Below are 57671 nucleotides of genomic sequence, written 5' to 3'. Positions count from 1 at the left end.
CGACGAGAAGCTAAATCTCCTTTTTTACCTAAAGTGATTAATTTTTCAACAACACTACGTAGTTCTTTTGCACGTGCTTCTGTAGTTTCAACACGTTCACTAACGATAAGTGATGTAGCTAAATCGCGTAACATAGCTTTACGTTGATCAGAAGTACGACCTAATTTTCTGTAACCCATGAGTTAACCTCCTTTATATTAATCTTCTTTTCTTAATCCTAAACCTAAATCTTCAAGTTTGTATTTAACTTCTTCTAAAGATTTACGACCTAAATTACGGACTTTCATCATGTCAGCTTCTGATTTATCAGCTAACTCTTGGACAGAGTTGATACCTGCGCGTTTTAAACAGTTGTAAGAACGTACAGATAAATCTAATTCTTCAATTGACATTTCAAGAACTTTTTCTTTTTGATCTTCTTCTTTTTCAATCATGATTTCAGCATTTTGTGCTTCATCAGTTAATCCAACAAAGATATTCAAATGTTCAGTTAAGATTTTTGCAGCTAATGAAACAGACTCTTGTGGCGTTATAGAACCATTAGTCCAAACATCTAACGTTAATTTATCAAAATCACTACTTTGACCTACGCGCGTGTTTTCTACAGTATAGTTAACACGTTCTACAGGTGAATATAATGAATCAACTGGAATTACACCAATTGGTAAATCACTAGTGTTATTTTGTTCTGCTAATGCGTAGCCTCTACCTTTATTAGCAACTAGACGGATTTTTAAATGTCCACCTTTAGAAACTGTTGCAATTTTAATCTCAGGATTCAGTATCTCTACATCACTATCATGAGTAATGTCACTTGCAGTTACTTCGCCTTCATCTTTAACATCGATTTCCAAAGTTTTTTCTTCTTCAGAATAGATTTTTAATGCTAGCTTTTTGATGTTCATAATAATTGCAGAAACATCTTCAACAACATTATCTATAGCTGAGAATTCATGTAATACGCCTTCGATTTCAATGTATTTAACGGCAGCACCTGGTAATGAAGATAGTAGGATACGACGTAAGGAGTTTCCTAGTGTAGTACCGTAGCCACGTTCTAGTGGTTCAACAACGAACTTACCGAATTTAGCATCATCACTAATTTCAATTGTTTCAATTCTAGGTTTTTCGATTTCAATCATTTACAAATATCCTCCTTGATTACGTCGACTTGATTTGTACTGTAATTTCTCAGTGACCTGCGACAATAACAATAAAATTATACGCGACGACGTTTTGGTGGACGACAACCATTATGTGGAACTGGAGTAACGTCACGGATTGCAGTTACATCTAATCCAGCTGATTGTAATGCACGGATAGCTGATTCACGACCAGGACCTGGGCCTTTTACAGTGACTTCAACAGATTTCAAACCATGTTCCATAGCTGATTTAGCAGCAGTTTCTGATGCCATTTGAGCTGCGAATGGAGTTGATTTTTTTGATCCTTTGAATCCAAGTGCACCTGCTGATGACCATGATAACGCATTACCAAATTCATCAGTAATTGTTACGATTGTATTATTGAATGTTGAACGGATGTGAGCCACACCATTTTCAATATTCTTTTTCACTCTACGTTTACGAGATACTTGTTTACGTGCCATTTAAATTTTGCCTCCTTTACCTATTATTTTTTCTTGTTAGCTACAGTTTTAACTGGGCCTTTACGAGTACGAGCATTGTTCTTAGTCTTTTGTCCGCGTACTGGTAAGCCACGACGGTGACGGATACCACGGTATGATGAGATTTCCATTAAACGTTTAATGTTTAAGTTTTGCTCACGACGTAAGTCACCTTCTACTTTATAGCTATCTACTACTTCACGGATACGACCTAATTCATCATCAGTTAATTCATTAACGCGTGTGTCTGGTGAAACGTTAGCTTCTTCAGCAATTTTATTAGCTGTAGTAGTACCGATACCATATACATAAGTTAATGAAATAACAATACGTTTTTCACGTGGAATATCTACTCCTGCAATACGTGCCATAATTATTTACACCTCTCTTTATTAGCCTTGTCTTTGTTTATGTTTTGGGTTGCTACAAATTACCATTACTTTACCTTTACGTTTAATGACTTTACATTTTTCGCAAATTGGTTTTACTGATGGTCTTACTTTCATTTTAATACCTCCCTATATTATGGAGTGACGATTATTTATAACGATACGTAATTCTTCCGCGCGTTAAATCGTACGGAGACATTTCTACAGTTACTTTGTCGCCAGGCAGAATACGAATATAATTCATTCTGATTTTACCACTTACGTGAGCTAAAATCTCATGACCATTTTCTAATTCTACTTTAAACATTGCATTTGGTAAAGTATCTAACACAGTACCTTCTAATTCAATAACATCTTGTTTAGCCATTTATTAACTTCCCCCTTTTTGCAATAGTTGGTTATCGTCAACAATCAACTCTAACCATACGAGTCTATAAGTGTTGTTAATAAGTTTAACAAAATTAAAATGAATTACTATATCGCATTGTCACTCTTATTCAATTATACTTTCGACATTCCATAGACCGTACAAGTTGATATTATTTTAAGTTTTCTAAGATATCGATAACGTCTTCAGTTACGACTTTAATATCTCTTGAACCATCAATGTTTTTTAATACTTTTTTATTATCATAGAATTCTAAGATAGGTTTAGACTGTTTAACATTGACATTTAAACGATTTGCAACTGTTTCTGGGTTGTCATCTTCACGTTGGTATAATTTACCACCATCAAGATCACAAATACCTTCAACTTTAGGAGGATTGAATACAAGATGATAAGTTGTTCCGCATTTTTCGCAAATTCTACGACCAGTTAGACGGTTCATTAATTCTTCTTCAGCTACCTCTATATTGATAACAGCATCAATTTTTCTATCTAATTCTTGCATAATTTCATTTAATGCTTCAGCTTGTTCAATAGTACGAGGAAAGCCATCTAGTAAGAATCCTTTTTTTGCATCGTCTTCAGAAATTCTATCTTTAACGATGCCCACAGTTACTTCATCAGGGACTAATTCTCCACGATCCATGAATGATTTAGCTTCTTTGCCTAAATCTGTTCCATCTTTAATCGCTTTTCTGAACATGTCTCCAGTAGATATGTGTGGAATTGGGAATTTCTTTACAATTTCACTCGCTTGAGTTCCTTTACCTGCACCAGGTAAACCCATTAAAATGATATTCATAAGTGCCCTCCTACAATTTATCTACCACCAAAGCCTCTATAATCTTTCTGAGTCACTTGAGCTTCAAGACTCTTCATTGTTTCTATTGCTACACCAATTACGATAAGTAAGCTGGTACCACCAAGCTGAATAGATTGAGGTAAGCTCATTACTTTAGTAGCAATGATTGGCAGAATCGCAATTACAGCTAAGAATATTGACCCTACAAATGTTAAACGATAGAGAACTCCAGTAATATATTTTTTTGTTTGTTCACCAGGTCTAATACCTGGAACATAACTTCCTTGTTTCTTGAGATTATCTGACATCTTTCCAGGATTGACTTGAACAAATGCATAGAAGTATGTGAATGTAATGATAAGCACCACATAAACAATCATACCGATATTACTCGATGGATTTGCCACGTCTGAAATCTTCTGCGACCAACTAGCGTCAGGGAAGAACAATGTTAATGTTCTAGGTAACAAGAAGAATGCCATTGCAAAGATAACCGGGATAACCCCAGCAGCGTTAACTTTCAAAGGTAAATATGTTGCTTGTGAACCTAATCGTTGTGTTGATTGCTTTTTCGCATATTGAATTGGAATTTTACGAATAGCTTGTAATACAAATATTGCACCAACTGTTAATAATACCATTCCGATGATTAACCCTAGTACTTTCAACCATGCCATTGTAGTATCATCTTGACCTACGAAAGACTGTTGATAGAACTGAATTAATGATGAAGGTAGTGATGATAAAATACCACCAAAGATGATAATCGAAATACCATTACCAACACCGAATTGAGTGATTTGATCACCCATCCAAATTAAGAATGCTGTACCTGCTGTTAATACAACAGCTATTAATAAATAACTAAGGATTGATTGATCAATGATCAATTGACCCTTTAGATAATTATTAAATTGGAACGCCATCCCAATTGACTGGATAAAGGCAAGAACAATAGCAAAATAACGTGTGATGTTAGTAAGTTTTTTTCTACCTGCATCACCTTGTTTTGCCCACTCAGAAAACTTCGGAACAATATCCATTTGTAATAGCTGCATCACAATTGATGCAGTAATGTAAGGCATTATACCCATGGCAAAGATTGAGAAATTCTGCAAGGCTCCGCCACCAAATGTATTTAACAAATCAGTGACACCTTGAGATCCTTGTCTACTGTCAAAAGCAGCTGGATTTACGCCAGGTGCTGGAATATAAGTACCTATTTTAAAAATAACTAACATTGCGAGAGTAAAAAAGATCTTGTTACGAACTTCTTTAGTTTTAAAGAAGCTCACAAGCGTTTGAAACATTAGATCACCTCGTGTGCTCCGCCTTTTGCATCAATAGCATCTACTGCAGACGCAGAGAATTTGTTAGCTTTCACAGTTAACTTTTTGTCTAGTGAACCTTTACCTAGTACTTTAATACCAGATTTTTCGTTCTTAACTACACCAGATTCTACTAATAAAGCAGGAGTTACTTCAGTACCATCCTCAAATTTATTAAGTTGGTCTAAGTTAACAATAGCATATTCCTTACGGTTAATGTTAGTAAAACCTCGTTTTGGTAAACGACGGAATAATGGTAATTGACCACCTTCGAAACCTGGTCTTACACTACCACCTGAACGTGCTTTTTGACCTTTTTGTCCACGACCACTAGTTTTACCGTTACCAGTAGCTGCACCACGTCCAACACGGTTACGTACTTTACGAGAACCTTCTGACGGTTTTAGCTCATGTAATTTCATTTCGGCACCTCCTTAATTATTTTTCTTCTACTGTCACTAAGTGACTGATTTTGTTGATTTGCCCACGAATAGCAGGGTTATCTTCAACAACTACTGAAGAGTTCGTTTTTTTCAAACCTAGAGCTTCAACAGTTTTACGTTGTGTTTCTGGACGACCTATAACACTACGAGTGAGGGTAATTTGTACTTTAGCCATAACTTATTTTCCCTCCTTAATTGTATAATTCTTCTACTGATTTACCGCGTAATTTCGCAACTTCTTCAGCATTTTTAAGGTTTTTTAATCCATTAATTGTTGCACGAACCATGTTGATTGGTGTATTTGATCCTAAAGATTTACTTAAGATATCAGTGATACCAGCTAATTCTAATACCGCACGAACAGGGCCACCTGCAATAACACCAGTACCTGGTGCTGCTGGTTTCATTAAAACATTACCTGAACTGAAACGACCATTAATAATGTGAGGTGTTGTACCTTCAACACGTGGAACAACTACTAAGTCTTTCTTAGCTGCTTCTACTGCTTTTTTGATTGCTTCTGGCACTTCTTGTGCTTTACCAGTACCGAATCCAACGCGACCGTTTTTATCTCCAACCACTACTAAAGCAGTGAAACGGAAACGACGACCACCTTTTACAACTTTAGCAACACGGTTAATTGTAACAACGCGTTCTTCAAATTCTTTCACTTCTTCTCTACGAGCCATGTAAATGTCCCTCCTTCAAATTAAAATTCTAATCCATTTTCACGAGCTGCATCTGCTAAGGCTTTAACACGGCCATGGTATAAATATCCTCCACGGTCAAAAACAATTGTTTTAATACCTTTATCGCTAGCTCTTTTAGCTACAGTTTCGCCGACTTTAGCTGAAAGTTCAACTTTTGAACCTGTTTCATTTGCTAAGTCTTTTTCTTGTGTTGATGCTTGTGCTAATGTTTTGCCATTAACATCATCGATAACTTGTGCGTAAATATGCTTGTTTGAACGATAGATGTTTAAACGTGGTTTTTCAGCTGTGCCTGACAATTTATTACGGACACGAGCATGTCTTTTCAAACGCACTTGGTTTTTATCAATTTTGCTGATCATTTTATTACTCCTTTCTTCTGAAAGTTATTTATTATTTACCAGTTTTACCTTCTTTACGGCGAACGAATTCTCCTTGATAGCGAATTCCTTTACCTTTATACGGTTCTGGTGGTCTTGTTGCACGAATGTTTGAAGCGATAGCGCCAACTGCTTCTTTAGAAATACCAGTTACTGTAACTTTAGTATTTTTTTCAACAGCGAAACTAACACCATTATCAGCTTTAATTTCAACTGGGTGTGAATAGCCAACATTAAGGATTAAGTCTTCACCTTGCATTTGAGCACGGTAACCTACACCTACTAGTTCTAATGTTTTTTGGTATCCTTCTTTAACACCGATGATCATATTATTAATTAAAGTACGAGTTGTACCATGTACTGTTTTATCATCTTTAGAATCAGATGGTCTCACAACTTCTAAAGTACTTTCATCTTGTTTATATGTCATTCTTTCATCCATAGTTTTAAACAATTCACCTTTAGGACCTTTAACAGTTACTGTATTGCCTTCAATAGTTACTGTTACGTCACTAGGGATGTCAATAATTTTTTTACCAACACGACTCATGTTATCGCACCTCCTTGTTATTTATTATTACCAAACGTAACCTAGGATTTCTCCGCCGATATTACGTTTTCTTGCTTCTTTATCAGTGATAACACCTTCTGAAGTAGAAACTAATGCAATGCCAAGACCGTTAAGTACTTTAGGTACTTCGTTAGCTTTAGCATAAACACGTAAACCTGGTTTAGAAATACGTTTTAATCCAGTGATAACACGTTCATTGTTTTGACCATATTTAAGGAATAAACGGATAACCCCTTGTTTATCGTCTTCAACAAATTCTACGTTTTTAATGAAACCTTCACTTTTTAAAATTTCAGCAATTTCTTTTTTAATGTTTGAAGCAGGTAATTCTAATTTATCGTGACGCACCATGTTGGCGTTTCTTACACGAGTTAGCATATCTGCAATTGGATCGTTGATTGTCATTGATTGTTGCCTCCTTTCAGACTTTTTATATTACCAGCTAGCTTTACGAACGCCAGGGATTTGGCCTTTATAAGCTAATTCACGGAAACAAATACGGCATAATTTGAATTTACGATATACGGAATGTGGACGACCACAGCGTTCACAACGAGTATATTCACGTACTTGGAACTTTTGTTTTTTTTGTTGCTTAGCAACCATTGAAGTTTTAGCCACTTAATTAGCCTCCTTTAGAGATTATTTTTGAAATGGCATACCGAATTGTGTTAACAATTCACGAGCTTCCTCGTCAGTGTTAGCAGTTGTTACGATAACGATATCCATTCCTCGTATTTTACTTACTCGGTCATAGTCGATTTCAGGGAAAATTAATTGTTCTTTAATACCTAAAGTGTAGTTACCTCTGCCATCAAATGCAGATTTAGATACACCACGGAAGTCACGTACACGAGGTAGTGATACAGAAATTAATTTATCTAAAAAGTCATACATTCTTTCGCCACGTAAAGTTGTTTTAGCACCAATTGGCATACCTTCACGTAAACGGAATGTTGCAACAGATTTTTTAGCTTTTGTGATTAATGGTTTTTGACCAGTGATAGCTTGTAATTCCTCTACAGCATCATCTAATACTTTAGTATTTTGTACAGCGTCACCGACACCCATATTTACTACGATTTTATCAATTTGCGGCACTTCCATTACTGAACTATAGTTAAAATGTTTCACTAAGTTTTGAGTAACTTCAGAGTTGAATTTTTCTTTTAAACGGTTCACAGTGGATCCTCCTTTCAATTAGTTATTAATTATTAGTTTTGATTTCTTCGCCTGATTTTTTAGCGATACGAACTTTTTTGCCATCTTCGAATTTATAACCTACGCGTGTTGGTTCATTCGTTTTAGGATCTAATAATTGTACGTTAGAAACATGGATTGCTGCCTCTGTTTCTAAGATTCCACCTTCAGGATTAAATTGAGTTGGTTTTTGGTGCTTTTTGATTGTATTGACACCTTCCACAACGACACGGTCTTTTTTAGGTTCAGTTGCAACAACTTTACCTTCTTTACCTTTGTCTTTACCTGCGATAACTTTTACGTTGTCACCTTTTTTGATATGCATGTGTGGCACCTCCTTAAATTTATATATTTATAAATGTATTATTAAAGTACTTCTGGAGCTAATGATACAATTTTCATGAAGTTGCCTTCACGTAATTCACGTGCAACAGGTCCAAAGATACGAGTACCGCGTGGGCCTTTATCGTCGCGAATAATGACACATGCATTTTCATCAAATTTGATGTATGAACCATCGTTACGACGTACGCCTGATTTAGTACGTACGATAACAGCTTTAACTACTTCACCTTTTTTGACAACGCCACCTGGTGTAGCATTTTTAACACTTACTACGATAACGTCACCAATATTCGCTGTTTTACGACCAGATCCACCTAATACTTTAATTGTAAGAACTTCACGTGCACCAGAGTTATCTGCTACTTTTAATCGTGTTTCTTGTTGGATCATGAGTTAAACCTCCTTTATCTTCACTATTTATTAAATAATAACTGATTCTTCAACAATTTCTACCAAACGGAAACGTTTAGTTGCTGATAAAGGACGTGTTTCTTGTATTTTAACTGTGTCCCCTAATTTAGCTGAGTTGTTTTCATCATGAGTTTTGTATTTTTTAGAGTATTTTACTCGTTTACCATATAATTTGTGCATTTTGTATGTTTCAACAAGTACAGTTACAGTTTTATCCATTTTATCGGAAACGACTCTACCTACATAAACCTTACGATCATTTCTTTCGCTCACTATAGTAACCTCCTCTTTAAATTAAATTATTGATTAGCTTTACCTTGTTCAATTTCTCTTTCACGAACAACAGTTTTTAGACGTGCAATCGTTTTTCTTACCGTGCGAATACGTGCAGTTTCTTCTAATTGACCTGTTGCTAACTGAAAGCGTAGGTTAAAAAGCTCTTCTTTTGAAGATTTAATTTGTTCTTCGATTTCTGAAGTGGTTAAGTCTCTAATTTCCTTAGCTTTCATTTGTTTCACCACCCAATTCTTCACGTTTTACAAACTTAGTTTTCACTGGAAGTTTGTGACTAGCTAAACGTAATGCTTCGCGCGCAACTTCTTCGTCAACGCCTGCGATTTCAAATAAAATTCTACCTGGTTTTGCTACTGCAATCCAGCCTTCAACCGCACCTTTACCAGCACCCATACGTACTTCTAAAGGTTTTTTAGTGTAAGGTGTATGTGGGAAGATTTTAATCCAAACTTTCCCGCCACGCTTCATGAAACGTGGCATTGCAATACGAGCTGATTCGATTTGACGAGATGTGATCCAAGAAGTTGTAGTTGCTTGTAAACCATACTCACCAAATGTTACATAGTTACCGCCTTTAGAACGACCAGTTGTTTTAGGACGATGTTGGCGACGATATTTTACACGTTTTGGTAGTAACATTATTATTTTCCTCCTTCACTAGTGTTCTTAGTAGCAGGAAGAACTTCTCCACGATAAATCCATACTTTGACACCTAATTTACCGTAAGTAGTGTCAGCTTCTGCATGTGCGTAACTAATGTCGGCACGTAGTGTATGAAGTGGAACAGTTCCTTCTGAATATTGCTCAATACGAGCGATGTCAGCTCCGCCTAAACGACCTGAAACTTGTGTTTTGATACCTTTAGCGCCATTTTTCATAGCTCTAGTAATAGCTTGTTTTTGTACACGACGGAACGATGCACGATTTTCTAATTGTACTGCAATATTTTCAGCAACAAGTTTAGCATCTAAATCAATTTTCTTGATTTCAATAACATTGATATGAACTTTTTTGCTTGTTAATGAGTTCAATTTATTACGTAATTTTTCAATTTCTGAACCGCCTTTACCGATTACCATACCTGGTTTACCAGTATGAATAGCGATGTTGATACGGTTAGCAGCACGCTCAATTTCAACTTGAGAAACTGATGCTTCTTTTAATGCGTTATCAATATACTTACGGATTTTTAAATCTTCGTGTAATAATGATGCGAAGTCTTTTTCTGCATACCATTTAGCTTCCCAATCACGGATGATACCAACACGAAGTCCGATTGGATTAATTTTTTGACCCACAGTGTTCCCTCCTTAAAAGATTATTAAGCTTCTTTAGCTTCTTCTTTACCGTCACTTACGACGATTGTAATGTGGCTTGTACGTTTGTTGATCGCACTTGCACGGCCTTGTGCACGTGGACGGAAACGTTTTAATGTTGGTCCTTCATTAGCATAAGCTTCTTTAACTATTAACTCATCAGTGTTCATGTCATAGTTATGTTCAGCATTTGCTAAAGCGGACATTAATAATTTTTCAACTACTGGTGATGAAGCTTTGTTTTTTAATTTTAAAATCGCTATAGCTTCACCAGCGCTCTTGCCTCTAATTAGATCTAATACTAATCTAACTTTACGAGGTGCGATTCTTATTGTTTTAGCAACCGCTTTTGCTTCCATTCGAATTTCCTCCTCTACTTGTTAGAAGTTATCTTCTAGTTTTTTTGTCATCTGCTGCATGACCTTTAAAAGTACGTGTTGGTGCGAATTCTCCTAATTTATGACCAACCATATCTTCAGTTACGAATACAGGTACGTGTTTACGTCCATCATATACTGCGAATGTATGTCCGATAAAATCAGGGAAAATAGTTGAACGACGTGACCAAGTTTTGATTACTTGTTTTTTCTCGCTTCCGCTTTGAGCCTCAACTTTTTTCTTTAGATGATCGTCAGCAAAAGGTCCTTTTTTAATACTACGAGCCATAGTGGCGCCTCCCTTCTTATTGTGAGCGTGCAGCAATCATGCCGCACACGCAAATAAGTCATTTTTATTTTTTCTTCTTACGTCCACGAACGATAAGTTTGTCTGAAGATTTTTTACCACGACGAGTTTTCTTACCAAGCGTAGGTTTACCCCAAGGTGACATTGGAGATGGCATACCGATAGGTGCACGTCCTTCACCACCACCGTGTGGGTGATCGTTAGGGTTCATTACAGAACCACGAACTGTTGGGCGTTTGCCTTTCCATCTAGAACGTCCTGCTTTACCAACGTTAACAAGTTCATGTTGGATGTTACCAACTTGACCAATAGTAGCACGGCAAGTTGAAAGAATCATACGTACTTCACCAGATCTTAATCTGATTAAAACATATTTACCTTCTTTACCAAGTACTTGTGCACTAGCACCAGCTGAACGAGCGATTTGCCCACCTTTACCAGGTTTCAACTCGATGTTGTGTACTACTGTACCTACTGGGATGTTAATTAATGGTAATGCATTACCTAATTTGATATCTGCATTTTCACCGTTTTCCAATACTTGACCTACTTTAAGGTTTTTTGGAGCGATGATATAGCGTTTTTCACCATCAGCATAAACTAATAATGCAATGTTTGCTGAACGGTTTGGATCATATTGTATTGAATCAACTTTAGCGTTGATGCCGTCTTTATTACGTTTGAAATCAATAACACGGTATTGACGTTTATGTCCTCCACCGCGATGGCGAACTGTCAATTTACCTTGGTTATTTCGTCCCGCTCTTTTCGGTAGCGGTTGTAATAATGATTTTTCTGGAGTTGTTTCAGTGATTTCTGAGAAATCATAACCAGTCATATTACGACGACCATTAGTAATTGGCTTATATTTTTTTAGAGCCATTGTCGTTTACCTCCTTATTGGTAATGTTTTAGTTGAATAGATCGATTGATCCTTCTTTTAATTTTACAATTGCTACGCGTCTTTTGTTTGTATAGCCTTGGTAACGGCCCATACGTTTTTTCTTTGGTTTGTAGTTGATGATGTTTACATTTGCAACTTTTACGTCAAAGATTTCTTCAACAGCGATTTTAACTTGTGTTTTATTAGCACGAGTATCAACGTCGAATGTGTATTTGTCTTCTGCCATAGCGACAGATGATTTTTCAGTGATTACGGGGCGCTTAAGAACGTCTCTTGCTTCCATTATCCTAGCACCTCCTCAACTTTTTTAGCAGCTGATTCTGTAATTACTACACTGTCAGCGCTTGTGATATCTAGAACATTTAAACCTTGAGCTGTAGTAACTTGTACACCAGGAATGTTACGAGCAGATAATGCTACGTTTACATCTTCTGATTCAGTAACTACTAATACTTTTTTAGGTTGTTCTAAATTTGAAAGTACAGCTTTGAACTCTTTAGTTTTTGGAGCTTCTAAGTTTAATGTATCAACAACAGTTAAACCTTTTTCTTGTACTTTATAAGATAATGCTGAGCGTAATGCTAAACGACGCATTTTCTTAGGCATTTTGTATGAGTAGCTTCTTGGTGTTGGTCCGAATACGATACCACCACCACGCCATTGTGGAGCACGGATTGTACCTTGACGCGCACGTCCTGTACCTTTTTGTCTCCATGGTTTAGCTCCGCCGCCTCGTACTGCTGAACGGTTCTTAACAGCGTGTGTACCTTGTCGTAATGAAGCACGTTGTAAATTAATTGCTTCAAAAAGAACACTATTGTTTGGTTCAATTGCAAATACTGCATCGTTTAATTCAACTGAACCTGATTTAGTTCCATCTACTTTTAATACATCATAATTTGCCATTATGCATATCCTCCTTTCATTCTATATTATTTATTACCTTTGATTGATGAAGTGATTTCTAAGAAACCTTTTTTAGGTCCAGGTACATTACCTTTAACTAAAATTACATTGTTTTCAGTATCAACTTGAACTACTTCTAAGTTTTGAACTGTTACTGTGTCTCCACCCATACGTCCAGGCATTTTTTGTCCTTTAAAGACTTTTGAAGCATCTGATGCCATACCTATTGAACCAGGTGATCTATGGAAATGAGAACCATGTGACATTGGACCACGTGCTTGATTATGACGTTTAATGGCACCTTGGAAACCTTTACCTTTAGATACGCCTGTTACATCAATTACGTCTCCAGCTTCAAATGTATTAACTGAGACTTCTTGACCTACTTCGTATTCATCAACATTAACGTTTTTGAATTCACGAATGAAGCGCTTAGGTGCTGTGCCTGCTTTTTTAGCATGGCCTTCAGCTGGTTTGTTAGCATATTTGCTCGTTTTGCTACCTTTTTTATAAGCTCGTTTATCTTCGTAGCCTACTTGTATTGCGTTGTAACCATCAATCTCTTCAGATTTTTTTTGTAATACAACGTTTTGGCTTGCTTCTACTACTGTTACTGGGATTAAATCACCGTTTTCTCCGAAAACTTGTGTCATCCCGATTTTTCTTCCTAAGATTCCTTTGGTCATCGAAAGTCCACCTCCTAAATTTTTCTATTATAATTTGATTTCGATGTCTACGCCAGATGGTAAGTTTAAGCCCATAAGAGCATCAACTGTTTTTGGTGTAGGGTTAACAATATCGATTAAACGTTTATGTGTACGTTGTTCGAACTGTTCACGTGAATCTTTGTACTTATGCACGGCACGAATTACAGTATAAACTGATCTTTCAGTCGGTAACGGAATTGGTCCAGATACATCTGCACCAGAACGTTTTGCTGTTTCAACAATTTTTTCTGCTGATTGATCGATTACGCGGTGATCATAAGCTTTTAATCTGATTCTGATTTTTTGTTTTGCCATAATTTTCCCTCCTTATTCGTCTACATTTAAGTGATAGACTTCTCCACGAAAACTATCTCACACAGCGCCATGGCAAAGCGGCCGGGTGTGTCAGTAACCTTTCGCTTCATCGCGTGTTCTTAAAGTCCAACATTAGATATGTTACATGAAAAGCAGTGATTAATCAAGCTTTTCTGCAAAAGTTTTTATACTTTTTGTCTAACACATACTTTGTTATTGTACTTGAATACGCTAATCACTTCAACCTTTTTTGAAATCTTTTTGAAAATCTTTTTAAATCTCTACAATTCATTATTACTTATTATTATTTAAATCCATTGGTTTGTTTTATAATAGTAGATATTAGGTGGTGATTTGATATGAAAAGCGGTATTCGTACTACGCTTATAATTTTGAGTTTTATACTCCTTATAGGAGAGTTTGTTTATGGTATTCCGTTTCTTGGTGGTAGCATTATTCTTAGTTTTGGTTGGCAACCATTGCTCATTAACGCCCTATTATACCTTGTAACTATGATAATACTTATTGTAGATAAACAAAACTCAATTAAACCAATGATGGTTATTCCATTATTAGGTCTTATCGGTTCATTCATTGCATTTTTACCTTTCATAGGTATGGTTGTGCATTGGATTTTATTCTTTTTAATGCTTTTCTTTATATTCGTACTCTTTTCAACTCCTCTGTATGTAGCTAACAAAAATGCAAAAGTAGTATATACAGAATATAGAGAAACTCATAAGTAATTAGTCTTTCTTTTTAAATTTGTTTTATAAGTTCTGTTAGTTAGGATTAACTATTTTTCATCGAGCGTATATTGTATGAGTCTTTGTTTGGTTAAATCATACCAATCAGGTAAATTCCTTCTTTATGTAAAGCATGAATTTTATTACCTTTTCTAAAATTGCTATTATAATGAAGAAACTTGTTTTTACTTCTTGTATAATATAGATTTGATGTATAATACTACCTACGAATTCTAAACAATTCCAAATTGATTATTTATAAAATATAAAAGCACATTGTTGTGTCACTTTGACGTTCAACAATGTGCTTTTAATTTATCCGTGAACAAACACGAAATAGAGAATAAATAATACCATTAAGCCATACATAATAGGATGTATTTCTTTATGTCTTTTAGAGATTAACATTGTAATTGGATAGAATATAAACCCGCAAGCAATACCTGTCGCAATTGAATATGATAACGGCATCATAATAATTGTAACAAAAGCCGGTACTGCAACTTCAAATTTCTTCCAATCTATTTCTGCAAAGTTTGAAGCCATTAAGACACCAACTACAACTAATGCAGGTGTAGTAACTGCACTCGTCACTACTTCCATAAGTGGACTAAAGAATATCGCTAATAAGAAACAAAAACCTGTTACTACACTTGCAAATCCTGTCCTAGCTCCGACAGCAACACCTGATGTTGATTCAATATATGTAGTCGTTGTTGTGGTACCAAAAATTGAACCTACGATTGTTGCTAATGAATCTGAGAAAAGTGCACGTCCAGCTCTTGGAAGTTTGTTATCTTTCATCATACCAGCTTGACTAGCTACTGCTACTAAAGTTCCTGCTGTGTCAAAGAAATCTATGAATAAGAATGTTAGGATAACAATTAGAAATTGAACAGTAAATAATTGTGATGGATCTTTAAAGGCTTCAAAAGCTGCACCGAAAGTTGGTTCAATACTTGGAACTTGACCTACAATGCCACTCGGCGTATGTATAAGACCAGTAATCATACCAAGAATAGACGTAAGCATCATACCAATAAATATTGCTCCTGGCACTCTAACCGCATAGAGTATAACAGTGATAATAATACCAAATATAGTTAAGAGTACAGGACCCTCAGTAATTTGCCCCAATGTAACTAACGTAGAATCATTGGAAACAATAATACCAGAACTTTGTAACCCTACAAAGGTGATAAATAACCCGATCCCAGCAGAAACTGCCATTTTCATCTGGAAAGGAATTGCGTTTATGATTATTTCCCGTAGCCCCGTCATAGTGAGGACTGCAAATACTAAACCAGAAAATAGTACTCCAGTTAAACCGACTTCCCAAGGAATGCCCATAGTTAATACAACAGTAAATGCAAAGAATGCATTTAAGCCCATACCAGGTGCTAAAGCAATCGGATATCGTGCGATTAGCCCCATAAATAGTGAGCCAACAAAAGCTGCAAGTGCTGTGGCAACGAAAATAGCACCTTGATCCATTTTCATATCGTCAGACACGCCATCAACGCCTGCTAAACTAAGTACTTGAGGGTTAACAGCTAAAATGTATGCCATAGATAAGAAAGTCGTTAGCCCACCAAGTATCTCTTTCTTATAGCTTGTTCCATGTTTATCAAACTTGAAATACTTTTTCACAGTTAGTTCTCCTTTTTTTAAAATACCTTCATATTTTAATATCAAATTAACTATTTTACAATAGCAAACACGAACTTTGTTAAATTATATATTTCGTTTGTTCGATTATTTTAGAATTTAAGGTCTTTTAGCGCGTCTTGGAATGGGTTATTCTCTATACCTTCATCTTTATTCATGTATTTTTTCATATCTTTTTTATTTATTTTATCTGACTTTTTATTTTTATGTCGTTTATCCATTTGAGCCTGACTTTCAGTATGACCACAAACACAGCGATAAACGGCATCCTTCCCTCTTCCAAATAATGTCATTTTTTTATGACAATTAGGACAGCGTGCGTTAGTTTTTCTTTGAACATTCTTTTTCGTTTTACACGTTGGATCCTGACAAACTAACATTTGTCCATTTTTCGTTTTAACTTTAATCATAAATTTGCCGCAAGTTGGACACTCAGTAGTAGTTAAATTGTCATGCTTATACCTTTGTTCACTTTCCTTAATTTCAGATACAACGTCGTTAGTAAATTGTTTCATCTCTGATATAAACTGTTTCACATCATATTTGCCTTGTTCAATGAGTGAAAGTTTTTCTTCCCATTCTGCTGTCAATAATGGAGAAGTAATTTTTTTTGGTGCTAATTCTAAAATTTGTTTTCCTTTAGAAGTTACTTTTATTTTGCCATCACGTGCTTCAATCGCATTCATATTAAATAATTTTTCTATGATATCTGCTCTAGTTGCTACAGTACCTATACCACCCGTTTCTTTTAATGTGTCATTATGTTTTTTATCATCTAACGCAAAGAATTTCTGAGGGCTTTCCATCGCTTTGAGTAAAGTTCCTTCATTAAAATACGCTGGAGGTGTTGTTTCATGTTGGTCTATGTTCACGCGAGTGATTTTAAGTGTTGCGCCTTTTTGCATTTGAGTAATTTGTTCATTTGTTTTTTCTTGTGTATCATAGGCTGCTTTAAATCCTAATTTTGTAGTGATTTTATCTTTAAAAGTAAATTTATATCTACCAACACTTAATTCTATAGAAACTGCTTCGTATTCATGAGGTGGCATTAGATTTTCTAAGTATCTTTGAGCAATCATCATGTATATTTTTGATTCTCGTTGGCTTAATTGATTCATATCAGGACGTACTTCTGTTGGTATAATAGCGTGATGATCTGATACTTTACTATTATTTACAAATCTTTGTTTAGCAGAAAATGATTGTGACATTTGTCCTTTTGCAATGTCTTTTAAAGTGGTAGCCATAATTGCTTGCAAACGGTCTTTAAGCGTATCTACCATGTCATCAGTTAAATAATTTGAATCTGTACGAGGATACGTCACAAGTTTATGTCTTTCATATAATGCTTGTAGTGTATTTAATGTCTCTTTAGGTCCTAAGTGATAACGTTTATAAGCTTCTTGTTGTAAGTCAGTTAAACTAAACAATTGCTGTGGGTATGATTTTTTATGACTTTTAGTTATTGTTTCAATCGTTGCCACTTGTCCTTCAATTTCCTTCTTGATATCTTCAAAAATTGTTTTATCTGGATGTGATTGAGGTTTAATACACTGAAAATTAAGACCACCTGCATTCAATTTCATCGTGAAATAAGTTTGTGGTTTGAATTGATTAATCTCATTTTGTCTCATTTGTACTAATTGTATTGTAGGAGTTTGCACACGGCCAAGTGACAATTGAGCGTCATATTTAGTTGTCAACGCACGCGTAGCATTGATACCAACAATCCAATCTGCTTCACTACGTGCTAATGCAGCGTGATATAAATTGTCATATTTACGACCATCTTGTAATTTATTAAAACCATCTTTAATTGCTTTATTTGTTACAGAACTAATCCATAAACGTTTAATTGGTTTATGATTATGTGCTTTATCTAATATTAATCGCGCTACTAGTTCTCCCTCTCTACCAGCTTATCTGAATATAATTGTACATAATTAAAGTGTACATAAAAACTAAATCCTAAGATACTCTAAATCCTTTTATATAAATAGTTTCAAGTGAAATCAATTTAAAATATACTGTACATTAATCTAGAGTAGAAAATTATCCTCAAATGAATATCTAGAAAGTATGAATATGAAAAAATGTACATTATTCTAATAATAAATAGGTTTTTATCAGTCAGTATTTCATAAACAAAAGGTCTTTTGAGTTATATTGTAGAAATATACTCAATAAACAAATAAACTATGGGTAATCTTATAAATAAGGATTTAGTCATAAATTGATAAAAGGAGAATGTAAATTGAACACTAAAAATATTATACAGTTCGATAATAATAAAAATATTAAATTTAGTACAACCTCAGCATGGGTCGATAGTATTTTTTTAAGTAATGGTAAGACTGAAAAAAAGCACTTTGCAGTAATAGGTCTTAAAAACATTGCTTCGAACACCCATATAATTCACCCTTTAAGTCAGTTCATTACCGATAACTGGAAAAATAAAGAATACAACACTCAAAGAAAACATTCTAATAACACAGTTCAATTTCTTAACTACTTAGTAGAAAATCGAAAAACCCTTAATATAACCTTGTTAAGCGATTTAAAAATAAAACACGGCACCCAGTATTTAAACAATCTTTCATCATCTGGGGTGAGGAGGGATACAGTTAAGGATGTAGAGAGAACATTGACTCTTTTTTATTTTTGGTTAGTCAGTATTAATGTTATAGACTCCTTTAGCAAGAATAGCTTTGAAAAAAAGGAATCACATTTCGGATTATATATAGAATCTCCTTTCAAACCTATGTACCCGTCAAGAGAAGCTAAAGAGATAGAACATACATTACCCGTTAATTATATCCCTCTGCTGTTAGAAGTTGCAATATCTGTAGCTAAGCCTATTGCCCTGGGGATTTACTTTCAAATCTTTGGAGGACTAAGAGTTTCCGAGGTTATTAATTTAAAGAGAGTACAAGTAGCCCGACGAATGAAGGAAGGTGATTATATTCTAAAACTTCAAAACCAAAATTTTAGAACTGATTTAAAGGAACATTCATCTGTAAAAAAGGAACGTAGCCAAAGGGTACTTGAGATAAATGGTTGGGGACACAGTCTATTTCGTGATCATATTAAACTTTATAGAACTAAAGATGGCACTAATGCTTTATTTGTAAACAGAGATGGTAAAGCCATGTCTCAAAGAAGTTATCGTCAATACTTTGAAAAAGTAAAAGATCATTTTATAAGATTACTAGAAAACCATGGTGACAGTGAACAAAAACTGATTGCTAAACATTTAAGATATATGAAATGGTCAACTCACATTGGGCGTGGCACTTTTACTAATATTATTGCTGAAGACGCTGAAAACCCATATGAAATCGCCCACTTGCGAGGCGACTCAAGCATTGATTCTTCACTCACATATATCGTTTCTACCGAAAGAATCCATAAAAAGATTGAGGACAAATTTTCTAATCTACATGAAAAATATTTGCCTAGACTTATTTCAAGAAAAGAGTGATATATAGTGAATTTGGATAAAGATAAACTGCTAACTACTAAAGAAGCAGCAAAATTATTAAACCTTGAGTCAACTACTGCTGTACTTCATTTAATAAAGAAGAAAACACTCCCTAATGCTTATAAGCAAGGTTCAGCATGGAAAATACCTTTGAATGATATTAAAAATATCTTAGGTAAACAAAGAAGTTCTATTGATACCAAAGAAGCGATGGAAATATTTCGATATAATAATACGACTTCAATAATCGATTTAATTAATCTATCTATTTTTCCTAATGCGTTTAAACTTAATGGAAAATGGAGAATACCTCTATCTGATATTGAAAACTACCAATTCAATAGTTCTCAATCGCTGAGCACAACTGAAGCAGCAATAGAACTTGGCTTGAGTTCAAATGTCGCAGTATCAGCATTAATAAGAAAAAAAACCTTTCCTAATGTTTTTAAGTTTCAAGGAAAATGGAGAATACCTCGTTCAGATTTCGACGAATATAAAGAGATATATTATGATAATGATTATTTAAGTATTGATAAAATAATGATTATACTCAAAAAGTCTAGGAGTACAATATTAAGCTATATTCATGCTGGCGTATTTCCCAAGTCAATAAAACTAAATGGTAGTTGGCGAGTACATAAAGACGATTTAAAAAATTATGAAAGTCATTTAGCAAAGAAGAAACTTGCTCTGAAGATGCAAAGAAGCAAATATAATAATAAAAGAATTAAGTTAAATGACGATCCATTAGTCAAAGATTACCTTTCTGCTAAAGATATCTCCGACAATTTGAATATAAGCAGATACGAAGTGCATAAATTGTTCAAAGACAACACATTTAATCAGTCAATAAAATATGGAAACCAATGGTGGGTTCCTATAAAAGAATATGAGAAATATTTAATTCACAGAAAGAAAATAGAATTAGACATAGAAAACTCTTTAACTGCTAAAGAGGCAGCCAAAAAATTAGGTTATAAATATAGTGCTAACATAGTAGAATTGATTAACTCTTATAACCAATTCCCTCACTCCTTTAAACACAATAACACTTGGTATATTCCAAAAAAAGAAATTGAAGAATTCCAAATGAAGAAAGTATCGAAGAACAGAAAGATAGACTATACACCCAGGGTCGCTGCAAAAGAATTAAAGGAGTTTGTTGATAATTTTGACACTAAGATAGAACTAACTGAAACTAAGAAGTTATTTAAACAATACTGTTCACAACAGATAAACAAAATAAAAGGTAGTAATCGTTATATGAGAGATAAAATTTTATTGTATAAAAGATTTTACAATAAAATGGTTAGCAATATGAATAACGAGATATTCTTGTTATCTACTGAAGAAATCAATAACTTTTTTCAAGATTCTTCTTCATTTAAAAAAGGGGAAAAGAAAATTTTGATTTTATTTTTAAAATATGTTTACAGTCAAAAAGGTATTGATCCTGAGATTGAATTTTCAATACTATCTAATGAGTCCCGAGAAAAAACAAAAGAATTATACAGCCCAGAGGTATTTTTTGAGATTTACCAATATGTAAAAGATTTTAAAATCCATATTCCTTATTCAATAAATAATAGAAGTTATGCAAATATGTGGGTTTATACTATTTTGCTTATGACTGACTTTATCAGAGGACAAGATCTAATATTAAAAACACCCAATATTAATCTTCAACATCTTGATATAGATGACTTAAAATGGTTCAACGATAATCATCTAGCAGATTTTCAAATTGAATCTGTAATAAAGCAGCTTTATATACACTTTAGACACCAAAGAAGTAATAAAACTGATGAACTTTTGACCTTCATTGTTTCGCCTGACTTAAAAGAACCACTTGCATATGGTTTAGTAATTTCTGAATTACACAGAAGAAGTATTGGAAGTGGTTTAATTTTAGATACTTTTACTGAAGGCAAGTATAATAATATCAGAACTGAAGGCAAGATAAGTCATAAAAGGTTTTTTGACGAACTTGACAATAAGTATGATTTTTTATTTAGCTCACGAAAAATGAATAATACTGTAGCAACGTATCTTTTCTATTCTATAGCAGAAGAAGATGGTCAGGATAGTGATCTTGCATTACATTTAACACAAGTCTCTCGGTCTCATAATAGGGGTAACTCTACTCGTCGTTACATTCAGGCTACAAATAAAGATGGTTCAATTAATCGTGTTGCCTATAATCTCTTTAAACGTGGTCATTTTGGGTGGCTATACAACTATCTGATTATATATTTAAACCATTTGGATCATGTACTTCACACACTGGAAGACCGGACTAGATTAATTGAAAATGTTAGAGATAATGTCTCTCCAAGTCATTTAGAAAACCTTGCTGAATTTACATTAAACATAAATTTACCATCTAACGAAAGCAATCAAAATATTGAGAGTTTTTTAGAAGAAATGTATAACAAAAGAAAAAATCTTGTTTCAAAACTTCAGGGTTATACTAAAAGTGAAATACAAGAGATATTGGTTAAACTATCCAGAGGAAATCTTCCTTCCAAGAATGAAAATGCTCAATGTTTGATTTCACCCAGTTGTATAAATCCGCAACTTACAAATTGTTTCTCTTGTGAATATGTAATACCTAACAACCTCATCTTAATTCAATTAAACGAGGAAATGCTACGTCTTATAAAGAGGCTTAAGGAGGAAGAAAATCATCTTCTAATGAAGAGAGAGACAAGATTTTTGCTCCATACCTTGTTTGTTTGGAAAGAAGCACGATTAGCATTTGGAAATGAAGTGGTCAACACATATATACCCTCCCAAAAAATGTGGGATGAAATTAATAAGATATCTCATAAGCTTAAACTGGAATAAAAAGAGGTGAACTTATGGAAATAAAAGCTATAGTCAGTCAATTTAACAATAATAGTATTATCGAGAAACGACAAAATGTCGATTTTAATACATTTGATACAGTCGAATATGAAGTTTTGTTTAAACAACTTTCATCTAAGAAATCCATCACTGGTTCATTTAAACAAACTGAATGGCAACTTTCCTGCGATATCAATAATCACTATATACCAATAAAATTTGATATCGATAGATATCCTGAGATAAATCTTGCATTAAAAAAATTTACTATTACCCGGTTGCTATCTGGAAGGAAATCATTAACTATTTATAATGAAGTGATTGCTTTAAAAAAAGCTATACTAGCAAGTGCAGGATTTAATGATACCGATAGTTTAGAAAAGCTCTTAACCAAAGAAACACAACATTATTCGTACCAAGGCTATCATCTTTTAACTGTGGTTAAGAGTTTTATGTCTTTCTATAAAATACCTCTTTCAAAAAAGATAATTAATCTTTGTAATGGTCATCTTTCTAAAAAGAAACTTCAAAGAAACCTACCAGCATTCGAAGATATTATTACTTTTGATGAAGTTTTAAATGATTACTTTCAAAATAACTCTACAGAAGACACACTAGAGTATTTACCAATAAAGCTTTGGTGGCTTCTAACTAATATTATTCCTTTAAGACCAACTGAATTTTTATCATTAAAGAAGGACTGTTTAGAATTCAATGCAAACTATATTTCACCATACAGAATTAAAATACAGAGAATAAAACAGAAAAATACAGAGTATAATATATCGGAAGACCAAATTGAAAGAATCGAAATCGATGAATCAACTTATAAGTTGATGAAAAACATTATTTTTCAATTGGCTACTGTTGAATCTGAATCAAAGTATTTGTTACCTGTTGAGTTACTATATGCCTTCAGACAAAAGAAATATACTAAAAAAAATGAAAGAATAAATAGAAGAGATTTTGATCTAATGAAAAAACAGTTTTATGAGAATATTGTTGAAGGAAAATATGGTATTTATAACCTAGATAGAATTAAATCCGGTGACACAAGACATTTTGCAATTATTAACATGGCTCTGCAAGGTTTTAACATGCTATCTATAGCTAGAATGGCAGGACATGATGAAATTAGAAGCCAATACAGCTATTATTCTCATGCAGAACATTTTTCACAGTCTTATGTTTATCGCCTGTCTCAAAACCAAATAGAAAATAAAATCAGTAATAACATGGAGGGCGGGATTATCGGATGGAAAAGATATATTTATGATAAAGGCAGAACTATCGATATTAATCAATATAATTTAGATAAAATTGTTGGTAGAGTGAAATATGGGTTTTGTACAGAAGAGAAATCTATTTTTCCGGATACATGCATTGAGTATTGTAAATTCTGTCCTAAGTTTGCATTTAAACCAGCAATTAACGAGCGAGAAGAAGCTATTGATTGGTTGACGAATACTTCTGATGACTTAAGTGTGAAAATTAAAGAATCAATAATACTGATGCGAGATTTATCAATGAATCTTTCAAAAACTTATATACAAGGAAATAATGATTTATTAAAATCTACATCAAAACAATTAGCAGCTTTCATGGATAAAAAAGCAACTATTGATTCCAACTTATTGGAGGATGAAGCACTTGAAAGAGAATAAACTAAAGAAGCGCCGTGGAAGACCTAGCGAATGGACAGATGAACAATTAATGCGACTTGCTTTGGATATAAAGTATAGACTTCATGGAGAAAAGTTAACACCTTCTTTACTCGAAAGAGAGACCAAAATTGGCAGAAATACGTGGAGCAGACGTATGAAAAACTATATTGAAGAATTAAATAACCCTGTCATAACTAAAGTCTCGCCAAATGACTTAAACGATTCATTATTACCAAGTATCGATCTCATTTTAAAAAGGCATGATATTGAAAATAATAATTTAAAAAATGAATTACTGGATTTAGAGATCTTACTGTACGATATGTATAATGAACTCAAAAAATTAAAAGAAAATGAACAAAAATATAAACAGTACATTGATGACAATAAGTTACTAAGAGAAGAGAAAAATAAGCAAGAATATCGCGCGAGACATTATGAAGAATTATATAATAATATAATTCTTTCAAGTATGTATCCTCACCTACAGGATATAAAAGAATCAGCAGTTAATCAATTCAACATTAAAGAAAAGTTAATTAACATGGATCTTAATAAAGATAAAAATATATCTATTGAGAACTTAAATTCATTTTTTCCCGATATTCCAAAAGAAGAATCCAGCCGGGAGAAAGAAGAACAGCAACGTAAGAATATGAACATTCTATTAGAGGATTTTGATATTGAAGAATAAGAATAGAGGCACGAATCTAGTGCCTCTGTTCTTATATTATTTTATAATTTTAATTTTTTCTCCACTTCACTTATAAGCTGACTAGGGAGAGTTTCTAATGCATCAGCTAAAACAAATATAGTTTTTAAACTAGGTTGTCTCTTCCCTCTTTCAAGCATACTTATGAAAGTACGATCTAAATTGCTTAAATATGCTAATTCTTCTTGAGAAATTGAATTATGTACTCTTTTTTGTTTTAATACTTCGCCAAATGCTTTATCAATCTCCATAACTATCCCCACATTCCTTTATTCTAATTCTTAAAGGAATGTGGCTTCAGGTCTACTGACTATAGTCTACATAAGCAGTGATATATGATAATATGGGAATATAAAAACTGGGGTGAAAATATTGAAAAATAATATAGATGATTATATTCAAGAGAAGAATATTCCAGCGCAACTTAAACAATATTTTATAACAAGTATGCGTGGGAAAAGCTACATCGATGAAGCAATGCTGGATGAAATAGAAGAGTTATATATATATTATACTGCTTTATACTATTTCGATGAAACAGAATTTAGTTCTTATATTATCACCACTCTTGAACGAGGCTCAGAACATAGTGCCTATTATTATTATTTAAAAAAGATTCTTGACAACAACTTAGAACTACAGTCTAAAGACAATAAAAAGTCCTTTTTAAACTTAAGTAATATAGATCTAGACAACTTATTTAAAGAAATCACTATTGATTTCAATAAACATCTAAAAGATGTGTATGATAATAACTTCGAACAAATAGATATATTAACAACGTTAATTCTCTTAGGTAAATTGGAGTTAATCAGTAACATAACAGAAGATCAATCATATAGATACGTATATGAAGCAGGCAAAGCAGGGCTGGAAACAAAGATTAAAAATATAAAATTCATATAATACAGAAATAATATCGTTATTATATTTAAAAAAAACAGGCTGAAACATAAGTCTCAGCCTAAGAGTCCTAAGATCTTTAGCCCTCATAAATACCTAATTTAAAGGATTTTAGCTCCTATTATATTTATCAATTTTGAAATACTCTCTAAAACTATATCCATTCTTGATTGAGTATTAAAGGACACAAGAAACTAATTTTTTTATAGATTGATTTTCATGACAATGTCATTAATCACTTCTTCAACTTCTTCTAAGCTGGACACAAACCACTCTCTAGGAACTACTGTTTTGCCATTCGGTCCTACTATAGAAATATTAACGTTCTTATGAGAAAGTATTCGGTGGAGTAATGTTTCAAATCTACTCACATTCAAATTAAACACTTGATAAGTTGCAACTACTTCAACTGGTGCGTAGAGGAAAGTTGCCTGTTTTTCTGCATTCTTTATCCTATTTTCAACTGCTCCCGTGGTAAAACCAATTTTGTATAGATTTTTAATAGAGCTAATTTGAACATCTTCACTTAAAGATTTAAGTACATAAATAAATCCTGTAGCCACGTCATCCGTACCTATATTGTCTAAAAGAGTATTCTCATTTTCAGTCACTCTTCTACCATTTTTATATAGCTCTGCACTTAGAGACCGCAGTAACATATCTGATTCGGTCCCATTTTCAAATATACACTTTAATCTTGCATTAGTTTTATTATTAACTTTTTTTCGCTCTCCAACTGATTCAACATAAAGTAAAACCCCATTTAGAACATAAAAGTTATTTGGATGAATATCTTGCTCATTTCTAAATTGTAAAAGTTTTCTTTTACCTTCCGCAATATCTTTCTGGCAAGCTTTGAATAATTTCTCATATCTATCAAAATCTTTAATTTTCTTTCGTTTAGCTATGTAACCTGGCATTGTCATAGGTTTTCGTATTGAGCTTGTGTCAAAGATGGACTTCTTACCGTTTTCCAATGAACTATCTCTCAACAACTCAGAAGACCCACTCAAAAGAATATCCTCAACAGAGTTCACTTCGGGTATTTTTGTTTCTTTTTTGTTTTGTCCCAATAACCCAATTTCATCATACTGCTTTAAATAGTTTAATCGTTCACCATCTTTACGTATACCAATTAAACGACTAGCTAATTTCCGTTCTTCCCAGTTGTTATCAACTTTATAAGGTTCTCTTCCATTTTCCTTTACAAAATCTATAATCTCTCTAAACTTTTCTATTTCTGGATCATAACTTATTTTATTGATCTTCTTAGTTTTTGATGTTATATCTTCGAATAAATCACTTTTCATTATTTCATCAATTGAATGATATCTATTGTTCATTTTCTTTCTTTCTCCTTAGCTCCTGCATATAGAGTACTGCCTCTCCCATTCTTTTCTCGATAGGATCTGTAGAGCTTGAATCTGGACGTTTGCCATTCCTTTGAAAGAATTCTTCTACTTTAGGCCAAATATATACCAATTCAGACTCATCAAAAGTTATACGCTTAGCTTCTATTGACTCTTGAATTATTTTCAATACTGGTGCATCCAGTTCTCTAGATAGAACTTCATAAGCTTTCTGGAATGGATTAATAGAGTCTATAAGATTGATTTCAAGATCTTCGATATTAATAAATTTATCTGCCATTCTTATAAACTTTTTATTCCCAACTTCCTCTGTTTTTGAACCTTTAAGTGCAGTGTCCAGTACAACATGCTGCCTAACTTCTTCTATTTCTTCATCAGTTAGCTTAGGATAGACTTTTTGAATTACTTTGGGTATTAACACCTTATTCAATACTTCTGGCTCTACATCGCCTGTAAATGACTTTTGGACTTGAGGGTCTTGGAAAATTTGAGCTTTCAAATCATTAATATCATTATCTATAATTTTTTTTACGTTCTTAGTCGATGGTTCCTTAAAACCTTTTACAAATAATTCTCCCTCTTTACCTGATGTTTTTTCTTCATCATCTTTTCTACGCTTAAATTTAAAATCAGGTGTAAGTACCTGTTCCATCAATAATGAAGCTGAGATAGCTTTAAGCATAGTGTTTACACTGTAAGTAACCAAATCATCCTCTGCATCAGGTTGTGCAATTAGGTTAGTAAATCTCGCGTGAGACTTATTATAGCTATCTCGAGTACTTCTGCCGATAATTTGAACAATTTCTGTTAGAGAACCGCGATATCCCACTGTTAAAGTGTGCTCGCAATAGGGCCAGTCAAAGCCTTCTTTTGCCATTCCAAGAGCAATAATAATATCTAAATCATCTACTTCTGTCATATTTCTTAAATATTCCACTACTTTTTCTCGTCCAAGTTGATCATCAACTAAATCCGCAATCTTTAGCACTTTTCCATCTTCATGTCTTTTTACAAAGATTATACCAGTCTCTTCATCTTGATACTCAACATCACCAATTAAGTCAATAATACGATTGACTTCATCGTACTTATCTTTTGTGGACTCACCAGAGTTTACATTTGGAATATGAACTATTGTCTTTAAATTGGTGTCTAGTACTTCCTGAATTGCTGTGGTGTACTTTCCTTGATAAAAATGATAGCCTATTCCAAAGCTTTTTAGATGTTCATAACCGTCTAGTTGCTCGTAATATGTATAAGTGACTTTATCAAATAATTCCTCTTCTTCATAAGACAAAATAGGAACAGAATCACCTCTAAAATAAGATCCTGTCATAGCGACTATATGTGCGGAAGAATTACGGATAATGTTACGTAATACATCTCCTAAACGAGAGTCTACATCTGCTGACACATGATGAAACTCGTCTATAGCTATCAGGCATTCATCAAATACTTTGTCATCTAGTTTTTCATATGCAAAGCGAAGTGTTGAGTGAGTACAAATAAGTATATTATCATCAGAATACATAAATCTTACAAATGAACTTACTTTAGATTTATCTCCGCCAGGACTTGTAAGGTTATTTTTAGGATTAACCTCCCAGTCTGCGAAAAAACCACTACTTTTTAAATTAGTGCTTTTAAAAGATGCTCCTATTGACCGCTCTGGTACAGCAACAATAACTTTATTCAATCCTTGGTTAATCAGTTTATCTAAACCAATAAACATCAAAGCTCTCGACTTACCAGAAGCTGGCGGAGCTTTAACCAACAAATATTGTGACTCTCGTTTTTCAAATGCTCTTGCTTGCATTTCGCGCATGCCATAGCTATTTGCATTTTTACTTTGCCCTGTCTGATTATATTTAATTTCTACTAATTTTTCCATATTATAGCTCCTCACTTGTCATTGTTTGATACATTTTAAGAAGTAAGTTTAAGCGTTCTTCATCATCTTTAAATTTTCTGTTTTGGTACAAACAATCAATAATATTATCAAGTTTTTCATGTGCTATTTTTAGTACTTTGGGCATAGTATTCGGATTATATAGCTCTGCTAGAGAACCACCTAGTTCTTCTCGAGCGTCAAGAATTTCTACAACGGCTTCTCTTATTTCATTTTTTCTCCTAGTTGAAAGCTTAGGAATTGGGAAAGTATTATAACAGAGCCCAGCTGAGTAACGAAAATCTGTTTTAAATCTACCTGCCACAGATTTAACCCAAGCCATATGCATACGAGACATTAGTAATCCAAGGAGGTAAATATCTGCATCATATATTACACTCGCAGCATCTGAGGCTATAATACTAGAATCAATTAAACCCATGGGAATATAATTTCTATTTTCAGAAGACACTCTAGGAATCAAAATTGAATGTTTAATAGTTTCATTAGTATCTCTAAAACTCCATGGTTTTAAAGCAAGTTTGTTTGTTCCTTTATCAGTGGAATTCTTTCTATGATTTTCTGTAATTAACATTCTCTTTTGTATTAATGGATTAGATTTTATTTCCTCATAATCCTTTTCATCTAGCCATAAACAATATCTTAAGCCGCCTTTAATAAATTCATCGGAACCTATCAACTTTTTAAAGTATGGAGATAAATTAGGATATTCATTGATAGCATTATTATATTCAGAGATAGAAAAAATTAAGCCACCCTTACTATTAGCCATATTACCAAATCTTAATTTTGGCAAATCAGAAATCGGTGTTCTCCTAGATTTCACTAAAATGTTGTTAGCCTCTATTAAATATGGATTAATATTCTTCACATTTTTTTTTGATCCGTTTGTAAATAAATACTTATCGATATTTTCATTTTTTTGACTGAAGCCAATAATTACTACAGTTACTGCAGCATTACTTTTAGCATTATTTGACCATTTAAAAGACTGATATGCAAAATTTATTTGGAGATTATATTTAAATAAGTGGTTCCATAACGGATAAACTTGTTCACCATGGGTAATTGAATTTGTAGAAACAAAGGCAACCTTCGCATTTGTATTACGAGCGTATTGAGCCCCTAATACAAACCAGGCAGATATATAGTCTAGTATTGTTCCATTTTTCACATCTTTAAAAACTGTTAACATATCTGTTCTTTGATTTTTATTTAATTTTTTTGAACCAAGGTATGGCGGGTTACCAAAAACATAAATTTGATCAGAGTCCTGACCAAAACAGACTTCATTCCAGTCAATCCTAATAGCGTTGCCACATCTAATATCTCCAGCTGATTGTAAAGGCAATGTTGCTCTAACTTTATCTCCAAAAATTTCCTCTAACTCCATATTCATTTGATGTTCAGCAATCCATAAAGATAATTTTGCAATATCATGTGCGAATTCATCAATTTCTATACCAAAAAATTGATCAAGTGTTACTGAAGGTAGATACATGAGGTTTTCTGTAAGTTCACGTTTTCTCAACAAAATTCTAATCTCCAAGCGACGTAGTTCTTTATAAGTGATAATAAGAAAATTACCTGAACCACACGCAGGATCAAAGAACTTAATATTTCCTATTCTTTCATAGAGCTCATCTAGTTTTTTCACATTATTATAAGCTCGTTCGAAAGACTCATTAAGTTCGTCTAAGAAAAGTGGTTTTATCACTTTTAAAATATTAGGGACACTCGTATAATGTGTACCTAATACACTGCGATTTTCATTAGTAGCAATTGCTTGGACCATCGAACCAAAAATATCAGGGTTTATTTTTGTCCAGTTAAGCAATTCGCCGCCTTCAATTATGAGTTTTCTTGATTTAGAAGAGAATTTTATATTTTGATGTTCTTTTGAGAATAGCTGTCCATTTACATATGGAAAATCTGCTAAATGTTTTGGTACTTCTTTTCGATCTTTTTTATCCAAGATATCAAAAAGTTCGTGGAAAAAATAATCAAGATCTGATCCATCTGATTTTGTCAAAGTTTTAATGGTATTTGTAAAACTTCCTCGTTTAAATATATCCGTATCTTCCGCGAACATACAGAATAAAAGTCTCATAAAGAATATATCAAAGCCTTCACTAGCTAAAATATCTTCATTCTCTCTTTTAACTGTATCGTATATCCTGGCAAATCTTTCTGCAGCTTTAATATCTGCTGGATTCTCTTTATCAAAATTAATCTTTTCAATCCCCATCCACCCCAAAAAGAATTCGAAGTATTGCGGTAGATCTTTAAAATCAATATCAAGCGCTTCTTGAGTTTTAGTATCTTTAGCAAGGAAGTTTTCAAAATTAGTCACAATAATATATCGTGGCTTTGCAGATAGCTCCTTTACTTCTTCTTCCACCTCAACAAAAGCATCAAAAATTTTATTACCATCGGTTTTTTTATACCATAATCTATTTTTTAAATGAATTTCGTCATCTCTCTTAGTTAAATTTTGATTTCCAGATTTTAATCTAGTAATCGTTGCTTTAGGTATGTTATAAACACTCAAAAAATCATAGATGAAATTTGAATGGTTATCTTTGTTCACTATATCTATTACCTTATCTTCTAATTCAATAACTGACATCTCATTACCTCTATTCTTTATGTATTAAAGTTTATTTCACTATCTATAAAATGTCTTATCTAAATTAAAGTACTACCATGTAAGAATTAACTTACTTCAATAATACACTTAAACCTACTTCACAACAATGTAATAGCAATAAATGTCAGAATCGTTTTGGAATTGTGTTGTTAAATAAATCAATGACTTTTAACTTTCATAAAACCTCCCTTATATTTCCTATGATATAATTGTTATCAATCATTTTTGAAAGGACGTTGAATGAGTAATGAAGAAAAGTGTAGTTATAGCTGAAAAGCCTTCTGTAGCTAGAGATATTGCACGTGTACTAGATTGTAATAAAAAAGGCGATGGCTTTTTAGAAGGAAACAAATATGTTATAACTTGGGCACTTGGTCATTTAGTTACTCTTGCAGATCCAGAATCATACGATATTAAATATAGAACTTGGAACTTAGAAGAGCTACCTATGATTCCTTCTAATTTAAAAACAACTACAATAAAAAAAACCAATAAACAGTTCAACTCAATAAAGAGGCAAATGAACCGTTCAGATATAAATGAGGTCGTTATAGCAACCGATAGCGCAAGAGAAGGAGAATTGGTTGCGAGATGGATAATAGATAAAGCTAATATAAATAAACCAATTAAACGACTGTGGATCTCATCAGTGACTGATAAAGCAATTCAAGAAGGCTTCAAAAACTTAAAAGATGGTAAACAGTATGAAAACTTATACCATGCAGCTGTAGCACGATCTGAAGCAGATTGGTACGTTGGCTTAAATGCAACAAGAGCCCTTACTACAAAGTTTAATGCTCAATTATCTGCAGGACGAGTGCAAACACCAACTGTAGGTATAATAGCTCAACGTGAAGAAGAAATAAAAAACTTCACCCCAAGAAAATATAATGAAGTTACTTTTAAGTCTAACAATGGCATAAATTTTCTCTGGAATGATGATAAAAATAACTCCAGAATTTTTAATAAGGAACAAGCAGACAATCTTTGTAATAAAATGAATAACCAAACAGCAATTATAAATTCTATTGAAAAGAGTCAGAAGAAAAAAACTGCACCACAGCTATATGATTTAACTGAGTTACAAAGAGATGCTAATAAAATATACGGGTTTTCCGGGAAACAAACGCTACGCTTAATGCAGCAACTTTACGAGAGACATAAAGTCTTAACATACCCAAGAACTGATTCTCGAGTTATTTCATCAGATATTGTACCTACACTTAAAGATCGAATTAAAGCATGCAGTGTTGGTGAATATAACAAACACACTAATAAGTTGGCTCGTAAAACTTTTCACTTACCAAAATCTGTAGTAAACGATAAAGCTGTTAGCGATCATCACGCAATCATTCCAACAGAAGAGCCCGTTTTTATTGATACATTGGATACCAATGAAAGAAGAATTTATGATTTAGTGATAAAGAGATTTTTAGCAGTACTGAGTGAACCTTTTGAATATGAACAAATAAAAATAATAGCAAAAATAAGTGGAGAAACACTAGTTGCTAAAGAAAACCTAACTACAAAACTAGGTTGGAAAGAGATTTACGGAGAGAAACAAAGTAGCAAAGAAAGCAACCTTAGACAAGGCCAACACATTGAAGGTCAGCTTCTTCTTAAAGAAGAGAGTACGTTACCTCCTGAACGACATACAGAAGGATCCCTGTTAAAAGCGATGGAAAATCCAGTTAAATACATGGTAGATGCTGATAAAAAAATGACGGAGACACTTCAAGCTGTTGGAGGAATAGGTACTGTAGCAACACGTGCTGATGTAATAGAAAAGCTTATCAATGGTCGGTATATAGAACAAAGAGGGAAGTATCTGCACCTAACTAAGATTGGAAAACAACTGCTGGATCTTGCTCCTGAAGATCTTCGTTCCCCATCTTTAACGGCAGAATGGGAAGATAAACTGCTCAAAATTGAAAATGGAGAGTTACAAAAAAAACAATTCATTTCTGAAATAAAGACATATACTAAAGATATTGTTCAACAGATTAAGAACATGGATGAAACTTTTAAACACGATAATATCACTGGAACTAAGTGCCCTAAGTGTGATGATTTTATGCTAGAAATAGAAAATAAACAGGGTAAATTTTTAAGGTGTAAAAACCAATCATGTAATAATAAGAAGAATATCTATAAAAACACTAATGCTAGATGTCCAAACTGTAAGAAACGGTTAAAGCTCTATGGTGAAGGTGATGGACAAACATTTACATGTGTATGTGGACATAGAGAAAAACTATCTGCTTTCGAAAAAAGACGCAAAAAACATCAAAAGTCCAAGGTATCTAAGAAAGACATTGATAAATATGTAAATAATCAAGATGATGAATTTGTAAATAACCCTTTTGCAGAGGCTTTATCAAAACTCAAAGATTAAATAAATATATTTTAAAATCATCTCTCGCTAGTTAACATAAAACAATCCGCATTTATAGATACAATGCGGATTGTTAATTAGGTAATAGTTTATTGTTATTCTAGTACATTAATTAATACATTTGAAAAATATGAAGGATAAGCAGTTAATTTTTCTTCTATTTTCTTTCTGTTGGATTTTATTTCAGCTATCAAAGAGTTTTTATTTATATAGTTCTCATCTAAAAGAGAATATATTTCATTTGAAATAATACGATCAGAGAAGCCAAGTTCGAAAATTGATATTTCCTTTTTATACCTTAAACCATATTTTAAATTTTTCTGGAGTAATTTTAACCTTTCAATTGTCTCTGAATCTACATCCATTTCATGTGATTCAATAACTTTAATGACAGATGCAATAACTAATGTCGCATCGTAAGCAAAGGCATTATCACAAATTCCTACGATATGATTCATTGTGAGATTTCTTTGACCTACCATTATTTCGCCTATATCTTCTATACCAATAATCTCAACGTAAGGAATACTATTCATCCAATTAATTGCCATATCTTGCAGAATCTCAGGTTTATTAAAGTTATTAAAATAGTTGTTTTGTATGCTTTCTTCTAGTAAAGGCCAAATAGTTTTTAATAAATCCTCTTCATTACCACACTCATTTATTTCAAGCACATAGGTGAAGACCCAGGCTTCTATACCAAGTACTTTATTCGTTCCATATAATGTTGTTCCAAAGTCTTTTTTTCTTTTATTCTCTGGTATTTTATCAGAAATATTTTTTGCAACCACTCTAAATAATTTAATTATTTCTTGTGCAATATCATCGTTCTTTTTATCTGATTCTTCTGTAGTTAAAAAATGAGCAAGTGTCTTTTTAGCTAATTCGTCTATTTCATTTTCATCTTCATCAAATGAATTTTCCCAATTTGCCATTAAAAAACTTTCTACGGAAGAGATGACATTTAATCGTTGAAGTACTTGTCTTCTTAATCCATCGAATGAATATTTTTCATTTTCCAAGGCGATATTTTGAAGCTCGTCATCCACGCTCTCCGTATTTTCATAGTTCATTTTGACAAGGTATGGAACATCAATTTCTATATATCCATCTCCTTTATCAGCATAGAGAGGTTTAAATACATTTAGCAATGAGCTTGAAATTGACTCAGAATTATCTGGGTTAAGCAATGTATTTATTTGCTTCCATTTTCTATCATTTCCTCTATGTACGTAATTTTTTAGTATCTCTGGGTCTGCAAAAATTATACTTCCCTCTGTATGCATACCAGATCGACCCACACGGCCTATAAGATTATGGAAATCTCTAACTCTAAGCCCTCCATATCTTGGGCTTGGGTTAAGTTTAGATAGTATCAAGTATCTTATTGGTAAGTTCACTCCCTGGGCTAAGGTTGATGTACAAATTAAATATTTGGCTAATCCTTTTCTCATCGCATACTCAACCGAGATACGAATTCCTCTAGGTATATCACCATGGTGAGTAAGAATGCCAATTTTAGCGGCAAGAGTAGTAGAATTTACACCAAGATTTTTCTCATATAAAAAATGAAGGCGTTTAATCTCGTTAAAGTCTGATTCTTCTACTGGTGTTGGGAAAGAAAAACCTCTTTTGTAGGCGTCAATTATCAAATTACACATTAAATTGATGGAATCTTTTCTTTCCGAAAAGATTGCTACAGCACCTTTTCCGACAAGTTTCACTCCCAAAAATAGAGCAATACTATGTGCATCACTCTTGTCAGGGAAGAACCTTTCTCTTAGTTCTCGACCACTTAACTTTAAAGGATATTCCATAAGTACGTTAGGTACAAGAAAATCTAACTTTGGTTTTTTATCTATCGAAAAAAATACTAAATCATTACTATCTTCATACCATCTTACTAAAGCTAGAGTTCTATACGTTGGTAAAAGATTATTTCCTAATATTATCGCACCTTTTTCACCATTCAACCATTCATTAAGTGAATCTACGTTATTTATAATTGCTGAAATAAGTATTGATTGAGCATTTTCAGGAATTAAAAACTTCAATGAGGTCAAAAGCAATTCATACGTAGTCCCTCTAGATCCATTATCAAATTGGTGACCCTCATCATATATAATTAAACCAATCTCATTGCTTAATTCTGGAGAGTTCCTTAAAATATATAAAAGTTTTTCTGGAGTAACTACTAATATTTGTTTTCGCCTTATAATGTCGGCAATCTCAAAATCCATTTGAAAGACGTCGGTCATTTCGTTTACACTAATTTCCTCATTATAAAACTTGGTTTTTAAGTCTGTACTAATCTCATTACAAAGTGCTCTAAACGGAGCAACAATTATTGCTAATGAAGTTCTGTTGGAAAGGAAAGCACTACGCACAATTATTTCTGTTGCCTTTGTTTTACCAGCACTGGTGGGCATCTGTATAAGTCCAGAATCACCTTTAAAAATACCTTCTTTACCAATCATATGTTGCGCTGGCCAAAGTTCTTGTATAAAGGAATCCTTTTCAAATGAGTTTCTCCACACCTCCAATGGCAATTTCGAGTATTCTGGCAAACTAAACCAAACAGAGTTTCTTAATCTTTTTTTTGTAAGTGCACAGATTACATCAGCAAACAACAGTTCCCTGGCTGTCCCATATTCATAACTTTCTTTTCTTAATCTATCGGTTGCTTTCAGTAATTCATTTATACCAGCTCCTGTTTTATAAAATTTACGGTAACCTTCATAAATTTCTATGAGATTATTTTCAAATATTGTATTTTTTACATATAAAAAACTACTAAATTCTCCTTCAAGAATCCAGTGTAATAAATCTTCTATACCTCGTGCTTCTAAATCAATATCATATCCTTTTAATTGATTAATTAAAACACGTGTGCTACCAGGTAAATCACAAAGATAATACGATGCAGCCCCAACTAACAAAAGGTACGGGTTCATTTCCTCATTTAAACGAGCCTTTAGATAGGAATCAAAGAATTGCGCAGGAAATTGGACTGTACTATTATCCAAATTGTCTAATTCATCTCCTTCAAATGGTGTTTCGTTAATTAGATAAGTCAAATCACCCAAGATGCCTATTGAGATGTCAAAAAGACGAGATGGGTGCCTGTCTACTTGAAGTTTAATTTGATCCTTAAAATCTACGTTATACTCAAACATTTTAGCCTTAGACCGTGTTATGTTTAAGATATCTAGAGAATCTATATCAGGCTTCATCAGCAGCCCTCCTATAAAGATTATGTACAAGGTCCATCATATCGTCGCCACTAATAATCAGTAATTCTAAGTCCTCTTTTTCTGGATGATTAGAGATATCAACTTCCGGAATAGTATCCGGATTATAGATATCTGATGAGAACAATGCTGCAGCCCCAAAAATTCTTTTATGCGGTCTATCTACTAAGTTTTGGAATCTTTCGACCATCTGAAATTCATCTTTTTTGTTTTTATCTTTGTATCGTTGTTTGACCGCGTTTAAAGATTCACTTAACCTGGCTATGTCTTTTGCTGAGTGATCAACAGCATTTTGTAGAGTATGCTTTGCATCGGGTTTTGTTGTCCCAGTATAATTTGCTTTTACTTCGTAAACAATCAGCTCATCGTCTGGTGAAGGAGTTCGGAAGTCATTTGTGAACTTGAATCCTATAAGGTCACTTCCTTGTGTTGATGAGTTTGGATTAACTTTTCTATCATAACGCGTTCGTGGTACGAAATAATCAAAGAAATACTCAAGAAAATCTGCAATCATAATCTCACTAAAATCACCTGAACGTGTAGCAGGGCCAGGTGGAAAAATTTCATCTGGAAACTTTCTCAATCTTAAATAATCTGCTCTGGATAAGCCTTCCGCTCTCCTCATACAATCAATTTCATAATCATCACAATAATGATTTCGGAAATGTTTTGCCCACTTACTCATAATAGTCGATTTTTCGTCGTACTTAAAAAACCATATGTCCACAACCTCTCCTGTTGACAATGTCTTTTTACCACTTGTATCATTATACAGCCAATCTAAATATTCAAAGTTTTTTGCATTCATAAATATCAACCCTCTTCAATTTGATAAACTCATTATGTAAATAATGGAATAGATTAAGCTAAAATATTATATTTATGAGTTGATTTCGTAGCCGGGATTAATAAAACTGTACATAATTAGTATCACGAAATTATTTCTGTACATAATTTTATTTTTGTACACGTATCAAAAAGCTTTTCCACACTATAAATACAGTAGAGAGGATAAATAATTACTGTATGTACATATATATTTATAGAGATACGTCAATATCTGTTGCAATGATGATGTCTTTAACATTATTGTTCTTAATTAAAGATTGAACTGTTGAAAATTGTTTTCTTGTCTTACTTATAACAACAGTTTTCATTTTATTTGGTATAATAGGTAAAACATCAAGTTTCCATTCTTTATAATTATTATCATACTGTTCTGGCGTAGCATTCGTTACTAAATGTCCTAACGCCCAAGTGACAATATATTTATTATTTTCAAAGTAGCCATTGCGCTTTTCATTAACATTCAAAGTATTTGCAATGTCTCTACCTACTGAAGGTTTTTCAGCTATAATTAGTGATTTCATAATTTCGCCCTTTCAATTTCAATATAATATTTATTGTAACATGTATATAGCACATCGAAACTTCCATTTATTTCAAAAAGTTCCTATAATTAACTTAAATAGTTTACAGACGGAGGTATTTTATGAAAACTATCAAATTAAACGACTATGACCAGATAGAGCAATTTATAATTAACGCAGATTATCGCTCAGCTTCTTATTTATACAAATTACCACCAGCACATAAAAACATTACAACTAATATAAAACAACTGATTGAAGATCCAGGCGTCTATGCACAAATAAATGATCAAGACCAAATCATTATGCTAATTTCAGCCTTTCAATATGAACAAAATAAATATAAAGTTCTTGGTCCTTTCGTGAATAAATCAGTTTCACCATCAGTTTCAGCTTTTCAAGACTTATTTGAATCCTTAGCACAGAGCAAATCTGAGTCTACGAGTTTCAACTTTTCTTTTGAAGAAACAGAACAAAATTATTTAGATTTTATGAAAACTATCCAATCTTCTTATAGTTTTACAGATTATTATTTAGTAGCATCACAAGATATTGGTGAAATTGAGCACGCACAAAACATCACTGAATATCAGCCAGCTTACTATCGTTTATTTAGTAAATTGCACGAACACACATTTAAACATGATGTTATGACTGCAGATGAAATTGTTGAATCACTAGATGAGCATCATCGCCTATTTATCTTTATGTCTGAGGGGCTACTGAAAGGTTATCTCTACCTTCAAATATTTGAAAATAGTCATAAGGCAGAAATTAAATATTTTTCTTCACACTCTGATTATAGACTTAAAGGCATAGCATTTGATTTACTATCACACGCTATACACATCGCGTTTACTAATCACGATATAGAAAAAGTTTTTTTCAAAATACGTAGTAAAAACACGACACTCGTTGAACGTTTTAATGAGCTAGGTTTTAATATCAATTATGAATATAAAAAATTTAAATACGTCGCTGCTCATATTTAATTCGTTATACCTTTATAAGCTTAAAACAGTTACCCTTCATATTTCACAATGATGTAAAATAATTTTGTATATAATCTAATATTTTTTACTATATTAATATTTTGCTTTAAAATATCATACAAGGGCAATCTAAGATAGTTATTTTGAAAGGAAAGTATTATTTAAATAGAGAGTGAGTGAAGATAAAGTATGGATATATTAATTGCCCTTTTACCCGCGTTATTTTGGGGAAGTGTTGTTTTAATTAATGTGCTCGTTGGTGGTGGCCCTTATAACCAAATTAGAGGTACTACATTTGGTGCATTAATCATTGGTATTATTTTATTATTAACTGGCAATGCTGAATTTGGTGACCCCACTATTATTATTGTCGGCTTAATTTCAGGTGCTTTTTGGGCACTTGGTCAAGGCTACCAATTGAAATCAATTAGTTTAATTGGTGTGTCTAAAACAATGCCTATCTCTACTGGTTTACAATTAGTAGGTACAACATTATTTAGTGCTGTATTTTTAGGTGAATGGAGTACTGGTACTCAAGTTACACTAGGCCTACTCGCTATGGTATTACTCGTTATTGGTATTGCTATGACGTCTATTAAAGGCAAAAATGAAGCATCAGAAAGCACGAAAAACTTTGGTAAAGCAATGCCTATCTTATTAATTTCTACTGTAGGTTACGTCGTGTATGTAGTTATAGCTCAAATCTTCGGTGTAGATGGAATGAATGCCCTTTTCTTCCAATCTATAGGTATGGCGATTGGTGGCTTAATTCTATCAGCTAAACACGAAACATCAATAAAAAGTACTGTATGGAATTTAATTCCAGGTGTTATTTGGGGGATAGGTAATTTATTTATGTTCTATTCACAACCCAAAGTCGGTGTAGCAACAAGTTTTTCATTATCCCAATTATTAGTCATCGTATCTACACTTGGCGGTATTTTCCTATTAGGTGAGCGTAAAGACAAACGTCAAATGACTGGCATATGGGCTGGTATTGTTCTCATTGTCATTGCTGCCTTTGTACTCGGAAATATTAAAGGTTAACATTAACAATCAAATATCATGTATTACAAATAGATAAACAACATTAAGTTTAAGGCAACGACAATTTTTCATTGCATATTAAATGATTAGTGACTTTCACCTCTAATCATTTAATATTTGTCTTAAACTTTTTGTTTTATACTATTACTATCAAGGAGGCGTCATACATTATGTTTAAAGACTTAGAAGGTAAAGTTGTAGTGATTACAGGTGCTGGTAGCGGTATTGGAAAAGCTATGGCAGAACAGTTTGGTGATGAAAAAGCCAACGTCGTTATAAATTATCGCTCAGAACGCCATTTAGAAGTTGTATCTCAAACTATTAGATTAATTGAAGATGCAGGCGGCAAGGCAATCAAGGTACAAGCTGACATATCAAAAGAAGATGATGTAGAACGTTTAATTCAATCTGCTGTAGATCAATTTGGTACACTCGATACCTTAATTAATAACGCTGGATTTGAAAAACCGATTCCTACACATGAAATGCCTTTAGAAGAATGGCAAAAAGTAATTGACGTCAATTTGACTGGTGCATTTATAGGCTCAAAAACAGCTATAAACCAATTTTTAAAAGAAGATAAAAAAGGTGTAATTATCAACACGTCAAGTGTTCATGATAAAATTCCATGGCCAAACTATGTAAACTACGCAGCAAGTAAAGGCGGATTAAAATTAATGATGGAAACAATGTCGATGGAATATGCACAATATGGTATTCGTATTAATAATATTTCACCGGGAGCTATCGTTACTGAACACACGAAAGAAAAATTCTCTGATCCAACAACACGTGAAGAAACATTAGAAATGATCCCATCTAAAATCATTGGCGAAGCTAGTCAAGTTGCTAACGTCGCAAGATTTTTAGCTTCTGACTTAGCGGATTATATTCATGGCACAACAATATATGTCGATGGTGGTATGACAAATTATCCTGCATTTATGGGTGGTAAAGGTTAAACTAACATTTAATCTAGTGAGCAATCATTAGCGCCAGCAAAAAGCACACTTGTAAATAACAAGCGTGCCCTAGGTGAGACTGAGACAAAATACATGTCTCAGTCTCAATTATTATATTGGCAGTGGATGACTGAATTGAAAATGTACTTATATCAAACTTTTAAACAACTACTACTTCGTTTATGAAGACAAGTAGTTCTTATACATGAACTTTAGCTTTTGCATTGCATTTTCTAGTCAGCCTTGTGGGACTCGGCTCATACGCTGAAATATTTTCAGAAAAATGAGATTCCTCCCCTTCACTTATACAAATAAAGCTTGGTAAATGTATAATATAATTATACTAATAACAATCGTTAAATTGGTGACCATACCTACCAGTGGTAATGTCTTATATTTAAATTGAATTGCATAAGGTATGATGGCTACACCTACGGGTAATAACCATGCAACCTGTAGTGTAGTTTTTACCATTTGATCATCAACTGGTAAAAAGAAATATACGAGTAAGCCAGCGATAACACCTAGACCATAATGTAATAAAATGTACTTCATCGCAATTGGTAAAAAGCGTTTATCTATACTAAAATTCAACATTAACCCTATCAAGATCATCGATAATGGCATATTAGCCCCTGATAGTACAGAGAAGAAATCAATTACTGGATCTGGAAAATGAATATTGAGCATATTTAAAATAAACATGATGATATATGTCATTAACGGTACTGATTTAAGAAGATTTTTCGCTAAATATTTAAAGTCAAAACTATCACCTGAACTACTAAAATAGCTTCCTACAAAGTAAGTAACCCCAAACATAATAATTGCGCCACCAATATCTACCATACCAAAATAAATCATACCAGTATTTGGCCATATGGCTTCTACTAGTGGATATGCAAATAAGCCTATATTGAGTGAAGCCATCATCATACCAGTTGTCCCTCGTATTTGATTATCATATTTCATAAAGAACCATACCATGATTAATTTTGTTAAAACACCATATAAAATCATCAGTATAGGTAAGACAGAAAGAGATAAATCTAAATCTGCTTCGTTTAAATTAACTATCACGAGCGAAGGCAATGTGACATTTAGAACTAATGTTGCAAAGACTTGGCTGTCGTTTGCCTTAAAGTAATTAATTCTTTTAAGTGCATAACCTAATGCAATAAGTAAAATAATTATGATAAATTGTTGGGTCACAATAAACCTTCTTTCGTTACATCTTTTCGTTTTCATTCCATTTTCATACTTTAACATATAACTCGGTTATTTTAGAAGCTTTCAATTTCATGTTATAATTTAAACTAAAATAGTGTGGTTAGTGCCGCATACAAAAGGAGTGTGTAAAAATGGATTTAAAAGAAAAATTAGCTGAACTAAAATATGATTATGTGAGACTACAAGGTGACCTTGAAAAAAGAGAGTCCGTCAATCAACAAGTTGACCCATTATTACGACAACTTGAAGACATAGAAAAAGAAATTGCATCTGTTCGTTCAGAAATTAGTCAAAAAGAACGTAAATAACATCCTAGTAAATCAATTTTTTACGTGCTAAGATTAAGTGCATACATAGAAAGGATGTAATTCAATGCAACTGTACCTTATCTTTTTACCAATATTATATCTTATAGTAAGCTACATCAGTGTATTTAAAATGCCAACAATCATTACACGCATTTTACGTATTATTATGGCCTTGCTCTTATTATTTGTTGTAGCAATTACAACATTATCCTTCCCTGCAGTAAACTGGTGGGTGTTCATCGTACTATTACTTATCATTGGCAATGTAGAAATTACAGCATTTAAAAACGGTAAAAAAGATTCTAAAGCCGTTCAAATCTTAAATATAATTACAATTTTACTATTTGTGGTATACGCTATTTTAGTATTAGTATTATATTAATTATTTAAATATTGAGTATTGAAGTAGTTGCCTATTTCAATACTCTTTTTTTTGCGTAGTGCATTATTTTCAGTTAACTGACAAGATAAGCTCTAAGAAAACAAATGATTTATTCTGTATCTTTTCTATATAATGACAAATAAAACTGCTTACACATATAATACTGTGTAAGCAGTTTTTCTGTAGGCATTTATTAATACATCCTAATATGAGTTACCTATTTTTTACTTTTTCTTGTTACGTTTATTTATAATTTTATCTTTCAAACTAAATAGTATTTCATAAATAACAGGTACTACAATTAGCGTTAATAATGTAGAAGAAATTAACCCACCTATAACTGTCGCTGCCATACCTTTTGAAATAATAATTGAGCTGTCTTCACCAAACAACATTGGTAATAGTGCACCAATTGTAGCTATAGCTGTCATAAGAATTGGTCTAATACGCGTACCACCAGCTTCTAATAATGCGTCTTTCATTTCCAGACCTTGTTTTTCTTTATTAATAACTCTATCTACTAGCACAATCGCGTTTGTGACTACGATACCAATCAGCATAAGCATGCCTATCATACTTGGTACTGATATTGTTTCGCCAGTTAAGACAAGTGCGATTACTACACCTATTACAGTATATGGAAGAGAGAATAGAATTGTAAATGGTGCAAGCGCACCTTTAAACGTAAGAACAAGCACTAAATAAACAATTATTATTGCTGCTATCATTGCTAGCACCAATTGAGAAATAGCTTTGCTTATATCTTCATTAGCCCCTCCTACTTTAGTTTCTACGTTATTTGGTTTATCTATATCGTTCACTTTAGATATTACTTTTTGAGCCATACCACCGACATCATCGTTTGTTACTTTTGTAGAAACTGTTGCAGTGTAATCACCCGCTTCTGTTTCTATTTTATTAGGTGTGGATGATTTTTCTAAATCGGCAATCTCGCTTAACTCAATAGATTGACCAGTTGGTGTTTGTACTTCTGTGCTTTCTAATTTTTCTTCTGTCCAGTTTTTATCTTTGTCTTCTTTAACTTTTACATCTATGGATTTACCTTTTTCTTTAACAGTCGTAACCGTTTGTTCAGGTGTATTTTGATTTAATGTCATTGCTAATTGCGAAGCTGACAAACCATAGCTTGAAGCTTTATTTTGATCGACTTTGATATTATATTGCTCATAAGTTTGTGATAAGTCTGACTTAACATTAGCTAATCCTTTAATATCTTTCATTTCGTCTTCAACTTTTTTTACGGTTCCTTCTATCGAATCTAATGATGGACCTGTAACTGCAATTTCTAATGCTTTGTTGTCTGTGCCAGTACCCATATCTTGATTACCCCAATCACCAGGGTGTTTATATTTTTCAATATGACTGAGCACTTTATCTGGTTCTTCGTCAAAATTTGGTGTGTTAGAATCATATTCCACCATTATCGCCATGCTGTTTGAACTTCCAGTAGGGTCAGTTGGCGTCGCACCACCAACTGAATATTGAACAGTATTTACTTTATCTTTTTTATTTAAATATTTCTGTACTTCTTCCGCATGATTCAAAACGCCTTCTTCAGTTTCACCAGGTTCTGGTGTATATGTAAGTGTCATATACTTATCTTCACCTGTGGAAATGAAACTTGTACCAAGTTTAGCAGCACCTAGCCCTATACTTGCTATCAAAATGATTGTACTAATAATAATAACAATCCATTTATGGTTTAATGACCAATTTAATACTTTTTTGTAATTACTACCTATCAAACCTAGTTTCTTTTCTTTATGTTGTTTGATTCCTTTTTTAAAGAACGTTGCACTTAATGCTGGAACAATTGTTACAGAAACAAGAAGTGACGCTAATAAACTAAAAGCAATTGCAAGTGCAAATGGTCTAAACATTTGCCCTACTGAACCTGTTACAAAGACTAGTGGCAAGAATACAATAATTGTCACTATAGTAGATGATAAAATTGGTTTGAATACTTCACTTGTAGCACTTATAACTAATTTATCTCCGCTTAATTGCTCTTCCTTATCTGATAATCGTCGGTATATATTTTCTACTACTACGATAGAGTCATCAATCACACGTCCTATAGCAACGGTTAATGCGCCTAAAGTAAGAATATTTAATGAAACATCTGATAATTTCAATGCCACCATCGCTATTAAGATAGACATTGGTATGGATAAAATTGAAATTGCAGTCGTTCTTATGTTTCTTAAGAATAACAAGATTACGATAATCGCCACCATTGTACCTAAAGCTGCTTTTTCAATCATAGTGTAAAGAGAATCTTGTATAGGTTTCGCTGTATCCATGACTTTAGTTGAAGTGACATCAGGATTTTCTTTAACAAATTTATCAATTTCATTTTTAGTATCTTCGGCTACTTTTACAGTGTTAGCATCTTGTGATTTAGTAACCTGTACATTCACCGCATCTTTACCATTTGTTTTGGAAATAGACTCACGTACATCGCCTACAGAGACATCAGCAATATCATCTAATTTTACTGATGGTACGCTTGCTCCAGCACCTTGCATTGCTGAACCTTGCGAAGAAGCTCCCGAACCATCTTGACTTTGTGCTGCGCCTTGTTGAGTTGAACCACTTGCACTTTGTCCTTGAGTGCTAGAGCCAGCACCTGCAGTTAGTGGGATTTCTAAATCTTTCAATGCATCTACCGATGTGAATTGACCATCGATAACAACAGATTTTTCTGTCTTATCAAATTGGAATAATCCGAGTGGCGTTTCACTTGTAGCACTCTTTAGAAATTGTTGAACACTTTCTGCACTTAAACCACTTTCTTGTAATTTATCTTGATCAAACTTCACAGATACTTCTCGTGACGTTTGACCGTTAAGTTGTGCAGTTTGTATGCCTTCAATTGTTTCTAAACGTGGGATCAGTTCGTTGTTAATTTTATTTGTCGTATCTTTGAGGTTATCTTCCTTATTACTAAATGAATAAGCTACGATAGGAAATGCATCCATTGAACTTCTTGTCAGTTCCGGTTCCTCAACCTCTTCATCAAATTTAATCTTATCGATTTCTTTCTGCAAATCATTTTCCGCTTTATCCATATCTGCAGTTTCTTCATATTCTACAGATACCATTGAAGCATTTTGTATAGATTGAGCGCTTACGCTTTTAACATCAGACATAGACCTAACTTGACTATCTATTTTATCGCTAATGTCTTCCTTTACTGTTTCTGGGGTTGCACCCGGTAATGCTGTTTGTATTGTAATTATAGGTGGTTCGGCATCTGGTAATAGTTCGAGTTTCATTTTAGAACTCGAGTATATGCCAGCTAATATAACTAACAAGACCATTAAGAAGATTGCAAATTTATTTCCTAATGAAAACTGTAATAATTTTTTTATCATGCGCTTAATCTCCTCTCGTACTTTCATTTCGTTATATCTAATTTACCATAAGTCTCTAACTTACAATATCATACATGCTAATAATTTTATAAAATATTTCGATTTTTTAAATTTATTTAGTATTTAAAAAATGCACAGTATAAAGTTTTATAAAATTTAAATCAAAACTTTATACTGTGCATTTTTATGTTTAACTATTTTATTACATTTTACTTACTTCTAAGTTTACGAGATATTCTAATTTTTGCCTTAGTAAGCTTCGGTTTTACATTTTCAATTAATTGATACAGTGGTTTGTTTAATACATAATCAAACTCACCTATTTTTTCACTTAAATATGTGCCCCAAACTTTTTTGAATGTCCATAAGCCATAGTGATCGGAGTCTTTATCGGGATCATTATCAGTACCACCAAAATCATAAGTTGTTGCGCCGTGTTCCCTAGCATATTGCATCATAGCAAACTGCATATGATGGTTTGGTAGAAAATCACGATATTCATTTGAAGAGGCACCATATAGATAATATGATTTGTTACCTGCGAACATTAACAACGCGCCTGACAAATAAATACCTTCAGGGTGCGATAGTTCTAATTTTTCCATATCCTCAATTAATTCTTGGGTTTTAACGATTTTATTATTTACATCGTTGATTTTATTTAGTGTTTTTTTATCTTGTTTTTTTTCAGCTAATTTAACTTTTTCTTGCTCAAGCTGTGATAAGTCTTCTCTTAAATCTTCGAGTACTGGTTTAGGCTCTAATTTAACTAAGAATAATTCTGCATCGCCATCTGGATTCATAGCATCGTATATATTTTGGAAATAACTAATATCACGTGTTAAAAAGCCATCACGTTCACCTGTAATTTGCATTAAGTTAGCAAATGTTTTTAAGCCTTCTCTATTAGAACGCTCAACAGTCGTACCACGTTTTAAAGCTAATCTGACTTTTGAACGATTACGTCTTTCAAAACTTTGTATAAGTTCTTCATCCGACTTTTCAATTGGTGTTATCATTGTCATTCTTGGTTGTATATAATCTTTAGATAAACCTTCTTTGAAACCTTTGTGTTTAAATCCTAGTGATCTTAGGTTTGTTAATGCGTCAGCACCTTTGTCTACTTCAACATCTGGATCAATTTTAATAGCGTACGCTTTTTCTTCTTTTGCAATTTGCATTGCGTACTCTAAAAGCGTTTCTAATGCGAGTTTATTACTGTAATCTGTAACAAAACCTCTAGAAATATAGCATAACGTATATGGTAACTTAGGTACCTTTTTGAATAATAGTTGAGCAACGCCTTTTACTTCGCCCTCTTCTCCAACTGCAATACGTTTTGAATACCATCCAGTTAGTGTTTTTGTTTCTGCCCATTTTGTTAATTGTAATAAATCACCCTGTGGATGCGACTTAACAAATGCATCATGCGCTTGATTTGTGATATTCATCTTTTCCATACAACTGATGTCTCCTTTACCAATTCAATACTTTGATATTATACATTGCTTCGCTCATAATTTCACATATAAACAATTCATTTGTTATACTATATTAAAAGAAAAAACGAGGTGTTTTCATGCGTATTTTTATTATTGGATTATTACTGATTATTAATTTAATCTTTGTAGTTCAAGCTTTTATCGAACCACTGTCAATATCATACTTAAGCTTAAGAGTAATTTTAGCAGCGTTGTCTTTTGTTATATGTGTTTACTTATTATTATTACGCACACATAAAGTCGCCACGTATTTAACTATTTTAACACTTATTATTTCATTGATACACATTTTCATTATTGCACATAGCGCATACCTTTATATTTATTAATCTGCCTCGAACTGATAGCTTGCTCCTCGAATAATTAAAGTATACGATGATGAAGTTTTATCGTCTCTTAATGTGACTGATTTATACCCTGAATGTTCACCATCATAAATGTGGTAAACGACATCATCATTTTTTAATTTTAATGCAGTATATGTTTTAGTTTCACTTATTTTTTCCATATCAAACCAATATTCCCATTTTTTTACAGTATGCTCTCGTTCTGTGCTGTGTATATTAATTGTTCTAATCGTAAATTCTTTTTGTTGCAACGGTTCTAATTTTGCATTTCTCACTTCTTCAGCTTCACTCCACTGTATAAAAAATGGTGGTTTTACTCTATAGTCTGGATCTGCAATATAAAGCAATTTCCAAGATGTTTTATCACCTTTCACATTTTCCCTATGCATATCTATGGGACCAATGACCTCTATATTTCTCGTTTCCAAATCTTTTTTCAATTGATGAATATCTTGCGTACGAAATGCCAGTGTTTTTATACCTTGACTATAATTATCTTGTACTATTTTAGAAGGAAACGATACACGTCCTTCATCTGTTTTTATCATTTTTAATAATACGTCGGGTTTATACACGTCTAACAACTCTATATATGCATTATTCAAATAGGCTAATCTGTTATAAGTTCCCAACCTTTCATGGTGGCCACCTTGATGTAATTTAAACAAATGCCCCGGATATTTAAAGTTATCTAATTGATGAATATAATGAATCATATGATCTAATTTTAAATACTGCATTAGGTATCTCCCTTATTTTAGCTTTAACTATATCTTAACAAATTGTATACCACTTTACTTGTCTTAACTAACGCTACGTAATAAATTTCTTATCTCCATAAACTTTTTCTTGAATTTTAATGATTTTACATCGCCTACTATTGATTTTTTTATTAAAAAAGAATAGAATAAGTATGCTGTAAATTAAGTTAGCAAAGCTAACTATATTAGGAGGTCATTATGGAAAAAAATATTATATTTAATAACCTTATTGCAATTTATAGACCATACACAAAATTGTTTCAACCTATATTTGAAGAGTTTGATCTATATCCTGCTCAATGGTTAGTATTTAAAGATATAGCATACAATGCGCCTACTACTTTGGTACAAATATCAAAGCGCCGTGCCATCGAGAAACCAACGACACGTAAGATTTTAAAAGTACTTTCTGAAAAATCATTGCTTTCAATTGAGCCTGGAATTGATAAAAGGGAGAAATTATTAGCACTCTCAAAAGAAGGTCAGCTATTATATAACAACATTAGTACTCGAGTTGATAAGGTACAAGATCAGCTTATTGAAGACACAGGATTATCTGAAGGCGATCTTAAACAGGCGGTTAAAACTATTCAATCAATACATGAAGCTATAACAAAAATGGAGGAAGGGTAATATGAATCAAGCAATACCAACAAAATCACCCATATGGACAAAAAGTTTTAATATAAACTTTATAACCAATTTTTTAATATACTTATGTATGTACTTACTTATAGTAATAATCGCCAGTTATGCTAAATCTGAATATAATGTTTCAGATAGCACCGCTGGCTTAGTAACAGGACTCTTTATCATAGGTTCCTTAATTGGCCGTTTTGTAACTGGTAAATATGTAAATAAAGTCGGACCGAAACGTATATTGTTAATTGGATTAGTATTTTTACTCGTTACCCAATTGTTATATTTTATAGAAGGTTCTATAACATTACTCATGTTTACTAGACTAATCAACGGTATTGCTACAGGAATTACTACAACGGCAACAGGCACCATCGCTGCTTATGTCACGCCTAATGATAGAAAAAGTGAAGGCATTAGTTTATTTTCTTTAAGCCTTGTTATTGGTGCAGCTATTGGCCCTTTCCTTGGTTTACTATTAATTAATACTTTTCCAATTAAAATGTTATTCTTAATTTGTCTTGTTTGTGGTGTAGTAAGCTTATTAATTTCTTTCTTTGTAAATCTACAATTTAAGCTCGATACAACTGATACAACTACTCAAAAAACAACAAGTAAAAAATTCAACATTAATAATTACATTGCAAAAGAAGCCATACCTGTAGCAATAATTATGTTGATTTCAGGTTTAACTTATTCTTCAATACTTACATTTTTGCAATTCTTTGCTCAAGAGATAAATTTAGTAACGATTTCTAGTTACTTCTTTATATTTTATGCCATTGCATCATTGATCACTCGACCAATTGCAGGTCGTCTCATGGATCAAAAAAATGAGAACGTCATTGCATATCCTGCCTTTGTATTCTTAATCCTTACATTCGTTACTTTAAGTATTACAAATAATGGTTGGTTACTCATTCTTGCTGGCTTGTTCTTAGGTGCAGGTTATGGAAATATTTCATCCTGTATGCAAGCTATTGCCATTAAAGTATCACCACCTGCTAAATATGGTATAGCAACTTCAACCTATTTTATCGGATTAGATTTAGGAGTTGGGTTTGGACCATATGTTTTAGGCTTTATGACATCCTCCGTATCTTATGCACAATTATATGCTATTATGGCCGTCATCGTACTTATAGCAGCTATTATTTATTTCTTCTTACATGGCAGAAAAGTTAAACAACTTAACTCATTGTAATAAAAAGAGAACGGAAAGGAATCAAATTTTGATTTCTTAGTCCCGTTCTCTTTTTTATGTATGCTTTTATGTAGGCTTGATTATTGTGCTACTTTAATCGTTTCTATTTCTTGTATAATATCATCAAAAATCTTAGTTTGAATATCATTGAAATAATAATAAACTTGTCTTTCGTCTGTCTCAGAGCGAACTTTAGACATGAGTTCTTTTTTATAAATTTTTCGTATAATCACGTCAATCTTGCTCGTGTCCCATAACATTTCGAAATGAAGTGTATCTCTCAATTCTTTTCCGCTAATTTTTTTAGCTTCATACACTTTATACAACACAACAAATTCTTCAATTGATAAATGATGTACGGTCTTCAACCAATGTTTTAATTGACTTAATGCTCTTTCAGAAGTTATAAAATAAGATACTTTACTTTCCATAATAATGGCCTCCTCATCGTTTTTTCTTGTTGTTTTAATGGCTTTATAATGAATATGCTTCGAAAATATTATATAATATTTTCTTCATTAAATCTATTATTTTAAAAGTAATAGATAAATATTTTTTACTATTGTCTTTCATTTATATAGCTTCTTATACATAACAAGCATTTTTTTGTTTTAATTAAATCCCTAAAGTAAATATAAACATTTTTTACTAATAGAATATCTTAAAAAATCTTTATTTTAAAATTTGAAAATGTCTATTATTAACCTTTATTTTGTTAAATAAATAGAATAATTTTTTATCTTGTGATTTAACACAAAAAACGCTGAGAGCATATTTATTTAAGCTGCTCCAGCGTTTTATGATTTTAGATATTATGTCAGCGTCAAAACTATAACAAGTCTAATAGATAGATTGACAACTATCTAGTGATACTAACCACCAATATAATTCATATTAATTTTTTTGCGCTTTCTATTTGCTACAGTTTGTTCCGTACGTTCATCTGAATATCTATCATCTCTAACGTTCCATAGTACTTTAAATTGTTCAAATAGCTCGTCATCAGTTGCTCCAGCACGCATAAATGATTTCACATTAAAGCCATCTACTGTACTAAATAGACAACTATAGAACTTACCGTCTGATGACAATCGACCGCGTGTACAAGTAGAGCAGAAAGATTGAGATACACTAGTGATAAGACCAAACTGCGCACCATTATCTTTATGACGATAATATTTAGCGACTTCGCCAAAATATTTTGGCTCAACAGATTCAATATCAAACTCATTTTCTATCATATTTAACATTTCATCTTTTGTTACCACTTTACTAAAATCCCATCCATTATCGTTTCCAACATCCATAAATTCTATAAATCTAATCTCAATATCTTTCTCTTTGAAATACTGAATCATAGGTAGAATTTGGTTATCATTTACACCTTTTTGTATAACCACATTTACTTTCACATGGAATCCTATGGAAATTGCATAATCAATCTGTTGCAATATTGTAGAAGCTTTTATATTTCTATTATTAATCGCTTGAAACACTTTGTCTTCAATTGCATCTAAACTTACATTAATACGTCTTAAACCCGCATCATATAATTTTTGACCATGTTTTTTTAACAATAAGCCATTTGTCGTTAGACCAATATCCTCTACGCCATCAATCTGATTCAATTCATAAATCAATTTATATAAATCACGTCTGAGTAATGGTTCACCGCCTGTAATACGTATTTTTTTCACACCTAATTGTGTGTATACTTTCGAAATACGTACCATTTCATCAAATGTAAGAAGCTCGTCTTTAGGTAAGAAAACAAAATCATCGCCAAAGATTTCTTTAGGCATGCAATAATCACAACGGAAATTGCATCGATCTGTAACTGATAATCTTAAGTCACGTATCGGCCGCCCGAGTTTATCAGTGATTTGTTCTACCATATCGTTAGCCCCCCTTTTATCTATTTATAATTTCATGTTGTAAAGCGTCCAAATCATGCTGGAAATTAATATTTTTATACCAATAATCAGGTGATTCAATTGTATTAACATCTAACCAATCGCTTGCAACTTTAGTATAAACATTCTTTAAACTATAATCATCTGAATTCAGTGCCTTATCAATGTAAGTTAAAGTATGTGGACTGTAAAAGGCAAGTGTAGGTATCGGTTTACCCGCTTCTTTAAAACCTGCAATATCTAACTGGTCTTCAATAAGGTGTTCCACCATAAATTGATATAATTTACTTATCGCTTTTTGAGTAATCATAGGTGTGTCAACGGAAATAACAAAGAAAAGTTCTTCCTCTAGGTGTTGGCTCATGACTGATCTAATACCTGCCAAAGGCCCTTTATCTTTATTCTGGTGTTCATCTATAATTATATTTGGGTAATCAAATTGTGTCGCAAGATTTTCATTGGTACTTATAATAATTTGATTAAACATGTTCGTTGCTTCTAACACATCTATAATTCGCTCATAAAATGTTTGCGATTCAATTTGTGCAAAAGCCTTAGGTTCACCGAATCTCTCTGACTGTCCTCCGGCAAGTATAATTGCTTTCATCTCTTCTTTACCCTCCGCTAACTGGTGGAATCAATGCGACAGTGTCATTAGGTTGGACAATGTCATCATTTTTCACAAATTCTTCATTTACTGCTATTTGAAATTTTTTATCACTAATACTAGGATAACGTTTAAATAAATCTGTAATAAATTCATCTACAGTAATATCATAACTTAAATCGATGTCTTCTGATTGTTTTGCTAATATTTCTTTTATCTCTGCAAAATAAAGTACTTTCATGATTGGCCTCCTTCAATCGCATCCTCATAGCTTCCATGTTGATGTCCTTGCCATTGTGCACCATCTTCCCATATTTCCTTTTTCCAAATAGGTACGATTTCTTTGATACGCTCAATTGCATATTCATTTGCTCTGTATGCATCTTTTCGATGTGGCGAAGATACACTAATAAGTACTGCAATATCTGAAATAGCTAACGGGCCAATTCTATGAACGATTGTCGTTTGTGTACCAGGCCATTGTTCTGAAATTTCATCACCTATTTGAGCTAACTTTTTTTCTGCCATAGGAATATAGGCTTCATACTCTAAATACTCTGTTTTAATTCCTTTTGTCCATTCCCTTACATGACCTGTAAAAACAACAACTGCACCTTGATGTTCATTCAGTACATAAGATCTATATTGCTCTGTCTGTATCGGCTCGCTTGTCACTTCAAATTGCTTCATTTAATTCATTCCTTTGATATTAAAAAAGATAATAACCATTGGTCATACTGACGTAAAGCCTCTGGTTTTGATATATTAATGGCATACTTAATATGTGTTAAATGATTTAGTGCATTTCGGTCGTTTTCATCACGATAAACTAACACTTTATCGTAACTTGCTTCTTTAAAACCCTCTACCAATATTACGTTACTGTCTATTGTAACAGATTCTTCTATGATTTCATCAAGCGTTTTGTTTTGTGTTCTGGTGACACTTTGTTGGTAAGCATTACCTTGAACAATACTTTGATCTGCACCTGCATAAAAGTGTTTCATATGGTCAACATGATTATTTTGTAATGTGATATCAGGGTGGTCCTCAGAGTTATGATGTCCATGATGTTTCACCGTTGCTACTGTGTGGTGATGTTCTTTTAATACCTGAATTGTATGTTCCATTAATGTGGTTTTCCCAGAGCTTTTCAATCCAACAATTTGTAAAATCATATAAAGCATTCCGTTTCATAAGCTTGTGATTCAGTTAATATTACATTTACCGTATAACCTTTTTTATATCCTCTTGTTCCACCTGGTAACATAATCATGGCATTACTATGTGCAATCGCTACAACTGCACCTGATTTGTTAAATCCTGAAGGAACTGCTGTCATTTCTTTGCCGTTAAAAGTGACCGTAGCACGAATAAATCTCGTAAATGGGTTTGCTTTTGTAAAATCTTCCATCAATGTAGCTTGCACGACTTGAGGATAAAGTGCATTTGCATGCATCATATGTTGAACTGCTGGCTTAACGTATAACTCAAAGCCTGTAAAGCATGCTGATGGATTTCCAGATAAACCAAATAGATACTTACCTTCTGCTACTGCTACTGTCGTCACACTTCCTGGACGCATAGCAATTTTATTAAAAAGGACTTCAGCATTTAATGCTTCGTGTATTTGTGGTAAATAATCAAAATCCCCAACTGATACACCGCCAGTAGTAATGACGATATCATGCTGTTGCATCGCTTCTGTAACCACTTGAATACTACTTTCTAAATCATCTTGTTGTATTTGATAACGTTTTACTTGTAAGTCTAATTTACTAGCCAATGCAGTAATCATTGGCCCATTAGAATTCCTTATTTTCCCAGGTTCTAAATCATCACTCACATCTAATAACTCACTTCCTGTAGCAATTACGGCTACGCTTGGTTTTTTAAAAACAGGAACTTGTGCATAGCCATATGTAGCTAATACTGCAATGGCACCAGGATTAATTTGTTGTCCTTTTTGTAAAATAACGTCACCTATTTGAGTTTCTTCACCTTTTAAAGAGACGTTCTCATTTGGTTTAAATGCTTTACGTAATGTGAAACTTTGTCCTTGTTCTACAGTTTGTTCTAACATGACGACTGCATCTGCACCTTCAGGCATCGCGGCACCTGTCATAATTCGAACTGCTTCAAACGCACCAACTTTTTTATCTGAAACAGCACCGGCACCAATATGGTCAATTACATTGAAAGTTAGACGGTGCGCACCACTTGCATTTGTTGTATCTTTACTTCTAATGGCAAAACCATCATAGGGTGATTTGTTAAAACGTGGAATTTCGTATGTAGCAATAATATCTTCAGCCAATATATGGTTTAAACTAGCATCTAGGGGCACTGTAGCCTCATCCATATAAATATTTTGACTCACAACGCGTTCAATGGCTTCACCTACTGGAATTGGATTTCTTTTCTCAACTGGCATCTAAATCTACTCCTTATATTAATTAATTTCGTGATATACTAGAAAACGATTAGGAGGGATATGTTTGTCTGAATTTACACATATTAATGAACAGGGCAATGCTAAAATGGTAGATGTTTCTGAAAAAAATATTACGAAACGTACTGCAATCGCACATTCAAGCATTACCGTAAACCCAGAAATCCATCAACAAATTGTTGATCATACAAATAAAAAAGGAAATGTTCTTAATACTGCACAAATTGCAGGTATTATGGCAGCTAAAAACACTGCTGATATTATTCCAATGTGTCATCCTTTACCACTAACAGGTATTGATGTTGAATTTCAGTGGCAGAAGAATACGCAATCTTTCACTTTGAATATCCAAGCAACTGTGTCTACTACTGGAAAAACAGGTGTCGAAATGGAAGCATTAACTGCTGCAACTGCTGTAGCACTTACTGTATATGATATGACAAAAGCTTTAGACAAAGGTATGGTTATTGGCGAAACTTATTTACTATCTAAATCAGGTGGTAAATCTGGTGATTTTGAACGAAAAGCATAGTTAATATTTACGCTCAACTCGAATAAAATCTCTAAGACATAAATACGTGTCTCAGCCTCAATAATTATTTTGGCAGTAGCCTATCTCATATATAAATACACGAGTGTGAAGCTCTTGTATTCTTTTTTCTAGTAAACCTTATGAGAGGGCGGGAAAGATATCAAATTTCGTATTTTGATTCTTCTCACCCTCTTTATTTAGTTATTTCTTTAACCAAATGATTTAATTCTGGTTTTATTAACTTCTCCAATGCTAATTTAACAGCTCCAGTAGATCCTGGAATACTAAAGATTAACTTTTCATTTACTGTCCCCGCGATTGCTCGAGACAATAATGCTCTCGTACCAACATCCTCAGCATAACTAAGATATCTAAACAGCTCTCCAAATCCTTCAATTTCTTTAGTGAAAAATGAAGATACTGCTTCTATAGTTACATCTCTTTGTGCAATACCAGTGCCACCTGTAGTAACAATCACATCGATGTCTTCACTTAACCATTGCTCAACTTGCATTTGAATCGCTTCTTGTTCATCTTTTACTATTTTATAATGTGACTTATCGATTGAAACATTTAATTCCGATAACAGCTCTATTACTAATTTACCACCCTTGTCTGTCTTATAATCTCTTGTATCAGAAACTGTCAATACTGCACATTTTATATCTTGATTTAACTTAACATTTGTATGCATTTTTACACTCCTTTA

General features: G+C 33.0%; 64 protein-coding genes and 2 pseudogenes (2 of these 66 cut by a window edge). 15 read left to right on the top strand and 51 right to left on the bottom strand.

Going from position 1 to position 57671, the window contains the following annotated elements:
• The 29 genes from rplQ to rpsJ all read right to left on the bottom strand — a co-directional run.
• Nucleotides 1–179: the 5' end (the start) of a 50S ribosomal protein L17 gene (gene rplQ, locus NSR03_RS01920; protein WP_002506986.1), read on the bottom strand. Its footprint begins 190 nt before the window's first position; 179 of the gene's 369 nt are visible here — the first part of the coding sequence; it begins with the start codon at nucleotides 177–179; its stop codon lies off the left edge, out of view.
• Nucleotides 180–197: 18 nt separating this feature from the next.
• Nucleotides 198–1142 carry a DNA-directed RNA polymerase subunit alpha gene (locus NSR03_RS01915; protein ID WP_002506985.1) on the bottom strand — a complete coding sequence of 315 codons (945 nt, stop codon included), beginning with the start codon at nucleotides 1140–1142 and terminating at the stop codon, nucleotides 198–200.
• A 77-nt stretch (nucleotides 1143–1219) separates the two neighbouring features.
• Nucleotides 1220–1609, bottom strand: a complete 390-nt coding sequence (gene rpsK, locus NSR03_RS01910; RefSeq protein WP_002506984.1) for a 30S ribosomal protein S11 — start codon at nucleotides 1607–1609, stop codon at nucleotides 1220–1222.
• A gap of 23 nt (nucleotides 1610–1632) precedes the next feature.
• Complete coding sequence (gene rpsM / locus NSR03_RS01905) at nucleotides 1633–1998, bottom strand: 30S ribosomal protein S13 (protein WP_002506983.1); 366 nt, start codon at nucleotides 1996–1998, stop codon at nucleotides 1633–1635.
• A gap of 21 nt (nucleotides 1999–2019) precedes the next feature.
• On the bottom strand, nucleotides 2020–2133 hold the full coding sequence (gene rpmJ, locus NSR03_RS01900) for a 50S ribosomal protein L36 (protein ID WP_002482634.1): 114 nt from the start codon (nucleotides 2131–2133) through the stop codon (nucleotides 2020–2022).
• Nucleotides 2134–2164: 31 nt separating this feature from the next.
• Nucleotides 2165–2383 carry a translation initiation factor IF-1 gene (gene infA / locus NSR03_RS01895; RefSeq protein ID WP_001118443.1) on the bottom strand — a complete coding sequence of 73 codons (219 nt, stop codon included), beginning with the start codon at nucleotides 2381–2383 and terminating at the stop codon, nucleotides 2165–2167.
• A gap of 172 nt (nucleotides 2384–2555) precedes the next feature.
• Nucleotides 2556–3206, bottom strand: a complete 651-nt coding sequence (locus NSR03_RS01890; RefSeq protein WP_002506982.1) for an adenylate kinase — start codon at nucleotides 3204–3206, stop codon at nucleotides 2556–2558.
• A gap of 17 nt (nucleotides 3207–3223) precedes the next feature.
• Nucleotides 3224–4516, bottom strand: a complete 1293-nt coding sequence (secY, locus tag NSR03_RS01885; protein WP_069813216.1) for a preprotein translocase subunit SecY — start codon at nucleotides 4514–4516, stop codon at nucleotides 3224–3226.
• Complete coding sequence (gene rplO / locus NSR03_RS01880) at nucleotides 4516–4956, bottom strand: 50S ribosomal protein L15 (RefSeq protein WP_021338398.1); 441 nt, start codon at nucleotides 4954–4956, stop codon at nucleotides 4516–4518. The genes secY and rplO overlap by 1 nt, the downstream gene beginning before the upstream one ends.
• A gap of 16 nt (nucleotides 4957–4972) precedes the next feature.
• A complete protein-coding gene (gene rpmD, locus NSR03_RS01875) occupies nucleotides 4973–5152 on the bottom strand; it encodes a 50S ribosomal protein L30 (protein WP_021338399.1) in 180 nt (59 codons plus the stop codon).
• 16 nt (nucleotides 5153–5168) lie between these two features.
• Nucleotides 5169–5666 (bottom strand): 30S ribosomal protein S5, encoded by a 498-nt coding sequence (rpsE, locus tag NSR03_RS01870; RefSeq protein WP_002506978.1) that lies wholly within the window; start codon nucleotides 5664–5666, stop codon nucleotides 5169–5171.
• Nucleotides 5667–5686: 20 nt separating this feature from the next.
• Complete coding sequence (rplR, locus tag NSR03_RS01865; protein WP_002506977.1) at nucleotides 5687–6049, bottom strand: 50S ribosomal protein L18; 363 nt, start codon at nucleotides 6047–6049, stop codon at nucleotides 5687–5689.
• A 31-nt stretch (nucleotides 6050–6080) separates the two neighbouring features.
• Nucleotides 6081–6617, bottom strand: coding sequence for a 50S ribosomal protein L6 (gene rplF / locus NSR03_RS01860; protein ID WP_002506976.1), 537 nt, complete (start codon nucleotides 6615–6617; stop codon nucleotides 6081–6083).
• 27 nt (nucleotides 6618–6644) lie between these two features.
• Nucleotides 6645–7043: a 30S ribosomal protein S8 gene (gene rpsH / locus NSR03_RS01855; protein WP_002506975.1), complete on the bottom strand. Its 399-nt coding sequence runs from the start codon at nucleotides 7041–7043 to the stop codon at nucleotides 6645–6647.
• Nucleotides 7044–7073: 30 nt separating this feature from the next.
• Nucleotides 7074–7259: a type Z 30S ribosomal protein S14 gene (locus NSR03_RS01850; protein WP_002482625.1), complete on the bottom strand. Its 186-nt coding sequence runs from the start codon at nucleotides 7257–7259 to the stop codon at nucleotides 7074–7076.
• 21 nt (nucleotides 7260–7280) lie between these two features.
• A complete protein-coding gene (gene rplE, locus NSR03_RS01845; protein ID WP_002506974.1) occupies nucleotides 7281–7820 on the bottom strand; it encodes a 50S ribosomal protein L5 in 540 nt (179 codons plus the stop codon).
• Between the two features lie 25 nt (nucleotides 7821–7845).
• Nucleotides 7846–8163 (bottom strand): 50S ribosomal protein L24, encoded by a 318-nt coding sequence (gene rplX, locus NSR03_RS01840; protein ID WP_002506973.1) that lies wholly within the window; start codon nucleotides 8161–8163, stop codon nucleotides 7846–7848.
• 41 nt (nucleotides 8164–8204) lie between these two features.
• Entirely contained in the window at nucleotides 8205–8573 is a 369-nt protein-coding gene (rplN, locus tag NSR03_RS01835) for a 50S ribosomal protein L14 (RefSeq protein WP_002506972.1), read from the bottom strand.
• A gap of 30 nt (nucleotides 8574–8603) precedes the next feature.
• Complete coding sequence (rpsQ, locus tag NSR03_RS01830) at nucleotides 8604–8867, bottom strand: 30S ribosomal protein S17 (RefSeq protein ID WP_002506971.1); 264 nt, start codon at nucleotides 8865–8867, stop codon at nucleotides 8604–8606.
• A gap of 26 nt (nucleotides 8868–8893) precedes the next feature.
• Complete coding sequence (rpmC, locus tag NSR03_RS01825; RefSeq protein ID WP_002506970.1) at nucleotides 8894–9103, bottom strand: 50S ribosomal protein L29; 210 nt, start codon at nucleotides 9101–9103, stop codon at nucleotides 8894–8896.
• Nucleotides 9093–9527 (bottom strand): 50S ribosomal protein L16, encoded by a 435-nt coding sequence (rplP, locus tag NSR03_RS01820; RefSeq protein ID WP_340719176.1) that lies wholly within the window; start codon nucleotides 9525–9527, stop codon nucleotides 9093–9095. Before rplP ends, rpmC begins: the two co-directional genes overlap by 11 nt.
• A 2-nt stretch (nucleotides 9528–9529) precedes the next feature.
• Nucleotides 9530–10186 carry a 30S ribosomal protein S3 gene (rpsC, locus tag NSR03_RS01815; RefSeq protein WP_002506968.1) on the bottom strand — a complete coding sequence of 219 codons (657 nt, stop codon included), beginning with the start codon at nucleotides 10184–10186 and terminating at the stop codon, nucleotides 9530–9532.
• Nucleotides 10187–10209: 23 nt separating this feature from the next.
• Complete coding sequence (gene rplV, locus NSR03_RS01810) at nucleotides 10210–10563, bottom strand: 50S ribosomal protein L22 (RefSeq protein WP_002482617.1); 354 nt, start codon at nucleotides 10561–10563, stop codon at nucleotides 10210–10212.
• Nucleotides 10564–10591: 28 nt separating this feature from the next.
• Nucleotides 10592–10870 (bottom strand): 30S ribosomal protein S19, encoded by a 279-nt coding sequence (rpsS, locus tag NSR03_RS01805; RefSeq protein WP_002482616.1) that lies wholly within the window; start codon nucleotides 10868–10870, stop codon nucleotides 10592–10594.
• Between the two features lie 64 nt (nucleotides 10871–10934).
• Nucleotides 10935–11771, bottom strand: a complete 837-nt coding sequence (gene rplB, locus NSR03_RS01800; RefSeq protein WP_064783527.1) for a 50S ribosomal protein L2 — start codon at nucleotides 11769–11771, stop codon at nucleotides 10935–10937.
• A 28-nt stretch (nucleotides 11772–11799) separates the two neighbouring features.
• Nucleotides 11800–12075, bottom strand: coding sequence for a 50S ribosomal protein L23 (gene rplW, locus NSR03_RS01795; RefSeq protein ID WP_002506966.1), 276 nt, complete (start codon nucleotides 12073–12075; stop codon nucleotides 11800–11802).
• Entirely contained in the window at nucleotides 12075–12698 is a 624-nt protein-coding gene (gene rplD / locus NSR03_RS01790) for a 50S ribosomal protein L4 (RefSeq protein WP_021338402.1), read from the bottom strand. The genes rplW and rplD overlap by 1 nt, the downstream gene beginning before the upstream one ends.
• A 26-nt stretch (nucleotides 12699–12724) precedes the next feature.
• On the bottom strand, nucleotides 12725–13384 hold the full coding sequence (rplC, locus tag NSR03_RS01785) for a 50S ribosomal protein L3 (RefSeq protein ID WP_021338403.1): 660 nt from the start codon (nucleotides 13382–13384) through the stop codon (nucleotides 12725–12727).
• Between the two features lie 27 nt (nucleotides 13385–13411).
• A complete protein-coding gene (gene rpsJ, locus NSR03_RS01780; protein ID WP_002482611.1) occupies nucleotides 13412–13720 on the bottom strand; it encodes a 30S ribosomal protein S10 in 309 nt (102 codons plus the stop codon).
• 359 nt (nucleotides 13721–14079) lie between these two features.
• Between rpsJ and NSR03_RS01775 the strand changes: the two genes are divergently transcribed.
• The gene (locus NSR03_RS01775) at nucleotides 14080–14466 is read left to right on the top strand and encodes a hypothetical protein (protein ID WP_002506963.1); all 387 of its coding nucleotides are present in this window, start codon (nucleotides 14080–14082) and stop codon (nucleotides 14464–14466) included.
• Between the two features lie 315 nt (nucleotides 14467–14781).
• Here NSR03_RS01775 and NSR03_RS01770 read toward each other — a convergent pair whose 3' ends face one another.
• Nucleotides 14782–16116 (bottom strand): NCS2 family permease, encoded by a 1335-nt coding sequence (locus NSR03_RS01770; protein ID WP_002506962.1) that lies wholly within the window; start codon nucleotides 16114–16116, stop codon nucleotides 14782–14784.
• A 110-nt stretch (nucleotides 16117–16226) separates the two neighbouring features.
• Nucleotides 16227–18053, bottom strand: a pseudogene (locus NSR03_RS01765) (DNA topoisomerase 3); the annotation flags it as partial.
• A 335-nt stretch (nucleotides 18054–18388) separates the two neighbouring features.
• Here NSR03_RS01765 and NSR03_RS01760 point away from each other — a divergent pair.
• Genes NSR03_RS01760 through NSR03_RS01745 form a run of 4 tightly spaced genes read left to right on the top strand, consistent with a single transcriptional unit; the run spans nucleotide 18389 to nucleotide 24820 of the window.
• Nucleotides 18389–19615 (top strand): site-specific integrase, encoded by a 1227-nt coding sequence (locus NSR03_RS01760; protein ID WP_285336395.1) that lies wholly within the window; start codon nucleotides 18389–18391, stop codon nucleotides 19613–19615.
• A gap of 12 nt (nucleotides 19616–19627) precedes the next feature.
• Entirely contained in the window at nucleotides 19628–22462 is a 2835-nt protein-coding gene (locus tag NSR03_RS01755) for a helix-turn-helix domain-containing protein (protein ID WP_285336397.1), read from the top strand.
• Between the two features lie 14 nt (nucleotides 22463–22476).
• Nucleotides 22477–24126 carry a tyrosine-type recombinase/integrase gene (locus NSR03_RS01750; protein WP_285336399.1) on the top strand — a complete coding sequence of 550 codons (1650 nt, stop codon included), beginning with the start codon at nucleotides 22477–22479 and terminating at the stop codon, nucleotides 24124–24126.
• Nucleotides 24113–24820, top strand: a complete 708-nt coding sequence (locus tag NSR03_RS01745) for a hypothetical protein (protein ID WP_285336400.1) — start codon at nucleotides 24113–24115, stop codon at nucleotides 24818–24820. The genes NSR03_RS01750 and NSR03_RS01745 overlap by 14 nt, the downstream gene beginning before the upstream one ends.
• 41 nt (nucleotides 24821–24861) lie before the next feature.
• Here NSR03_RS01745 and NSR03_RS01740 read toward each other — a convergent pair whose 3' ends face one another.
• Complete coding sequence (locus NSR03_RS01740; protein WP_340719175.1) at nucleotides 24862–25089, bottom strand: helix-turn-helix domain-containing protein; 228 nt, start codon at nucleotides 25087–25089, stop codon at nucleotides 24862–24864.
• A 121-nt stretch (nucleotides 25090–25210) separates the two neighbouring features.
• On the opposite strand from NSR03_RS01740, the gene NSR03_RS01735 reads away from it, so the two are divergent.
• Entirely contained in the window at nucleotides 25211–25744 is a 534-nt protein-coding gene (locus NSR03_RS01735) for a hypothetical protein (protein WP_285336404.1), read from the top strand.
• A 200-nt stretch (nucleotides 25745–25944) separates the two neighbouring features.
• Here the strand turns inward: NSR03_RS01735 and NSR03_RS01730 are convergent, their stop codons facing one another.
• From NSR03_RS01730 to NSR03_RS01720, 3 genes are read right to left on the bottom strand one after another with little or no spacing between them, the layout of a single operon-like run.
• Complete coding sequence (locus NSR03_RS01730) at nucleotides 25945–27084, bottom strand: GIY-YIG nuclease family protein (protein ID WP_340719174.1); 1140 nt, start codon at nucleotides 27082–27084, stop codon at nucleotides 25945–25947.
• On the bottom strand, nucleotides 27074–29002 hold the full coding sequence (locus tag NSR03_RS01725; RefSeq protein ID WP_285336407.1) for a DEAD/DEAH box helicase: 1929 nt from the start codon (nucleotides 29000–29002) through the stop codon (nucleotides 27074–27076). Before NSR03_RS01725 ends, NSR03_RS01730 begins: the two co-directional genes overlap by 11 nt.
• Nucleotide 29003: 1 nt before the next feature.
• Nucleotides 29004–31649: a DNA methyltransferase gene (locus NSR03_RS01720; RefSeq protein WP_340719173.1), complete on the bottom strand. Its 2646-nt coding sequence runs from the start codon at nucleotides 31647–31649 to the stop codon at nucleotides 29004–29006.
• Between the two features lie 268 nt (nucleotides 31650–31917).
• On the opposite strand from NSR03_RS01720, the gene NSR03_RS01715 reads away from it, so the two are divergent.
• Nucleotides 31918–34065 (top strand): DNA topoisomerase III, encoded by a 2148-nt coding sequence (locus NSR03_RS01715; protein WP_340719172.1) that lies wholly within the window; start codon nucleotides 31918–31920, stop codon nucleotides 34063–34065.
• A gap of 95 nt (nucleotides 34066–34160) precedes the next feature.
• Here the strand turns inward: NSR03_RS01715 and NSR03_RS01710 are convergent, their stop codons facing one another.
• The 3 genes and pseudogenes from NSR03_RS01710 to NSR03_RS01700 all read right to left on the bottom strand — a co-directional run.
• Entirely contained in the window at nucleotides 34161–37298 is a 3138-nt protein-coding gene (locus NSR03_RS01710; protein WP_285336411.1) for a DEAD/DEAH box helicase, read from the bottom strand.
• Complete coding sequence (locus tag NSR03_RS01705) at nucleotides 37288–38001, bottom strand: Hachiman antiphage defense system protein HamA (protein ID WP_340719171.1); 714 nt, start codon at nucleotides 37999–38001, stop codon at nucleotides 37288–37290. Before NSR03_RS01705 ends, NSR03_RS01710 begins: the two co-directional genes overlap by 11 nt.
• Nucleotides 38002–38374: 373 nt before the next feature.
• Nucleotides 38375–38686, bottom strand: a pseudogene (locus NSR03_RS01700) (toprim domain-containing protein); the annotation flags it as partial.
• A gap of 122 nt (nucleotides 38687–38808) precedes the next feature.
• On the opposite strand from NSR03_RS01700, the gene NSR03_RS01695 reads away from it, so the two are divergent.
• The 3 genes from NSR03_RS01695 (at nucleotide 38809) to NSR03_RS01685 (ending at nucleotide 41687) form a co-directional block, all read left to right on the top strand.
• Nucleotides 38809–39678, top strand: coding sequence for a GNAT family N-acetyltransferase (locus NSR03_RS01695; protein ID WP_069813218.1), 870 nt, complete (start codon nucleotides 38809–38811; stop codon nucleotides 39676–39678).
• Between the two features lie 189 nt (nucleotides 39679–39867).
• Nucleotides 39868–40725, top strand: coding sequence for a RhaT/GlcU family sugar-proton symporter (locus NSR03_RS01690; RefSeq protein ID WP_002506959.1), 858 nt, complete (start codon nucleotides 39868–39870; stop codon nucleotides 40723–40725).
• Nucleotides 40726–40895: 170 nt separating this feature from the next.
• On the top strand, nucleotides 40896–41687 hold the full coding sequence (locus NSR03_RS01685) for a glucose 1-dehydrogenase (protein WP_069813219.1): 792 nt from the start codon (nucleotides 40896–40898) through the stop codon (nucleotides 41685–41687).
• A 303-nt stretch (nucleotides 41688–41990) separates the two neighbouring features.
• On the opposite strand, the gene NSR03_RS01680 is transcribed toward NSR03_RS01685, so the two are convergent.
• Nucleotides 41991–42899 (bottom strand): AEC family transporter, encoded by a 909-nt coding sequence (locus NSR03_RS01680; RefSeq protein WP_002506957.1) that lies wholly within the window; start codon nucleotides 42897–42899, stop codon nucleotides 41991–41993.
• A 149-nt stretch (nucleotides 42900–43048) separates the two neighbouring features.
• On the opposite strand from NSR03_RS01680, the gene NSR03_RS01675 reads away from it, so the two are divergent.
• Entirely contained in the window at nucleotides 43049–43225 is a 177-nt protein-coding gene (locus tag NSR03_RS01675; RefSeq protein ID WP_002511448.1) for an SE1832 family protein, read from the top strand.
• A 64-nt stretch (nucleotides 43226–43289) separates the two neighbouring features.
• The gene (gene mspA, locus NSR03_RS01670) at nucleotides 43290–43607 is read left to right on the top strand and encodes a membrane stabilizing protein MspA (RefSeq protein WP_002506955.1); all 318 of its coding nucleotides are present in this window, start codon (nucleotides 43290–43292) and stop codon (nucleotides 43605–43607) included.
• 224 nt (nucleotides 43608–43831) lie between these two features.
• Here mspA and NSR03_RS01665 read toward each other — a convergent pair whose 3' ends face one another.
• From NSR03_RS01665 to NSR03_RS01655, 3 genes are all read right to left on the bottom strand, one after another.
• Nucleotides 43832–47005 (bottom strand): efflux RND transporter permease subunit, encoded by a 3174-nt coding sequence (locus tag NSR03_RS01665; RefSeq protein ID WP_069813221.1) that lies wholly within the window; start codon nucleotides 47003–47005, stop codon nucleotides 43832–43834.
• 209 nt (nucleotides 47006–47214) lie between these two features.
• A complete protein-coding gene (locus NSR03_RS01660; protein WP_002506953.1) occupies nucleotides 47215–48465 on the bottom strand; it encodes a lipid II:glycine glycyltransferase FemX in 1251 nt (416 codons plus the stop codon).
• Between the two features lie 367 nt (nucleotides 48466–48832).
• Nucleotides 48833–49594, bottom strand: coding sequence for a VOC family protein (locus NSR03_RS01655; RefSeq protein WP_002506952.1), 762 nt, complete (start codon nucleotides 49592–49594; stop codon nucleotides 48833–48835).
• 219 nt (nucleotides 49595–49813) lie between these two features.
• Here NSR03_RS01655 and NSR03_RS01650 point away from each other — a divergent pair, with 219 nt between their 5' ends.
• Nucleotides 49814–50248 (top strand): MarR family winged helix-turn-helix transcriptional regulator, encoded by a 435-nt coding sequence (locus NSR03_RS01650; protein ID WP_002506951.1) that lies wholly within the window; start codon nucleotides 49814–49816, stop codon nucleotides 50246–50248.
• 1 nt (nucleotide 50249) lies between these two features.
• On the top strand, nucleotides 50250–51458 hold the full coding sequence (locus NSR03_RS01645; protein WP_021338409.1) for an MFS transporter: 1209 nt from the start codon (nucleotides 50250–50252) through the stop codon (nucleotides 51456–51458).
• 80 nt (nucleotides 51459–51538) lie between these two features.
• Here the strand turns inward: NSR03_RS01645 and NSR03_RS01640 are convergent, their stop codons facing one another.
• The 7 genes from NSR03_RS01640 to NSR03_RS01610 form a co-directional block, all read right to left on the bottom strand.
• On the bottom strand, nucleotides 51539–51889 hold the full coding sequence (locus NSR03_RS01640; RefSeq protein WP_002506949.1) for a SarA family transcriptional regulator: 351 nt from the start codon (nucleotides 51887–51889) through the stop codon (nucleotides 51539–51541).
• Between the two features lie 441 nt (nucleotides 51890–52330).
• Nucleotides 52331–53353, bottom strand: coding sequence for a GTP 3',8-cyclase MoaA (moaA, locus tag NSR03_RS01635; RefSeq protein WP_056935824.1), 1023 nt, complete (start codon nucleotides 53351–53353; stop codon nucleotides 52331–52333).
• A gap of 16 nt (nucleotides 53354–53369) precedes the next feature.
• Nucleotides 53370–53978, bottom strand: coding sequence for a molybdenum cofactor guanylyltransferase MobA (gene mobA / locus NSR03_RS01630; protein ID WP_021338411.1), 609 nt, complete (start codon nucleotides 53976–53978; stop codon nucleotides 53370–53372).
• A gap of 7 nt (nucleotides 53979–53985) precedes the next feature.
• The gene (moaD, locus tag NSR03_RS01625; protein WP_002506946.1) at nucleotides 53986–54219 is read right to left on the bottom strand and encodes a molybdopterin converting factor subunit 1; all 234 of its coding nucleotides are present in this window, start codon (nucleotides 54217–54219) and stop codon (nucleotides 53986–53988) included.
• Nucleotides 54216–54668, bottom strand: a complete 453-nt coding sequence (locus NSR03_RS01620) for a molybdenum cofactor biosynthesis protein MoaE (protein ID WP_002506945.1) — start codon at nucleotides 54666–54668, stop codon at nucleotides 54216–54218. The genes moaD and NSR03_RS01620 overlap by 4 nt, the downstream gene beginning before the upstream one ends.
• Before the next feature lie 5 nt (nucleotides 54669–54673).
• On the bottom strand, nucleotides 54674–55156 hold the full coding sequence (mobB, locus tag NSR03_RS01615; RefSeq protein ID WP_002506944.1) for a molybdopterin-guanine dinucleotide biosynthesis protein B: 483 nt from the start codon (nucleotides 55154–55156) through the stop codon (nucleotides 54674–54676).
• Nucleotides 55153–56412: a molybdopterin molybdotransferase MoeA gene (locus NSR03_RS01610; RefSeq protein ID WP_069813223.1), complete on the bottom strand. Its 1260-nt coding sequence runs from the start codon at nucleotides 56410–56412 to the stop codon at nucleotides 55153–55155. The genes mobB and NSR03_RS01610 overlap by 4 nt, the downstream gene beginning before the upstream one ends.
• 64 nt (nucleotides 56413–56476) lie before the next feature.
• On the opposite strand from NSR03_RS01610, the gene moaC reads away from it, so the two are divergent.
• Nucleotides 56477–56962, top strand: a complete 486-nt coding sequence (gene moaC / locus NSR03_RS01605) for a cyclic pyranopterin monophosphate synthase MoaC (protein ID WP_002506942.1) — start codon at nucleotides 56477–56479, stop codon at nucleotides 56960–56962.
• Between the two features lie 193 nt (nucleotides 56963–57155).
• On the opposite strand, the gene NSR03_RS01600 is transcribed toward moaC, so the two are convergent.
• Nucleotides 57156–57656 carry a MogA/MoaB family molybdenum cofactor biosynthesis protein gene (locus NSR03_RS01600; RefSeq protein ID WP_021338413.1) on the bottom strand — a complete coding sequence of 167 codons (501 nt, stop codon included), beginning with the start codon at nucleotides 57654–57656 and terminating at the stop codon, nucleotides 57156–57158.
• A 12-nt stretch (nucleotides 57657–57668) separates the two neighbouring features.
• Nucleotides 57669–57671: the final stretch of a ThiF family adenylyltransferase gene (locus NSR03_RS01595; protein WP_021338414.1), read on the bottom strand. 1002 nt of this gene lie beyond the right edge of the window; 3 of the gene's 1005 nt are visible here — the last part of the coding sequence; its start codon lies off the right edge, out of view — the gene reads right to left on this strand; it ends in the stop codon at nucleotides 57669–57671.

The organism is Staphylococcus sp. FSL W8-1207 (genome assembly GCF_038003745.1).
GTDB classification, from domain to species: Bacteria; Bacillota; Bacilli; order Staphylococcales; family Staphylococcaceae; genus Staphylococcus; species Staphylococcus equorum.
The sequence above is the reverse complement of the archived record's forward strand: the minus strand, read 5'-3'. Positions and strand labels throughout refer to the sequence as shown.

Coding starts and splice junctions, on each gene's coding strand:
- NSR03_RS01775 (WP_002506963.1), top strand. CDS start 14,080: ATGAAAAGCGGTATTCGTACTACGCTTATAATTTTGAGTTTTATACTC.
- rpmD (WP_021338399.1), bottom strand. CDS start 5,152: ATGGCTAAAGTACAAATTACCCTCACTCGTAGTGTTATAGGTCGTCCA.
- NSR03_RS01650 (WP_002506951.1), top strand. CDS start 49,814: ATGGAAAAAAATATTATATTTAATAACCTTATTGCAATTTATAGACCA.
- rpsE (WP_002506978.1), bottom strand. CDS start 5,666: ATGGCTCGTAGAGAAGAAGTGAAAGAATTTGAAGAACGCGTTGTTACA.
- rpmJ (WP_002482634.1), bottom strand. CDS start 2,133: ATGAAAGTAAGACCATCAGTAAAACCAATTTGCGAAAAATGTAAAGTC.
- mobA (WP_021338411.1), bottom strand. CDS start 53,978: ATGAAAGCAATTATACTTGCCGGAGGACAGTCAGAGAGATTCGGTGAA.
- NSR03_RS01740 (WP_340719175.1), bottom strand. CDS start 25,089: ATGGAGATTGATAAAGCATTTGGCGAAGTATTAAAACAAAAAAGAGTA.
- rplP (WP_340719176.1), bottom strand. CDS start 9,527: ATGTTACTACCAAAACGTGTAAAATATCGTCGCCAACATCGTCCTAAA.
- NSR03_RS01750 (WP_285336399.1), top strand. CDS start 22,477: ATGGAAATAAAAGCTATAGTCAGTCAATTTAACAATAATAGTATTATC.
- secY (WP_069813216.1), bottom strand. CDS start 4,516: ATGTTTCAAACGCTTGTGAGCTTCTTTAAAACTAAAGAAGTTCGTAAC.
- rplF (WP_002506976.1), bottom strand. CDS start 6,617: ATGAGTCGTGTTGGTAAAAAAATTATTGACATCCCTAGTGACGTAACA.
- mobB (WP_002506944.1), bottom strand. CDS start 55,156: ATGATTTTACAAATTGTTGGATTGAAAAGCTCTGGGAAAACCACATTA.
- rplX (WP_002506973.1), bottom strand. CDS start 8,163: ATGCATATCAAAAAAGGTGACAACGTAAAAGTTATCGCAGGTAAAGAC.
- rplN (WP_002506972.1), bottom strand. CDS start 8,573: ATGATCCAACAAGAAACACGATTAAAAGTAGCAGATAACTCTGGTGCA.
- NSR03_RS01720 (WP_340719173.1), bottom strand. CDS start 31,649: ATGTCAGTTATTGAATTAGAAGATAAGGTAATAGATATAGTGAACAAA.
- NSR03_RS01690 (WP_002506959.1), top strand. CDS start 39,868: ATGGATATATTAATTGCCCTTTTACCCGCGTTATTTTGGGGAAGTGTT.
- mspA (WP_002506955.1), top strand. CDS start 43,290: ATGCAACTGTACCTTATCTTTTTACCAATATTATATCTTATAGTAAGC.
- NSR03_RS01645 (WP_021338409.1), top strand. CDS start 50,250: ATGAATCAAGCAATACCAACAAAATCACCCATATGGACAAAAAGTTTT.
- NSR03_RS01675 (WP_002511448.1), top strand. CDS start 43,049: ATGGATTTAAAAGAAAAATTAGCTGAACTAAAATATGATTATGTGAGA.
- NSR03_RS01695 (WP_069813218.1), top strand. CDS start 38,809: ATGAAAACTATCAAATTAAACGACTATGACCAGATAGAGCAATTTATA.
- NSR03_RS01660 (WP_002506953.1), bottom strand. CDS start 48,465: ATGGAAAAGATGAATATCACAAATCAAGCGCATGATGCATTTGTTAAG.
- moaD (WP_002506946.1), bottom strand. CDS start 54,219: ATGAAAGTACTTTATTTTGCAGAGATAAAAGAAATATTAGCAAAACAA.
- rpsS (WP_002482616.1), bottom strand. CDS start 10,870: ATGGCTCGTAGTATTAAAAAAGGACCTTTTGCTGACGATCATCTAAAG.
- NSR03_RS01655 (WP_002506952.1), bottom strand. CDS start 49,594: ATGCAGTATTTAAAATTAGATCATATGATTCATTATATTCATCAATTA.
- infA (WP_001118443.1), bottom strand. CDS start 2,383: ATGGCTAAACAAGATGTTATTGAATTAGAAGGTACTGTGTTAGATACT.
- rpmC (WP_002506970.1), bottom strand. CDS start 9,103: ATGAAAGCTAAGGAAATTAGAGACTTAACCACTTCAGAAATCGAAGAA.
- NSR03_RS01600 (WP_021338413.1), bottom strand. CDS start 57,656: ATGCATACAAATGTTAAGTTAAATCAAGATATAAAATGTGCAGTATTG.
- NSR03_RS01705 (WP_340719171.1), bottom strand. CDS start 38,001: ATGAGTAAGTGGGCAAAACATTTCCGAAATCATTATTGTGATGATTAT.
- rpsK (WP_002506984.1), bottom strand. CDS start 1,609: ATGGCACGTAAACAAGTATCTCGTAAACGTAGAGTGAAAAAGAATATT.
- rpsM (WP_002506983.1), bottom strand. CDS start 1,998: ATGGCACGTATTGCAGGAGTAGATATTCCACGTGAAAAACGTATTGTT.
- rplO (WP_021338398.1), bottom strand. CDS start 4,956: ATGAAATTACATGAGCTAAAACCGTCAGAAGGTTCTCGTAAAGTACGT.
- rpsH (WP_002506975.1), bottom strand. CDS start 7,043: ATGACAATCAACGATCCAATTGCAGATATGCTAACTCGTGTAAGAAAC.
- NSR03_RS01915 (WP_002506985.1), bottom strand. CDS start 1,142: ATGATTGAAATCGAAAAACCTAGAATTGAAACAATTGAAATTAGTGAT.
- NSR03_RS01730 (WP_340719174.1), bottom strand. CDS start 27,084: ATGAACAATAGATATCATTCAATTGATGAAATAATGAAAAGTGATTTA.
- NSR03_RS01725 (WP_285336407.1), bottom strand. CDS start 29,002: ATGGAAAAATTAGTAGAAATTAAATATAATCAGACAGGGCAAAGTAAA.
- NSR03_RS01640 (WP_002506949.1), bottom strand. CDS start 51,889: ATGGAAAGTAAAGTATCTTATTTTATAACTTCTGAAAGAGCATTAAGT.
- NSR03_RS01710 (WP_285336411.1), bottom strand. CDS start 37,298: ATGAAGCCTGATATAGATTCTCTAGATATCTTAAACATAACACGGTCT.
- NSR03_RS01890 (WP_002506982.1), bottom strand. CDS start 3,206: ATGAATATCATTTTAATGGGTTTACCTGGTGCAGGTAAAGGAACTCAA.
- rpsJ (WP_002482611.1), bottom strand. CDS start 13,720: ATGGCAAAACAAAAAATCAGAATCAGATTAAAAGCTTATGATCACCGC.
- rplV (WP_002482617.1), bottom strand. CDS start 10,563: ATGGAAGCAAAAGCGGTTGCTAAAACAATAAGAATCGCACCTCGTAAA.
- moaA (WP_056935824.1), bottom strand. CDS start 53,353: ATGGTAGAACAAATCACTGATAAACTCGGGCGGCCGATACGTGACTTA.
- NSR03_RS01715 (WP_340719172.1), top strand. CDS start 31,918: ATGAAGAAAAGTGTAGTTATAGCTGAAAAGCCTTCTGTAGCTAGAGAT.
- rplD (WP_021338402.1), bottom strand. CDS start 12,698: ATGGCAAATTATGATGTATTAAAAGTAGATGGAACTAAATCAGGTTCA.
- NSR03_RS01620 (WP_002506945.1), bottom strand. CDS start 54,668: ATGAAGCAATTTGAAGTGACAAGCGAGCCGATACAGACAGAGCAATAT.
- NSR03_RS01685 (WP_069813219.1), top strand. CDS start 40,896: ATGTTTAAAGACTTAGAAGGTAAAGTTGTAGTGATTACAGGTGCTGGT.
- rplW (WP_002506966.1), bottom strand. CDS start 12,075: ATGGAAGCAAGAGACGTTCTTAAGCGCCCCGTAATCACTGAAAAATCA.
- rplR (WP_002506977.1), bottom strand. CDS start 6,049: ATGATCAGCAAAATTGATAAAAACCAAGTGCGTTTGAAAAGACATGCT.
- NSR03_RS01665 (WP_069813221.1), bottom strand. CDS start 47,005: ATGATAAAAAAATTATTACAGTTTTCATTAGGAAATAAATTTGCAATC.
- rplB (WP_064783527.1), bottom strand. CDS start 11,771: ATGGCTCTAAAAAAATATAAGCCAATTACTAATGGTCGTCGTAATATG.
- NSR03_RS01610 (WP_069813223.1), bottom strand. CDS start 56,412: ATGCCAGTTGAGAAAAGAAATCCAATTCCAGTAGGTGAAGCCATTGAA.
- rplC (WP_021338403.1), bottom strand. CDS start 13,384: ATGACCAAAGGAATCTTAGGAAGAAAAATCGGGATGACACAAGTTTTC.